This is a genomic window from Ectopseudomonas composti, assembly GCF_001567565.1.
Lineage (GTDB): Bacteria > Pseudomonadota > Gammaproteobacteria > Pseudomonadales > Pseudomonadaceae > Aquipseudomonas > Aquipseudomonas composti_A.
Window position 1 is genome coordinate 1 of sequence record NZ_LSSW01000028.1, and the last position, 56,968, is coordinate 56,968.

The 56,968-nt window shown below is 64.7% G+C and carries 48 protein-coding genes (1 of these 48 cut by a window edge); 19 read left to right on the forward strand and 29 right to left on the reverse strand.

The window, feature by feature from the left end:
* From atzF to aroQ, 12 genes are all read right to left on the reverse strand, one after another.
* Nucleotides 1–1,742, reverse strand: a 1,742-nt coding sequence (gene atzF, locus PCLY_RS14840; protein ID WP_197432194.1) for an allophanate hydrolase, incomplete at its 3' end; no start/stop codon positions are given.
* A gap of 260 nt (nt 1,743–2,002) precedes the next feature.
* Complete coding sequence (locus tag PCLY_RS14845) at nt 2,003–2,599, reverse strand: MarC family protein (RefSeq protein WP_024306831.1); 597 nt, start codon at nt 2,597–2,599, stop codon at nt 2,003–2,005.
* Nucleotides 2,600–2,641: 42 nt separating this feature from the next.
* Entirely contained in the window at nt 2,642–5,428 is a 2,787-nt protein-coding gene (locus PCLY_RS14850) for a hybrid sensor histidine kinase/response regulator (RefSeq protein ID WP_061240417.1), read from the reverse strand.
* Nucleotides 5,429–5,538: 110 nt separating this feature from the next.
* Nucleotides 5,539–6,828, reverse strand: a complete 1,290-nt coding sequence (gene purD / locus PCLY_RS14855) for a phosphoribosylamine--glycine ligase (protein ID WP_061240418.1) — start codon at nt 6,826–6,828, stop codon at nt 5,539–5,541.
* A 131-nt stretch (nt 6,829–6,959) separates the two neighbouring features.
* Nucleotides 6,960–8,567 (reverse strand): bifunctional phosphoribosylaminoimidazolecarboxamide formyltransferase/IMP cyclohydrolase, encoded by a 1,608-nt coding sequence (gene purH, locus PCLY_RS14860; RefSeq protein WP_061240419.1) that lies wholly within the window; start codon nt 8,565–8,567, stop codon nt 6,960–6,962.
* 74 nt (nt 8,568–8,641) lie between these two features.
* On the reverse strand, nt 8,642–8,962 hold the full coding sequence (gene fis / locus PCLY_RS14865) for a DNA-binding transcriptional regulator Fis (RefSeq protein ID WP_061240420.1): 321 nt from the start codon (nt 8,960–8,962) through the stop codon (nt 8,642–8,644).
* Entirely contained in the window at nt 8,959–9,957 is a 999-nt protein-coding gene (gene dusB / locus PCLY_RS14870; RefSeq protein WP_061240421.1) for a tRNA dihydrouridine synthase DusB, read from the reverse strand. Before dusB ends, fis begins: the two co-directional genes overlap by 4 nt.
* Before the next feature lie 229 nt (nt 9,958–10,186).
* Nucleotides 10,187–11,464, reverse strand: a complete 1,278-nt coding sequence (locus tag PCLY_RS14875) for a DUF3426 domain-containing protein (RefSeq protein ID WP_061240422.1) — start codon at nt 11,462–11,464, stop codon at nt 10,187–10,189.
* 53 nt (nt 11,465–11,517) lie between these two features.
* Nucleotides 11,518–12,396 (reverse strand): 50S ribosomal protein L11 methyltransferase, encoded by an 879-nt coding sequence (prmA, locus tag PCLY_RS14880; RefSeq protein ID WP_061240423.1) that lies wholly within the window; start codon nt 12,394–12,396, stop codon nt 11,518–11,520.
* A 128-nt stretch (nt 12,397–12,524) separates the two neighbouring features.
* Entirely contained in the window at nt 12,525–13,880 is a 1,356-nt protein-coding gene (accC, locus tag PCLY_RS14885; RefSeq protein ID WP_061240424.1) for an acetyl-CoA carboxylase biotin carboxylase subunit, read from the reverse strand.
* Nucleotides 13,881–13,897: 17 nt separating this feature from the next.
* Nucleotides 13,898–14,359, reverse strand: a complete 462-nt coding sequence (accB, locus tag PCLY_RS14890; RefSeq protein WP_061240425.1) for an acetyl-CoA carboxylase biotin carboxyl carrier protein — start codon at nt 14,357–14,359, stop codon at nt 13,898–13,900.
* Between the two features lie 50 nt (nt 14,360–14,409).
* Nucleotides 14,410–14,856 carry a type II 3-dehydroquinate dehydratase gene (aroQ, locus tag PCLY_RS14895; protein WP_017678760.1) on the reverse strand — a complete coding sequence of 149 codons (447 nt, stop codon included), beginning with the start codon at nt 14,854–14,856 and terminating at the stop codon, nt 14,410–14,412.
* Here aroQ and PCLY_RS24875 point away from each other — a divergent pair.
* A complete protein-coding gene (locus PCLY_RS24875; protein ID WP_156458606.1) occupies nt 14,855–15,004 on the forward strand; it encodes a hypothetical protein in 150 nt (49 codons plus the stop codon). The two genes, aroQ and PCLY_RS24875, sit on opposite strands and share 2 nt — an antisense overlap.
* An 8-nt stretch (nt 15,005–15,012) precedes the next feature.
* Here PCLY_RS24875 and PCLY_RS14900 read toward each other — a convergent pair whose 3' ends face one another.
* From PCLY_RS14900 to PCLY_RS14910, 3 genes are all read right to left on the reverse strand, one after another.
* On the reverse strand, nt 15,013–16,785 hold the full coding sequence (locus PCLY_RS14900) for a protein-disulfide reductase DsbD (protein ID WP_061240426.1): 1,773 nt from the start codon (nt 16,783–16,785) through the stop codon (nt 15,013–15,015).
* Nucleotides 16,786–16,953: 168 nt separating this feature from the next.
* Entirely contained in the window at nt 16,954–18,918 is a 1,965-nt protein-coding gene (locus tag PCLY_RS14905; protein WP_061240427.1) for a methyl-accepting chemotaxis protein, read from the reverse strand.
* 99 nt (nt 18,919–19,017) lie between these two features.
* Nucleotides 19,018–20,631: a response regulator gene (locus PCLY_RS14910; protein ID WP_061240428.1), complete on the reverse strand. Its 1,614-nt coding sequence runs from the start codon at nt 20,629–20,631 to the stop codon at nt 19,018–19,020.
* A 257-nt stretch (nt 20,632–20,888) separates the two neighbouring features.
* Between PCLY_RS14910 and PCLY_RS14915 the strand changes: the two genes are divergently transcribed.
* The 4 genes from PCLY_RS14915 (at nt 20,889) to speA (ending at nt 25,108) form a co-directional block, all read left to right on the forward strand.
* On the forward strand, nt 20,889–21,950 hold the full coding sequence (locus PCLY_RS14915) for a DUF2333 family protein (RefSeq protein ID WP_061240429.1): 1,062 nt from the start codon (nt 20,889–20,891) through the stop codon (nt 21,948–21,950).
* Nucleotides 21,950–22,489, forward strand: coding sequence for an NUDIX hydrolase (locus PCLY_RS14920; RefSeq protein ID WP_061240430.1), 540 nt, complete (start codon nt 21,950–21,952; stop codon nt 22,487–22,489). The genes PCLY_RS14915 and PCLY_RS14920 overlap by 1 nt, the downstream gene beginning before the upstream one ends.
* Nucleotides 22,490–22,701: 212 nt before the next feature.
* Nucleotides 22,702–23,073, forward strand: a complete 372-nt coding sequence (locus PCLY_RS14925) for a translation initiation factor Sui1 (protein WP_061240431.1) — start codon at nt 22,702–22,704, stop codon at nt 23,071–23,073.
* A gap of 121 nt (nt 23,074–23,194) precedes the next feature.
* Nucleotides 23,195–25,108: an arginine decarboxylase gene (gene speA, locus PCLY_RS14930; RefSeq protein ID WP_061240432.1), complete on the forward strand. Its 1,914-nt coding sequence runs from the start codon at nt 23,195–23,197 to the stop codon at nt 25,106–25,108.
* Here speA and pdxR read toward each other — a convergent pair.
* Nucleotides 25,093–26,517 (reverse strand): MocR-like pyridoxine biosynthesis transcription factor PdxR, encoded by a 1,425-nt coding sequence (pdxR, locus tag PCLY_RS14935; RefSeq protein ID WP_061240696.1) that lies wholly within the window; start codon nt 26,515–26,517, stop codon nt 25,093–25,095. The two genes, speA and pdxR, sit on opposite strands and share 16 nt — an antisense overlap.
* A 90-nt stretch (nt 26,518–26,607) precedes the next feature.
* On the opposite strand from pdxR, the gene PCLY_RS14940 reads away from it, so the two are divergent.
* The 3 genes from PCLY_RS14940 to PCLY_RS14950 are packed head-to-tail and all read left to right on the forward strand — an operon-like array spanning nt 26,608 to nt 28,101.
* Nucleotides 26,608–27,048, forward strand: a complete 441-nt coding sequence (locus tag PCLY_RS14940) for a GNAT family N-acetyltransferase (protein WP_061240433.1) — start codon at nt 26,608–26,610, stop codon at nt 27,046–27,048.
* Between the two features lies 1 nt (nt 27,049).
* On the forward strand, nt 27,050–27,673 hold the full coding sequence (locus tag PCLY_RS14945; protein ID WP_061240434.1) for an FMN-dependent NADH-azoreductase: 624 nt from the start codon (nt 27,050–27,052) through the stop codon (nt 27,671–27,673).
* Nucleotides 27,670–28,101, forward strand: a complete 432-nt coding sequence (locus tag PCLY_RS14950) for a carboxymuconolactone decarboxylase family protein (RefSeq protein ID WP_061240435.1) — start codon at nt 27,670–27,672, stop codon at nt 28,099–28,101. Before PCLY_RS14945 ends, PCLY_RS14950 begins: the two co-directional genes overlap by 4 nt.
* A 3-nt stretch (nt 28,102–28,104) precedes the next feature.
* On the opposite strand, the gene PCLY_RS14955 is transcribed toward PCLY_RS14950, so the two are convergent.
* Genes PCLY_RS14955 through PCLY_RS14965 form a run of 3 tightly spaced genes read right to left on the reverse strand, consistent with a single transcriptional unit; the run spans nt 28,105 to nt 30,967 of the window.
* Nucleotides 28,105–28,566, reverse strand: a complete 462-nt coding sequence (locus PCLY_RS14955) for a DUF2214 family protein (RefSeq protein ID WP_061240436.1) — start codon at nt 28,564–28,566, stop codon at nt 28,105–28,107.
* 12 nt (nt 28,567–28,578) lie between these two features.
* A complete protein-coding gene (locus PCLY_RS14960; RefSeq protein ID WP_061240437.1) occupies nt 28,579–29,616 on the reverse strand; it encodes a GGDEF domain-containing protein in 1,038 nt (345 codons plus the stop codon).
* The gene (locus PCLY_RS14965) at nt 29,588–30,967 is read right to left on the reverse strand and encodes an MATE family efflux transporter (RefSeq protein ID WP_061240438.1); all 1,380 of its coding nucleotides are present in this window, start codon (nt 30,965–30,967) and stop codon (nt 29,588–29,590) included. Before PCLY_RS14965 ends, PCLY_RS14960 begins: the two co-directional genes overlap by 29 nt.
* A 168-nt stretch (nt 30,968–31,135) precedes the next feature.
* Here PCLY_RS14965 and PCLY_RS14970 point away from each other — a divergent pair, with 168 nt between their 5' ends.
* From PCLY_RS14970 to PCLY_RS14985, 4 genes are all read left to right on the forward strand, one after another.
* Nucleotides 31,136–36,046, forward strand: coding sequence for an alpha-2-macroglobulin family protein (locus tag PCLY_RS14970; protein WP_061240439.1), 4,911 nt, complete (start codon nt 31,136–31,138; stop codon nt 36,044–36,046).
* 82 nt (nt 36,047–36,128) lie between these two features.
* Nucleotides 36,129–36,653, forward strand: a complete 525-nt coding sequence (locus PCLY_RS14975) for an REP-associated tyrosine transposase (protein ID WP_061240440.1) — start codon at nt 36,129–36,131, stop codon at nt 36,651–36,653.
* Between the two features lie 72 nt (nt 36,654–36,725).
* Nucleotides 36,726–39,050, forward strand: coding sequence for a peptidoglycan glycosyltransferase PbpC (pbpC, locus tag PCLY_RS14980; RefSeq protein WP_061240441.1), 2,325 nt, complete (start codon nt 36,726–36,728; stop codon nt 39,048–39,050).
* A 201-nt stretch (nt 39,051–39,251) separates the two neighbouring features.
* Nucleotides 39,252–41,183 (forward strand): methyl-accepting chemotaxis protein, encoded by a 1,932-nt coding sequence (locus PCLY_RS14985; RefSeq protein WP_061240442.1) that lies wholly within the window; start codon nt 39,252–39,254, stop codon nt 41,181–41,183.
* A gap of 98 nt (nt 41,184–41,281) precedes the next feature.
* Here the strand turns inward: PCLY_RS14985 and PCLY_RS14990 are convergent, their stop codons facing one another.
* Both PCLY_RS14990 and PCLY_RS14995 read right to left on the reverse strand, forming a co-directional pair.
* Entirely contained in the window at nt 41,282–42,409 is a 1,128-nt protein-coding gene (locus PCLY_RS14990) for a GGDEF domain-containing protein (RefSeq protein WP_061240697.1), read from the reverse strand.
* Between the two features lie 163 nt (nt 42,410–42,572).
* Nucleotides 42,573–43,022: a DMT family transporter gene (locus tag PCLY_RS14995; protein ID WP_061240443.1), complete on the reverse strand. Its 450-nt coding sequence runs from the start codon at nt 43,020–43,022 to the stop codon at nt 42,573–42,575.
* Nucleotides 43,023–43,283: 261 nt separating this feature from the next.
* Between PCLY_RS14995 and PCLY_RS15000 the strand changes: the two genes are divergently transcribed.
* Both PCLY_RS15000 and PCLY_RS15005 read left to right on the forward strand, forming a co-directional pair.
* Entirely contained in the window at nt 43,284–43,994 is a 711-nt protein-coding gene (locus tag PCLY_RS15000) for a hypothetical protein (RefSeq protein ID WP_061240444.1), read from the forward strand.
* A gap of 2 nt (nt 43,995–43,996) precedes the next feature.
* Entirely contained in the window at nt 43,997–44,890 is an 894-nt protein-coding gene (locus PCLY_RS15005) for a hypothetical protein (RefSeq protein ID WP_156458607.1), read from the forward strand.
* Nucleotides 44,891–44,922: 32 nt separating this feature from the next.
* Here PCLY_RS15005 and PCLY_RS15010 read toward each other — a convergent pair whose 3' ends face one another.
* The 6 genes from PCLY_RS15010 to PCLY_RS15035 form a co-directional block, all read right to left on the reverse strand.
* Nucleotides 44,923–45,417, reverse strand: a complete 495-nt coding sequence (locus tag PCLY_RS15010; protein WP_061240446.1) for a GNAT family N-acetyltransferase — start codon at nt 45,415–45,417, stop codon at nt 44,923–44,925.
* Between the two features lie 16 nt (nt 45,418–45,433).
* On the reverse strand, nt 45,434–45,988 hold the full coding sequence (locus tag PCLY_RS15015) for a DUF4136 domain-containing protein (RefSeq protein WP_061240447.1): 555 nt from the start codon (nt 45,986–45,988) through the stop codon (nt 45,434–45,436).
* 21 nt (nt 45,989–46,009) lie between these two features.
* Nucleotides 46,010–46,591 (reverse strand): DUF4136 domain-containing protein, encoded by a 582-nt coding sequence (locus PCLY_RS15020; protein ID WP_061240448.1) that lies wholly within the window; start codon nt 46,589–46,591, stop codon nt 46,010–46,012.
* Nucleotides 46,592–46,666: 75 nt separating this feature from the next.
* Nucleotides 46,667–47,416, reverse strand: a complete 750-nt coding sequence (locus PCLY_RS15025; RefSeq protein ID WP_061240449.1) for a methyltransferase domain-containing protein — start codon at nt 47,414–47,416, stop codon at nt 46,667–46,669.
* A complete protein-coding gene (locus PCLY_RS15030; protein ID WP_061240450.1) occupies nt 47,413–47,718 on the reverse strand; it encodes a nucleotide pyrophosphohydrolase in 306 nt (101 codons plus the stop codon). The genes PCLY_RS15025 and PCLY_RS15030 overlap by 4 nt, the downstream gene beginning before the upstream one ends.
* Before the next feature lie 154 nt (nt 47,719–47,872).
* Entirely contained in the window at nt 47,873–48,730 is an 858-nt protein-coding gene (locus PCLY_RS15035) for a MaoC family dehydratase (RefSeq protein WP_061240451.1), read from the reverse strand.
* Between the two features lie 189 nt (nt 48,731–48,919).
* Here PCLY_RS15035 and PCLY_RS15040 point away from each other — a divergent pair, with 189 nt between their 5' ends.
* Nucleotides 48,920–49,912 carry an AraC family transcriptional regulator gene (locus PCLY_RS15040; RefSeq protein ID WP_061240452.1) on the forward strand — a complete coding sequence of 331 codons (993 nt, stop codon included), beginning with the start codon at nt 48,920–48,922 and terminating at the stop codon, nt 49,910–49,912.
* A 126-nt stretch (nt 49,913–50,038) separates the two neighbouring features.
* Here PCLY_RS15040 and PCLY_RS15045 read toward each other — a convergent pair whose 3' ends face one another.
* Complete coding sequence (locus tag PCLY_RS15045; RefSeq protein ID WP_061240453.1) at nt 50,039–51,394, reverse strand: 3-oxoacyl-ACP reductase; 1,356 nt, start codon at nt 51,392–51,394, stop codon at nt 50,039–50,041.
* Nucleotides 51,395–51,625: 231 nt separating this feature from the next.
* Between PCLY_RS15045 and PCLY_RS15050 the strand changes: the two genes are divergently transcribed.
* The 4 genes from PCLY_RS15050 (at nt 51,626) to PCLY_RS15065 (ending at nt 56,087) form a co-directional block, all read left to right on the forward strand.
* Nucleotides 51,626–52,903 (forward strand): acetyl-CoA C-acetyltransferase, encoded by a 1,278-nt coding sequence (locus PCLY_RS15050; RefSeq protein ID WP_061240454.1) that lies wholly within the window; start codon nt 51,626–51,628, stop codon nt 52,901–52,903.
* 392 nt (nt 52,904–53,295) lie between these two features.
* Nucleotides 53,296–54,735: a cytochrome ubiquinol oxidase subunit I gene (locus PCLY_RS15055; RefSeq protein ID WP_061240455.1), complete on the forward strand. Its 1,440-nt coding sequence runs from the start codon at nt 53,296–53,298 to the stop codon at nt 54,733–54,735.
* Between the two features lie 2 nt (nt 54,736–54,737).
* The gene (cydB, locus tag PCLY_RS15060; RefSeq protein WP_061240456.1) at nt 54,738–55,745 is read left to right on the forward strand and encodes a cytochrome d ubiquinol oxidase subunit II; all 1,008 of its coding nucleotides are present in this window, start codon (nt 54,738–54,740) and stop codon (nt 55,743–55,745) included.
* Between the two features lie 195 nt (nt 55,746–55,940).
* A complete protein-coding gene (locus PCLY_RS15065; RefSeq protein ID WP_061240457.1) occupies nt 55,941–56,087 on the forward strand; it encodes a DUF2474 domain-containing protein in 147 nt (48 codons plus the stop codon).
* 73 nt (nt 56,088–56,160) lie between these two features.
* Here PCLY_RS15065 and PCLY_RS15070 read toward each other — a convergent pair whose 3' ends face one another.
* A protein-coding gene (locus PCLY_RS15070) for a LysR family transcriptional regulator (RefSeq protein WP_061240458.1) crosses the window boundary here: on the reverse strand, nt 56,161–56,968 show its 3' portion. Its footprint extends 158 nt past the window's final position; the window shows 808 of its 966 coding nt (coding positions 159–966); the start codon falls outside the window, past its right edge — the gene reads right to left on this strand; the stop codon is at nt 56,161–56,163.

Genomic DNA, 56,968 nt, shown 5'->3' on the forward strand with positions numbered 1-56,968 from the left:
GCGCCATCCAGCGCGTAGGGCTCGCAGATGAAACCCTTGACCCAGCGGCCGTCGGCCAACTCCAGGTTGCCGATGCCCAACGGTGGTGGGATCTCGGCGACGAACTCGCCAAAGCGCGCCTGCGGCACATCCCACAGCTCGACGATGATATCGGCACCGTCCTCGGCGACCCGCGCCAGGCCAGGTTTCGGCGGCACGGTGCCGGGCAGGGCATAGAGGCGGTAATGCGCGGCGCTGGTGGTCTGTTCCACCAGCACCGCATCGCGTGTGCTGAGCTGGAAGTTCAGCGGCATACCGGTCAGGTGCGCGCCGACCACGGCGACACGGATGCACCCCGGCGCCGGCTTGTCGCTGGGACTTTGCTTGGGCAATGGCTTGCCGGTGGCGCCCAGCGGCAGATTGACTGCTTGCTGCCAGCGCTGGCCGAAGGCGGCCAGGGCCTGGTCATGCCAGGCCGGGGCGATCAGGGTGATGCCGGCGGGCAGACCGTCCTGACGAAAGCCGGCGGGAATCGCCAGCGCGGACAGGTCAGCCAGGTTGGTGAAGTTGGTATAGGTGCCGAACTGGCTGTTGAACAGCACCGGTTCGGCTTCCATCTCGGCCAGGCTGCGGATGGTTGGCGAGGTGGGCACCACAAGGGCGTCGAAGCCGGCCAGGGCGTCGTTGATGCGGCGGCTCAGTTCGGCGCGAATGTATTCGGCCTTGTAGGCATCGCAGGCGCTGTACTGGTGACCGTTCTCGACGATGCCGCGCACCACCGGGTTGATGTGTTCGGGGTTCACGCCTTCCACAGCGACGGTGCGCTCGGCGACCCAGGGGCCGTAGTAGAGCTGCTCGGCCAGTTGCTGGAAGGGGGCGAAATCGATCTCCACCAGCTCGGCGCCCAGTTCACGTAGTGTGCCCAGAGCTGCCTCGTAGACAGCCTGGTTCTGGCTGTCGCCGAAGAACTCGGGGTTGGCTGGCACGGCCAGGCGCGGCTGGGCAGGCATGCCGACCTTGGCGCTGTTCGGGTTCTGCCGGCTGTAGGCATCGGTGGCGTCATAGCCGCCGGCGATATTGGCCACGGCCAGGGCATCAGCGACGGTCAGGGCGAACACCGAGATGCAGTCGACTGTGCGGCAGGCCGGCACCAGGCCGGTATTGGGCAGCCAGCCCTTGGTCGGCTTGAGCCCGACGATATTGTTGAAGCCGGCCGGTACGCGGCCGGAGCCTGCGGTGTCGGTGCCGAGAGAGAAGGGCACCAGGCCGCGCGCCACGACGCTGGCCGAACCGGAGCTGGAACCGCCGCTGACGTAGTCCGGGTTGAAGCTGTTGGGCACTGCGCCATGGGGCGAACGGGTGCCGACCAGGCCGGTGGCGAACTGGTCAAGGTTGGTCTTGCCGATCAGGATTGCGCCGGCGGCGCGCAGGCGGGCGACCACGCTGGCATCGGCCTCGGCCTGGTAGGCGAACTCGGGGCAGGCGGCCGTGGTGGGCCAGCCGGCGGCATCGATGTTGTCCTTGACGGCGAAGGGCACGCCGTACAGCGGCAGCTTGCTCAGGTCGCCAGCTGAGCCTTCCAGCGAGGTGGCCAGGGCATCGAGCTGGGCATCGAGCTGGGCTTCGCTGGCCAGGGCGATCCAGGCGCTGTCGTCAGTGCGCAGTTCAAGGCGCAGGGCGTGCAGCAGTTCGGCAGGGGATTGGCCATCGCGGTAGGCCTGTTGCCACTGCGCGAGGGTGAACGCGATAGGTGCGTTGGACATGCTTCGAGATTCCATCTTGTATCCAAGTTGGAATCGTTAGAGCAATGAGGGTGCCAGTTTTGCGCAGGCCCGTATTTTCGGGGGGTTCAGGGCAGCGGCAGGGTTTTTGGCGCGAGGCGCTGCACCGAGGTGGGGCTGGACTGCAAACGAATGGTGCAAGGTTCTGGGGCTGGCGGTGCGCGCAGCGCACCCTAGGGGATCGTAGGGCCAGTGGCGTAGCCCGGATGAAATCCGGGGCAGGTCATGCGCCTGTCATGGCGTTACGGCACCAGGTAGTTCTTCACTCCGGTGAAGATGATCTGGGCGGCCAGGGCGCAGACGAACAGGCCCATCAGGCGGCTGACGATCTGCAGGCCCTGGTCACCGAGCAGGCGCTCGAACTGGTTGGACAGGTACAGCACCACGCCGACGGTGAGGCTGGCGAGGAAGATCGCTGCCACCGCCACCAGCTTGTCGTCCCAGTGCGGCTGGCTGGCGCCCATCAGCAGCAGGGCACCGATGGTGCCGGGGCCGACGGTCAGCGGGATGGTCAGCGGCACGATGGTCACGTCCTGCTGCACGTTGTCGCTCTGTACCGCCGACTTGCCCTGGGCCATGCCGAGGGCAGAGATGAACAGCACCGAACCCGCGCCGATGCGGAAGGCATCGATGGTGATGCCGAACAGGGTGAAGATGTGCTTGCCGAACAGGTACAGCAGCACGCTGGCGATCAGCGTGGCCAGCGCCACTTTCCAGGCCAGGCGCTTGCGCTCCTTGAGGGTGTAGCCGCGACTCAGGCCGATGAAGCAGGAGAGGACGAAGAAGGGGCTGTAGAGCACCAGCATCTTCAGGTACAGGCTGAACAACTCGGACGCCATGGCGGCAGGCTCGCAGAAAGGCAGTAAAGGTAAGAAGAACTATCAGTGTGGCAGCGCGTCACGCTGGCGACGCAGTTCGCGCTCGGCGATCCAGTGCTCGATCAGTTCGCGCAATTGCGACAGTTCGACCGGCTTGGACATGTGCCCGTCCATGCCCACGGCGCGCGCGCGCTCCTTGTGTTCGTTGAGGATGTGCGCGGTCAGCGCCACCACCGGAGTGCGCGGGCGTTTCTCGCTCTTTTCCCAGGCGCGCAGCTGTTCGGTGGCAGAGAAGCCGTCGAGCACCGGCATTTCGCAGTCCATCAACACCAGGTCGTAGGGCTGCGCTTTCATCGCGCTGAGGGCTTCCTCGCCGTTGCTGGCAGTGTCCGGCTTGAGGTTGAGCTTGCCGAGCATGCCGCGAATCACCTTGGTCGAGATGCTGTTGTCTTCGGCCACCAGAATGCGGAAGTCCTCCGGCACGTTCAGCGGCGTGCTCACCGGCGTCGGTGCAGCCTGCGCCGGGGTGTCGTTGGGACGCTGGGCCAGCTCGTCGGCCAGGGTGGTCTTGAGCGTGTAACCGGCCACCGGCTTGGCCAGGATGCGCTTGATCCCGGCGTTGCGGGCGATCACCTTGCTCGGCGCATTGCTGATGCCGGTGAGCATGATGATCAGGATGTCGTGGTTGAGGCTCGGGTCTTCCTTGATCTTGGCGGCCAGCTGCATGCCAGTCATGCCCGGCATGTCCTGATCGAGCAGCACCGCGTCGAAGTACTCACGCATGTGCGCCTTGGTGCGCAGCAGGGCCAGTGCTTCCTTGCCGGAGGGCACCGCGCTGACCTGCATGCCCCAGGCGTTGCATTGCTGCATCAGCACCTTGCGGCAGGTGTCGTTGTCGTCCACCACCAGCAGGCGCGCGCCCTGCAGGGGGCTGTCCAGATCGGTTTCCGGTTGTTCCAGGCGGGCGGCGTCCAGCGGCAGGGTCAGCCACAGGGTGGTGCCCTGGTTGCCACTGCCCTGAATGCCGAATTCGCCGCCCATCAGGCGTACCAGCTGGCGCGCGATGATCAGGCCAAGACGCCCACCGAGGCGGGTGGCAGCCAGGAAGTCACGGCTTTGCAGTTCGGCATTGAGCAGCGCGTCGCGCTCTTCCGGCAGCAGCGGCCGGCCGCTGTCCTGCACGGCGACGCGCAGGCGATGCTGTCCGTCGCTGCTGTCCAGGGCGGCAACCAGCAGGATCTCGCCTTCGTCGGTCTGTTTGAAAGCGTTGTCCAGCAGGCTCAGCAGGGCCTGACGCAGGCGCGTCGGATCGCCGCTGATCACCCGTGGCACTTGCGGCTGGATGAAGCTGATCAGCTCCACACGCTGCTGCTCGGCCTTGGCGCGGAAGATGTCGAGGCAGTCTTCGATCAGGGCGCCGAGGTCGAACTGCACGTCGTCCAGTTCGATCTGCCCGGACTCCAGCTTGGAGATGTCGAGGATTTCGTTGATCAGCGTAAGTAGCTCATTGCCCGAGCTGTGGATGGTCTGTACGTAGTCGCGCTGCTTGGCCGACAGGGGCGTGCCCAGCAGCAGCTCGGTCATGCCCAGCACGCCGTTCATCGGCGTGCGGATCTCGTGGCTGATCTTGGCCAGGAATTCGGCCTTGGCGCGCAGTTCGGCGCTGCTGGCGGCGAGGGCGGTATGCTCCAGCAGGGTTTCGCTCTGGATCTGCCGCTGCCGCTCGGTCAGCGACACGCTGAGGATAAGTCCGGCCAGGGTGGCGACGCTGAACACGCCCAGCACCAGCCAACCCGGGTTGAGCTGATCGAAGCCCAGCAGCACCGGCACGAAGATGCCGAAGCCCATGTTGAACACCAGCATGCCGATGGTGATCAGGCGTGCCGGCTGATAACCGGCGCGCCAGTGCAGGCCGCTTACCACCAGCAGGTTGATCGCGCTCAGGACCACCAGCAGGTAGACCAGCGAGCTGAACCAGAACAGGCCGGTGACGACGATGCACAGTGCATAGACCAGGATCAGCAGGGCATTGCCCTGCAGCAGACGGTTCAGTGGGCTGTGCTGCACCGGCGTGCGGTGCATGAAGCTGAGGCCGAAGGCCAAGGCGCTGAAGGCGGCGAACAGCGCCGAGAGGTCGGCGATCAAGGACTGGTTGTAGCCCAGGCTGGGCAACCACTGAGCGAAGATACCGAGGTTGGCCGACGAGCACACCGCCAGGCCGATGTTCACCCCGGCCAGCCACAGGCCACTGGCGCTGCGGCTGTAGATGAAGCGGATGAGGTTGTACAGGGTCAGCAGGAGCAGGGCGCCGAACAGCATGCCGTAGAGGTAGGCGGGTTTTTCCAGGCTGACCAGCTCGGCCTGGTCCATGACCTTGAACCAGGTCATCAGCGGGTGGTTGGACGTCAGGCGGACATAGGCGACGCGGGCCTGGCCATCATTTGGCAGCGGCATCAGGTAGAACCGCGACGGTAGCGGCCGCGAGTCCAGTGGCATGGCCTCGCCGGTGTGCAGGCTCTGCTCCAGTTCGCCGTCTTTGAGCAGGTAGTAATCGAGGTACTGCACCCGTGGCGAGAAGATCCACAGCCAGGCGGGTTGCTGTTGCGGCGCGAGCTTGGCGCGAAGCCAGACGGCGTGGTCGCTGGGCGGGAAGGTGAAGGACTGCTTGCTGAGGGGCTTGAACTGCTGGCGTTGGGCGCGCACTTCTTGCAGGCCCAGGCGAGCGCTTTCGTCAACCAGGTAGGACCAACCCTGTACGCTGGTCTGGGCTGTGTTCGCAGTGGCTGTCAGGGCAAGGCCGAAGAACAGCAGGCTGGCGAGTAGTCCGATGGCAATCCTGAGCCGGCGCACGGGCAAATCCTTCTAAATGAGTGGCCGGATTATAGCCAAGCATTTGCTCGGGGGAATACGGCGTAGCGCGGCATTTTATTGGCCTGCTGCGCCGTACTGCCCAAGCGGCCTCAGTCTTCGCCGTGTTCGCGGGCGATGGCCCGATAGCCGATGTCGTTACGGTGGAACATGCCGTTCCAGCGAATCTTCTCGGCCAGGCGGTAGGCCTGCTGCTGGGCATCGGCCACGCTGGAGCCGATGGCGGTGGCGCACAGCACACGACCGCCAGCAGTGACGATCTGGCCGTCCTTCAGTGCGGTGCCAGCGTGAAACACCTTGCCGTCGAGCTGTGCGGCGTCATCCAGACCTTCGATCACATCGCCTTTGGCGTAGTCGCCCGGGTAGCCGCCGGCAGCTAGCACCACGCCCACGGTCGGACGCGGGTCCCAGGTCGCTTCGACCTTGTCCAGTGCCTTGGCCAGGGCGGCTTCTACCAACAGCACCAGGGAGCTTTCCAGGCGGCACATGATCGGCTGGGTTTCCGGGTCGCCGAAGCGGCAGTTGAACTCGATGACTTTCGGCGCGCCGGATTTGTCGATCATCAGGCCGGCGTAGAGGAAACCGGTGTAGACATTGCCTTCGCTGGCCATACCGCGCACGGTCGGGTAGATCACCTCGTCCATCACACGCTTGTGCACCTCGGCGGTGACCACCGGAGCCGGCGAGTAGGCGCCCATGCCGCCGGTGTTCGGGCCGGTATCGGCGTCGCCGACACGTTTGTGATCCTGGCTGGTGGCCATCGGCAGCACGTTCTCGCCGTCGACCATGACGATAAAGCTGGCTTCCTCACCATCGAGGAATTCCTCGATCACCACGCGCGAACCGGCGTCACCGAAGGCATTGCCGGCGAGCATGTCGCGCACAGCGTCTTCGGCTTCGGTCAGGGTCATGGCGACGATCACGCCTTTACCGGCGGCCAGGCCGTCGGCCTTGATCACGATCGGTGCGCCTTTCTCACGCAGGTAGGCCAGCGCCGGCTCGATCTCGGTGAAGTTCTGGTAGTCGGCGGTGGGGATCTTGTGCCGTGCCAGGAAGTCCTTGGTGAAGGCCTTGGAGCCTTCCAGCTGGGCAGCAGCGGCGGTGGGGCCGAAGATGTCCAGCTTGCGTGTGCGGAACAGGTCGACCACACCTTTGACCAGCGGTGCTTCCGGGCCGACGATGGTCAGCTGCACGTTCTTCTCGGCGAAATCAGCAAGCTGTTCGATGGCCAGCACGTCGATGGCGACGTTCTCGCACTTGGCTTCGACGGCGGTGCCGGCGTTGCCTGGGGCAACGAAGACTTTTTCGATGCGCGGGTCCTGCGCCACTTTCCAGGCCAGGGCGTGCTCACGGCCGCCGCTGCCGATGATCAGTACGTTCATGGGGTTCTCCTGAGCGTAGCCCGGATGCAATCCGGGGCTTTCAATTAGGGTGTCCCCCGGATTTCATCCGGGCTACGTTCTACACATTTCGAGTGACGTAGGGTGGATGGCCGAAGCCATCCACCAGCCAATCAATGACGGAAATGACGCATCGAGGTGAACACCATGGCAATGCCGGCTTCGTCAGCCGCGGCGATCACTTCGTTGTCGCGCATCGAACCACCGGGCTGGATCACTGCGGTGATGCCGGCCTTGGCGGCGTTGTCGATGCCGTCGCGGAAGGGGAAGAAGGCGTCGGAGGCCATGACTGCGCCTGGTACCGGCAGGCCAGCGTGCTCGGCCTTGATCGCGGCGATGCGCGCAGAGTTGACGCGGCTCATCTGGCCGGCGCCGACGCCGACGGTCTGGCGGTTCTTGGCGTAGACGATGGCGTTGGATTTGACGAACTTGGCCACTTTCCAGGCGAAGATCAGGTCATGGATTTCCTGCTCGCTCGGCGCGCGCTGGGTGACGATCTTCAGGTCTTCTGCCTTGATCATGCCGATGTCGCGGCTCTGTACCAGCAGGCCGCCATTGACGCGCTTGAAGTCCCAGCCGGCAGCACGTTCGGCCGGCCATTCGCCGCACTCGAGCAGGCGCACGTTGGCCTTGGCGGCGACCACGTCGCGGGCAGCCTGGGAGATTTTCGGCGCGATGATCACTTCGACGAACTGGCGCTCGACGATGGCCTTGGCGGTTTCGCCGTCCAGCTCGCGGTTGAAGGCGATGATGCCGCCGAAGGCCGACTCGGTGTCGGTGGCGTAGGCCAGGTCGTAGGCCTTGCGGATGCCGCCTTCGTCCTCCGGAACCACGGCAACGCCGCACGGGTTGGCGTGCTTGACGATGACGCAGGCCGGCTTGACGAAGCTCTTCACGCATTCCAGCGCGGCGTCGGTGTCGGCCACGTTGTTGAACGACAGTTCCTTGCCCTGCAGCTGGATGGCGGTGGAGACGCTGGCTTCGCCCTTCTTCGCTTCCACGTAGAACGCCGCGCTCTGGTGCGGGTTCTCGCCGTAGCGCATTTCCTGCGCCTTGACGAACTGGCTGTTGAAGGTGCGCGGGAAGGCGCCACGGCCTTCGGTGGACAGGGTGTCACGCGCCTGGTCGATGGTGCCCAGGTAGTTGGCGATCATGCCGTCGTAGGCCGCGGTGTGCTCGAAGGCTTTCAGGGCCAGATCGAAGCGCTGGGCGTAGCTCAGGCCGCCAGCTTTCAGCGAGGTGACGATGCCGGCGTAATCGCCGGTGTTGACCACGATGGCTACATCCTTGTGGTTCTTCGCCGCGCTGCGGACCATGGTCGGGCCGCCGATGTCGATGTTCTCGATGGCATCGGCCAGATCGCAGTCAGGCTTGGCCACTGTGGCTTCGAAGGGATACAGATTGACCGCTACCAGATCGATCGGCTTGATGCCGTGCTCGTCCATCACCGCGCCGTCCAGCGCACGACGGCCGAGGATGCCGCCGTGGATCTTCGGGTGCAGGGTCTTCACGCGGCCGTCCATCATCTCCGGGAAGCCGGTGTAGTCGGCCACTTCCACTGCGGCTACGCCGTTGTCCTTGAGCAGCTTGTAGGTGCCGCCGGTGGAGAGAATCTCGACACCGAGGGCGGCCAGTTCGCGAGCGAATTCGAGGACGCCAGTCTTGTCGGAAACGCTGATCAGCGCGCGGCGCACAGGCAGAAGGGTGGTCTGGTCGGTCATTTCACTATCCATCAGAGCGGGGATATCAGCAAAAAAGGCGGCTCATGCGGGCCGCCCTTTTCGGGAATTCAGGGTTATAGCAGATCGTACTGCTTGAGCTTTTTGCGCAGCGTGCCACGGTTCAGGCCGAGCAGCTCGGAAGCCTTGGTCTGGTTACCTTTCACGTAATTCATGACGGTTTCCAGCAGCGGCGCTTCGACTTCGGTGAGCACCAGGTTGTACACGTCGGTGACGTCCGCGCCCTCAAGGTGGGCGAAGTAGTTATGCAGCGCCTTCTCCACGGAACCGCGCAGGGTCTGGCCCTCTTCGCTCGGCGTGTTCAGGTGCTGTTTAAGGCTGGTGTTGTCACTCACGGGTGCAATTCCACTCACTAGGGTCTCTGTCATCAACGTCATGCGGCCACCTCGTTTCCATCGTTATGCCGTTCGCGGAAGAACTCGCGAACGTTGGCGCACTGTGCGTCCGTACTGTCCAGACGGTTGAACTGGGCGCGAAACTCCCTGGCGCCCGGCAGGGTTGCCAGATACCAGCCGACATGCTTGCGGGCGATGCGTACACCCATCAATTCGCCGTAGAAGGCGTGCAGTGCGGCCAGGTGTTCCAGCAGGATGCGTTCCACTTCGAGCAGGCTCGGTGCCGGCAGGGTTTCGCCGGTGCGCAGATAGTGCTCGATTTCACGGAATATCCACGGCCGGCCCTGAGCGGCGCGGCCGATCAGCAGGGCATCGGCGCCGGTGGCGTCGAGCACGGCCTTGGCTTTTTGTGGGGAGTCGATGTCGCCGTTGGCGAACACCGGAATGCTGATCGCCTGCTTGATGGCAGCGATGGTGTCGTACTCGGCTTCGCCGGTGTACAGGTCGGCGCGGGTGCGGCCGTGTACGGAAAGTGCAGTGATGCCGGCATCTTCGGCGATCTTTGCCACGGTGACGCCGTTCTTGTTCTGGCGGTCCCAGCCGGTGCGGATCTTCAGGGTCACGGGCACGTCCACCGCGCCGATCACCGCATCGAGGATCTCGCGTACCAGTGGCTCGTCGCGCAGCAGGGCGGAGCCGGCGGCCTTGTTGCAGACCTTCTTGGCCGGGCAACCCATGTTGATGTCGATGATCTGTGCGCCCAGCTCGACGTTCTTGCGTGCGGCGTCGGCCATCATCTGCGGGTCGCCACCGGCGATCTGCACCGAGCGCGGCTCGGGATCACCGCTATGCAGCAGGCGCAGGCTGGACTTGCGGCTATTCCACAGGCGCACATCGCTGGTGACCATCTCCGATACCACCAGGCCGGCGCCAAGATCGCGGCACAGCTGGCGGAACGGGCGATCGGTTACACCGGCCATGGGGGCCAGGATCAACCGATTGGGCAATGTGTAGGGGCCAATACGTGGGGCCGACATGGGGCGTCCCTGCTTGTTGGTTCGCAGTTGAGACAAAGGGCGATCAACACCTGGCCTCCACTGTGTCCTCGGGGGATACGATGGTGGGTCGGTGCTCGCGAAAGGGTGGGCATGATACCCGCTCTGGATGACCGGATAAAGGTCGTTTTGAACAAATTCTGAACAGCTATGGGCTTATCGCCAGTAGTTAGATAGACGGCCTGCGACCACGGGTCGCGGCGTCTGCAGGCTACTCGGGGGAGTGGAAGCTGAGGCTGTAGTTCACAGCGCGCGGGCCCGGGTCGAGGATGTCCAGGGAGATGTGAATGGGCGTCTGTGGCGGCATTTCGTGCTGTCCTGCCAGTTCGCCAGCGAGGTACTCGCTGGGTTTGAAGCGACGACTGGCGACCAGTTGTCCGCCGAGGTCGGCGAAGCGCATTTCCAGCAGCGGGAAGGGCTGGGCGAAAGGGGCGCGGTTATACAGGATGGCGTCGACGATCAGGGCGCCGGAGAACTCGGGGTGGCTGCGCACCACCAGGTTGCTGCTGCGAATCTGGCTGATGTCGACTTTCGACGGCAGGGTGCAGCCGATGTTCGGGCACAGCTGTTCGAGCCAGGGGCGATAGCGATCCTGGCGCGCCAGTTCATCGAAGTTGTAGGCGGCGTATTGCGCGAGCAGGCCGCCCGCTGCCAACAGATTGAGCAATCCCCAGCCGAACAGGCGGCCCCAGGAGCGACCTTGTGGTTGCTGCCAGTCGAGCTGCAGCGGCTCGTCGTCCAACTCGAACAGGCGCTCCTCGCGCAGGCCCGGCTCGTTGCGCGTCACTTTCGGCTCTTCGCGCTCGCTGCCTGCTGGCTGTTCATCCGGCTGCTCTGGCTCTTCCGCTGCGTCAGCGATATTGCCCAGGCGTGGCTCGTCAGCTTCGTCGAGGTCATCGGCAACGGTGTGCTGCTGGCGCGGCGTAATGGGAGCGACGAATTCAATGGCTGCTTTGGGCTCGGCCAGGCCGGGCGCCGGCTGCTTGTCGGTGGGTTGCAGCTCGAAGCTGGCGCGCTCGCGTTCTACCTGCTCGTCGCGCAACAGCGCTTCGGCCCAGGCTTCGTCGTGTGCGTCTTCGTGCTCATCCGCCGGACCGGTATCGAAATTCTCGGCGTAGCGTGGCGCTCGCTCCAGGGCGAGGAACTGCTGCGACAGCTGTTGTTCCTGCTCCTCCAGCCTGGCCAGCTCCTCGTCGAGATCGAGGCTGTCCAGGTCGAGGTCGTCATGAATCCACAGCGTATCGTCAGCCGCCTTGGTCGCCGGCGACTTGGCGGTGGATTCAGCTTGAGCCTTGGCCGGTGCGGTTGCCGTCTTGTCCGGCGTTGGCGCAGGTGTGGCGCCGCGCGCGCCGAACAGTTGTTCGGCGGCATTGAACACGTGCAGGCAGGCACCGCAGCGTACTGCGCCATGGGCAGCAGCCAGCTGCGCCTGGCTGACGCGGAAGCTGGTACGGCAATGTGGGCACTGGGTGACGTGGCTTTCGCTCATGCGCGGGTCCGGAAAATCCAAGCGGCTAGTCTAACGCAACGACTGCGCGCGGTTCAGCGTTTGACGCCGCTGATGCGCACCCAGCCGTCCTTGATGGCCGTCGGGTCGAGGTCGAAGGCACTGGCGTAGGCAGCGCGGACCTCCTCGGCCTGTTCGGCGAGGATGCCCGACAGCGCCAGGCGTCCACCGCCTTTGACCAGCGCGGTGATCTGCGCTGCCAGCGCCACCAGCGGGCCGGCGAGGATGTTGGCGACGACCACATCCGCAGGCTGCTGCGGCATGTCGGCAGGCAGATAGACCGGGAAGCGGGCCGGATCGATGCCGTTGCGCGAAGCATTGTCACGCGAGGCTTCGAGGGCCTGCGGGTCGATGTCGGTACCGACCGCCTGCGGGGCGCCGAGCAGCAGGGCGGCGATGGCGAGGATGCCGGAGCCGCAACCGAAGTCGATCACGCTGCAATCGTTCAGTTTCTGGCCGTCGAGCCATTCCAGGCACAGTGCGGTGGTCGGATGCGTGCCGGTGCCGAAGGCCAGGCCCGGGTCGAGCAGCAGATTGACCGCGTCCGGCTCCGGTGCCGCGTGCCAGCTCGGCACGATCCACAGGCGTTGGCCGAAACGCATCGGCTGGAAGTTGTCCATCCAGCTGCGCTCCCAGTCCTGATCCTCGATACGCTCGATGTGATGATCCGGCAGCGCGCCACCACACAGCAGTTGCAGGTGGGCGATCAGTGCGGTCTCGTCGGTATCGGCTTCGAACAGGGCGAGCAGATGGGTGTTCGACCACAGCGGCGTGGTGCCCAGGTCCGGCTCGAAGATCGGTTGATCTTCGGCGTCCATGAAGGTCACCGATACGGCGCCCACTTCCAGCAGGGCGTCCTCGTAGGTTTCTGCCTGCTCAGGAGTGATGGCGAGACGGACTTGTAACCAGGGCATGAGAAACCTCGTGAAGGGCGCGCGTTTGGCCGCGCAGCTTACTTGAAGGGCAAGGCGGCTTGCCAGTTCGGCCGCTGAAACGACAAGGGCCGCCCGAAGGCAGCCCCTGTCATGCAGCGAGTCAGGACTTAGTGCTTGTCCATGCCCAGCTTCTTCTCCAGGTAGTGAATGTTCACTGCACCTTTGAGGAAGCCCTTGTCGCGGGTCAGATCGCGGTGCAGCGGCACGTTGGTCTTGATGCCGTCGACGACGATCTCGTCCAGGGCATTGCGCATGCGCGCCATCGCTTCGTCACGGTCACGACCGTAGGTGATCAGCTTGCCGATCAGCGAGTCGTAGTGCGGCGGCACGCTGTAACCGCTGTACAGGTGCGAGTCGACGCGTACGCCGTTGCCGCCCGGAGCGTGGAAGTGCTTGACCTTGCCGGGGCTGGGCATGAAGTTGTCCGGGTCTTCGGCGTTGATCCGGCATTCGATGGAATGGCCGAGGATCTTCACGTCTTCCTGTTTGATGGACAGCTTGTTGCCAGCGGCGATGCTGAGCATTTCCTTGACGATGTCGACGCCGGTGACCATCTCGGTGACTGGGTGCTCCACCTGGACGCGGGTGTTCATCTCGATGAAGTAGAAACGGCCGTCTTCATAGAGGAACTCGAAGGTGCCAGCGCCACGGTAGCCGATCTCCACGCAGGCATCGACGCAACGCTTGAGCACTTCGGCGCGAGCCTTCTCGTCGATCTGCGGGGCCGGAGCCTCTTCGATCACCTTCTGGTGACGGCGCTGCAGCGAGCAGTCGCGGTCATACAGGTGAATCGCGTTGCCCTGGCCGTCGGACAGCACCTGAACTTCGACGTGGCGCGGGTTACCGAGGAATTTTTCCAGATAGACCATCGGGTTGCCGAACGCTGCACCGGCTTCGGTGCGGGTCAGCTTGGCCGACTTGATCAGGTCTTCTTCCTTGTGCACCACGCGCATGCCGCGACCACCGCCGCCGCCAGCGGCCTTGATGATCACCGGGTAGCCCACTTCACGGGCGATGCGCAGGGCTTCTTCCTCGTCTTCCGGCAGCGGGCCTTCGGAGCCAGGCACTACCGGTACGCCGGACTTGATCATGGCGTCCTTGGCCGACACCTTGTCGCCCATCAGGCGGATCACGCTGGCGGTCGGACCAATGAAGGCAAAACCGGAGTTTTCCACCTGCTCGGCGAAGTCCGCGTTCTCGGCAAGAAAGCCGTAACCTGGGTGGATGCCGGTGGCGCCGGTCAGCTCAGCTGCGCTGATGATGGCCGGGATGTTCAGGTACGACTGTGCGCCAGCTGCCGGACCAATGCAGACGGATTCGTCGGCCAGGCCCAGGTGCATCAGTTCGCGGTCGGCGGTGGAGTGCACGGCCACCGTCTTGATACCCAGCTCCTTGCAGGCACGCAGGATACGCAGGGCGATTTCGCCACGGTTGGCGATAAGGACTTTTTCCAACTTCTGCATTGCGGGCTCCCCGTGCATCAAACGATGGTGAACAGGGGCTGGTCGTACTCAACCGGCTGGCCGTTTTCCACCAGGATGGACTCGATCACGCCGCTGGCTTCGGCTTCGATGTGGTTCATCATCTTCATCGCTTCGACGATGCACAGGATGTCGCCTTTCTTCACGCTCTGACCGACTTCGACGAAGTTGCCGGAGGTCGGCGAAGCGGCGCGGTAGAAGGTACCGACCATCGGCGAGCGGGCAACGGTGCCGTTCAGTTTCGGTGCGGCAGCCGGAGCAGCTTCAGCGCTCGGAGCGGCAGCAGCGACAGGCGCGGCGGCCGGAGCCGGTGCCTGGGCGTAGATCGGCTGCGGAGCATAGGCCGGCTGCTTGCTGTGACGGCTGATGCGTACGGACTCTTCGCCCTCTTTGATCTCCAGCTCGTCGATACCGGACTCTTCCAGCAGCTCGATCAGTTTCTTGACTTTACGGATATCCATGAAGGTTCAACTCCCAGAGGTGAGGTAGGACTTGTCTACCGAACGTCGCGTCAGGCGCGCCCGGCCAATTGTTCGAGTGCCGCTTCCAGGGCCAGCCGATAACCGCTGGCGCCAAGGCCGCAGATCACCCCTACTGCAACGTCGGAGAAGTAGGAGTGATGGCGGAATGGTTCACGCTTGTGCACGTTGGACAGGTGCACTTCGATGAATGGGATGCTCACTGCCAGCAACGCGTCACGTAATGCGACGCTTGTATGGGTAAAAGCGGCAGGGTTGATCAGGATGAAGTCGACGCCTTCACCTTTTGCCGCATGGATGCGGTCGATCAGTTCGTACTCGGCGTTGCTTTGCAGGTACAGCAGATGATGGCCGGCTTCGCGGGCACGCTGCTCCAGATCCTGATTGATTTCGGCCAACGTGGTCGCGCCGTATTTGTCGGGCTCACGTGTGCCCAGCAGGTTCAGATTGGGGCCGTGCAGCACCAGTAGAGTGGCCATGTACGCGTTCCTTTTGTTCAAGCTGCGCAGGACTATGCCGCAGCTGCGCGATGTCAGCAATAGTCGACACGATGCCTACCGTTTGCGGCAAAAATATGACTATAGCGCTGTTTTTGGTCGCTGCCAGGCGCACGCGATGATTGCCTGAGGGTTTTCTCAGCGGGGAGCCTGATCGAGGCGTGCAGCGAAGGTGGCGGCATCGACCTCACCTACGACACGCAGATCGAGCAATTCGTCACCATTGCCGGCGAACAGTTGGATGGCAGGTGGGCCGAATAGTTTGTAGCGGTCCAGCAGCGCGCGCTGGGCAGCGTTGCTTTCGGTGATGTCGAAGCGGATCAGGCGCCAGCCGGCCAGCTTGCTGCCGACCTCGGCATTGCCGAACACCTCGCGCTCGATCACCTTGCAGCTGATGCACCAGTCGGCGTACCAGTCCAGCAGCAGCGGCTGACCAGCGGCCTTGGCCTCTGCCAGGGCCGCGTCCAGTTCGGCCGGGCTGCTCAGGGTCTGCCAGGCGCCGCTCTTGGTGCTGCCCTGGCTGGCAGCGGCCGACAGCTGACCGAGCGGCTTGAGCGGGTCGGTCGCTCCCTGCAGGGCGCCAACCCAGGCGGCCAGGGCATAGACCAGCAGGGCTAGGCCGGCGATCTGGCTGAGCTTCTGCCGATGCGTCTTGGGGCCGAATTCCAGTGCGCCGAGAAACACCGCTACGCCACCGGCCAGCAGGCCCCACAGGGCCAGGCTGAGGCTGCCCGGCAGCACGCGTTCGAGCAGCCAGACGGACACCGCCAGGAGCATCACGCCGAAGGCGTTGCGCACGGTGACCAGCCACGGGCCGGACTTCGGCAGCAGGGCGCCGCCGCCCGCACCGAACAGCACCAGCGGCGTGCCCATGCCCAGGCCCAGGGCGAACAGTTGCAGGCCGCCACCGACGGCGTCGCCAGTGCTGCTGATATAGAGCAGCAGGGCGGTCAGGGGCGCGGTGATGCAGGGCGACACGATCAGGCTCGACAGCACGCCCAGGGTCGCGGCCCCGGCGATGGTGCCGCCCCGGGTCTGGCTGGCGCGCTGGTCGAGACGGTCGCGTATGAAGGCCGGCAGGCGCAGTTCGAAGACACCGAACATTGCCATGGCGAACACGCCGAAGAAGACGGCGAAGGGCACCAGGACCCAGGGTGACTGCAGCATGGCCTGCAGGTTGAGACCGGCGCCGAACAGCCCCATCAGCGCACCCAGCACGGCATAGCAGGCCGCCATCGGCAGCACGTAGGCGAGCGACAGGACCAGCCCGCGGGCATTGCTCGGGCGACCGCGCAGCACCACGCCGGAGAGAATCGGCAGCATGGGTAGCACGCAGGGGGTGAAGGTCAGGCCCAGCCCGGCGAGGAAGAACAGCGCCAGGTCTTTCCAGGTCCAGCCGGTTGCCACGGGTGCCGCAGCGCCACTGATGGCAGCGGGCATCTCGCCAATCTCGATGAATTCGGTTTCCGGCGGATAGCACAGGCCCTTGTCGGCGCAACCCTGGTAGCCGACCTGCAGGCGCAGCGGACGGTTGTCCGGGTTATCCAGCGGCACACGCACGTCCAGCACGCCGTAATAAACCTCGACATCACCGAAGAACTCGTCGTGCTTGGCCTGGCCGGCGGGCAGCTCGGCCTGGCCGAGTGTCAGATCCGCTGGCTCCACGCTGAAATTCAGGCGATGGCGATAGAGGTAGTAGCCCTCGGCTGCGACGAAGCGCAGGGTCACGCTCTGCGTATCGCTGCTCACCAGGCTCAGCTTGAAGGCTTCGCGTACGGGCAGGAAATCGCTGCTGTTGTTCAGCGGCGCGCCAATCGGCGAAGCGGCCGGACGCTGATCGAACAGGCCGGCACTGGCGGGTAGGCTCAGGCAGAGCAGGAGCAGGGGAAGCAACAGACGACGCAGTGACATCGGGGAAATATCTCGGCGAAAGAGGGCGGCATGATACCGGAAAGTGCCCAATTGCATCGCGGTCGCCACGCCGGAGCGTCGAATGCAAGGGATGAGCGGAACCTTGGAAAATGCCGGCCTTGTCGAGTTCCCGATGAAAAGCGCTCTGCGCCGCCGTGTCGCAGGCGGCTATACGCGAAACGCCTGTACGGCGCTGTGTAACTGGCCGCCAAGGTGCAGCAGGCGTTCGCTTTCATTGCGTCCGCTGGCGATCAGGCCAAGGTTGTCGTCACCCAGTTGATGGATGCGCTCCCCGTGTTCGCGAATCTCGCTGACCGCGTCGCCCTGCTGCGCGGTGGCCTCGGCGATGCGTTCGGCCATGCTGGCGATGGTACGAATGGCGCTGACAATCTCGTCCAGTGCTCCGTCCGCTGCCTCGGCTTTGCCTGCTGTCGCTTCGGCATGTTCGACCTGGGCGCGCATGGCTTGCACCGACTGGTGCGCGGCTTGTTGCAGACGACCGATCACGTCCTGGATCTCTGCGGTGGCGCTGCCGGTGCGTTGCGACAGCGAGCGCACTTCGTCGGCGACCACGGCGAAACCTCGCCCGGCCTCACCGGCCCGCGCTGCCTCGATGGCGGCATTCAGGGCGAGTAGATTGGTTTGTTCGGCGATGCCACGGATCACCGTCAGCACACTGCCTATGGTGGCGGTTTCGTCGGCCAGGCGTTCGATGGCCTGGGCGTTATCCTGAACTTCGCTGACCAGAGCGTGCAGGCCTTCCAGGCTCTGACCGATGACCTGCTGGCCCTGGACCAGGGCGCGATCGGCGTCGCGGCTGGCGTCGGCAGTCTGGCTGGCATCCTGGGCGACCTGGCCGATGGTCGCTTCCAGCTCGCCCAGGGCGTCGCGGATCAGTGCAGTGTCGTCGGCCTGACGTTCGGCGCCGCCGTGCAGGCCGCCACTGAGATCGGCCAGGGTGCGGCTGGAGCCCGCCACCTGTTCGGCATGGCCGCGGATGCTGGCGACCAGCTCCACCAGATAGCGGCGCAGATGGTTGAGCGAGTCTTCGATATCGCGCAGTTCACGGGTGCGAGAATTGATGCTGATCGTCGCGGCGAAATCCCCGCTGGCCCACTGTGAAAGCGCTGGAACCAGGCGGCCGAGCACCTGCGCCAGGCGTCGCTGGATGCGGTCGATGAGCAGGGCGATCAAGAGAATCAGGCCGATCATCAGACCCTGAATCAGCCGCACCTCGCCCTGGATACGTGCGTACTCACCCTTGACCAGAGGCTCCAGCGCTGCCAGTTCCTGTTGCACCTGGGTCACGCGCTCGGTCGTGGTCTCGGCCAGTTGCTGGCGCTGCTCGACCAGCTCGCGAGTGCGCTGCAGTTCACTTGGGTAGCGGCGCACCAGGGTGCCCAGTTCGCGTTTCAGCTCGATACCGCGATCCTGCGCTTGTTGCTCCTGTTGGGCGTCATCCAGCCCGAGCAACGCGGCAAAGCCGATGTTGGCGGAGCTGTCGCTTTGCTGCACGCCCAGCAGGGGCAGCTTGTCCAGCGTCTCAACCTGCTGAGCAAGGGCCTTGAGTTCGCGCTCGACATCGCCGAACAGCTCGCTGCGGCCCTGGCTGATGAACCGTTCACGGGCGTGAGCGAGCTTCAGCAGACGCGAACCCGCGTCCTGCAGGGGCTTGCGATATTCGCTGGCGGCAGGGAGGTTGGCATCGGCGGCGTACTGGTTCAGTTGTTCCAGTGCGGCGAGCATCTCGCGTTCGGCCTGCAGCAGCAGACCTTGCGGGTCGCCAGCCAGTTTGCCGGCCGCCAGCAGCTGATTGGCACTGAAGTCACGCAGCTGTTCAAGGCTGGGGCGCAATTCGTCGGCCAGCTGCTGTGGCAGTTGTTCGAGGGCCTCGTCGAACGTGTCGATGGCCTGGGTCGCCGTGCTGTGCTGCAGGGCGTTGCCACTGGCCAGATAGGCCTGGATGTTGTCGGCAACCTCGCGCTGGAACTGCTGGGACAGCGCCAGGTAGCGCTCCATCAGCTGCACCGGCTGCTGCAGTGCACGCTGTGACCACCACAAGGTCGCTGCCAGGGCGACGCAGACGGTAACCAGCAGCAGGGTATTGAGGTTGGTGAGCAGCTTGAGGCGCATGGCGGGCTCGATCGACGACTTAACGATGCCCGCGAGGTTATTGCGTTTCGGTTACAGCCTGATGACGCTGTGCGCTGCGTCACGTTCTGGAGGGGTGCATCAATCGTCTTTGTACAGCTCTGAGCGGTTGCGCCCGCCGTGCTTGGCCTTGTAAAGCGCTTCATCGGCGCGTTTGGACAGCGCGTTGCTGTCGAGGCCCGGTTGCAGCATGGCGATACCGCAGCTGAAGGCGCAGGACAGGTCCTGTGGTTGGGCCGGGTAGTGAATTTCGGCGAAGCGCTGGCGAATTTCTTCCAGGACTCTGAGCGCCGATTGTTCGTCGGTATCCGGCAGCACCACGGCGAACTCTTCGCCGCCGTAACGGCCGATATGATCCGTCTTGCGCAGACGCTGTTTGAGGAACAGCGCCAGGCTCTTGATCACCCGGTCACCCATGGGGTGGCCGTAGGTGTCGTTGACCCTCTTGAAGTGGTCGATATCGAGCATGGCGAAGGCTAGCGGCTGGTTTTCACGGCGCGCGCGGTAGCAGGCGTCATCGAGCAGTTGCAGGGTGTGGGTGTGGTTGTACAGGCCGGTCAGGCTGTCACGCACCATGCGCGCCTTGAGGTTGCGCGCACGCGCGGCGCGGTTGCGCACGGTGGCGATCAGGTGGCGTGGCTTGATCGGTTTGGTGAGGAAGTCGTCGCCGCCCTCGCTCATGGCGTCGAGCTGCTTGTCGAGGTCGTCCTCGGCCGACAGGTAGATGATCGGCACGCTCACGTAACGGTCGTTGTGGCGGATCACCTTGGCCAGCTCGGTGCCGTTGCACTCGGGCATGTACATGTCGAGGATGATCAGATCCGGCTGGAACTCGGCCAAGGCATCCATCGCCAGGATCGGTTCGGTGAGGGTATGAGTGAGGATGCCAGCGCTGTTGAGCACGCGTTCGGTGTGGGTCGCCTGGGCCTTGGAGTCGTCGACGATCAGTACCTTGTATGGGTCGTACTGGGAGACGTGGGTCAGCACTTCGATGCGCTCGAGCAGGCTCGAGGCGTCCAGTGAACCGGTGAAGAACTCCTGGCCGCCGGCGCGTACGGCAGCCAGGCGTGTCGGTGTGTCGGTATCGCAGTGGCTGAAGAACAGCAGTGGAATCTTCTGCTCCAGTCCTTCTTGCAGCGAATTGGCCAGCTCCAGCCCGGCGCCGGCGAAGTCGACATCCATGACGATGGCGGCGGGGTGGCGTTCGGTGATGGCGGCGCGGAAGGCGCGCTCGTCGCTCAGTGCCTGCGCGCTCAGACCGAAGAACTCGAGCTGTTGGGCCAGGCGCTCGGCGCGCTGGGCATCCTGCAGGGCGAGGTAGACGGGTTTGCGCAGCGGCGGCAGGAAGGTTTGCTCGAAGGCATCGCTATGTCGCAGACCCGTGCGCGAAAGGCGCTGCATGGCCTGGTTGAGGCGAGCGATCAGGGTACTGTTGAGGCGGCCGCGGTTCTCCACCACCTCGCCGAGGCTGGCGCCGATGTTCTGCGCCAGCTGTGCATGCTCGACCTGCTCGAAGCGCTCAGCGTAACGCAGCAGGCGCAGGTTGGCCTCGGTCAGCTCGGCCATGCCGGCGTCGTTCCATTCGCTGCGCTGCAGGCGTTGCCATACTTCCAGCACCTGGCGCGATTGATGAATCACGCGCTGGGCGAAGTGATGCTTGAGGCGATCGCGACTGGGATCCGGTTGCTCGGTCATGGGCCGACTTCTGTAAGTGGTTAAGTCAGTGGTGGCTTGATGCTATCACTTGCTGAAAGCGCTGGCATTGCCGTCGATCAATTGGCGACCGTATTTCTGTCGAATAGGCGACAGAAATGTAGATTTCCCGTACCAGCGGTAAGTTTGCTCCTGCGCCATGCGTTTTGCAGTGGGCTTGCCTTATAGTGCGGATTAGGTCGCAACCCGTTGGCCAGGTTGTGGTCGAACACTCGAATTCGTTTGAAAAGGACACTGTCATGCTGGACTGGAAGAATCGCTCGACGAACTCGCAGGGCAGCACCGATAAGGCAGCAGGGGGCAGCCGCAGCCGCGGCAGCCTGATCGCTCGAGCACTGGGCGGCCTGATCGGTGTCTATCTGCTGATCGCCCTGGTGGTCGGCTGGTACTGGAGTCAGGAGCCGTCTGCGTTCCAGGTGCAGCAGAACGCCGAAAGCTCGGCGCAGCAGGCGCAGCGGCAGATGGTGACCGGTTACACCACGGTGGCGACCCTCAAGCAGGTCGCCAGCACGCTGCTCGACAAGCCGGGTGGCTACCTGTCCAACGACCTCGCGCCGCCCGGTCTGTGGCTGGACAACATGCCGAGCTGGGAATACGGCGTACTGGTGCAGGTGCGTGATTTCTCCCGTGCGCTGCGCAAGGACTTCTCCCGTTCGCAGTCGCAGTCCACCGAAGACCCGGATCTGGCAAAGGCTGAGCCGCGCTTTCACTTCGATAACAAGAGCTGGGCCCTGCCGGCCTCCGAGTCCGAATACCGCGACGGCATCAAGTCGCTGGACCGTTACCTGGCTCGTCTGTCCGATCCGGCTCAGAAGAATGCCCAGTTCTACGCACGTGCCGACAACCTCAACAACTGGCTTGGTGATGCGGGTACGCGTCTCGGTTCTCTGTCGCAGCGCCTGTCTGCCAGCGTCGGCCAGGTGCGCCTGAGCGAGAACCTGAAGGTGGGCAACGATGCCGAGGAATCCGGTCTGGTCGGCGAGGGCGGCGTATACGAGACGCCGTGGTTGCAGATCGACAACGTGTTCTACGAAGCGCGCGGTCAGGCCTGGGCGCTGGCGCACCTGCTGCGCGCTGTCGAGGTGGACTTCGCCGACGTACTGGCGAAGAAGAACGCCACCGTCAGCGTGCGCCAGATCATCCGTGAGCTAGAGGCGGCGCAGGCCACCTTGTGGAGCCCGATGATCCTCAACGGCAGTGGCTACGGCATTCTCGCCAACCACTCGCTGGTGATGGCCAACTACATCTCCCGTGCCAACGCTGGCCTGATCGACCTGCGTCAGTTGCTGAGCCAGGGTTGATGGAAGCGTTCTCGGCGACCGAGGCGGCGCATCGCGCCGCTTCGGATCAGGAGCAGGTTGCCTGGGTCGATGAGAACGATCAGCCCTTGGGCGGCGTTTCCCGCGCCGAGTTGCGCGAGCGCCGGCTGATCGGGCGTGGCACCTACATCCTCCTGTTCAACACTGCCGGCAAACTGTGCGTGCACCGGCGCACCATGAGCAAGGCGCTGTATCCCGGGTATTGGGACGTCGCGGCCGGCGGCATGGTGCTCGAGGGGGAGGACTACCGGCTCTCTGCCGAGCGCGAGCTGGCCGAGGAGCTGGGTATCGTCGATGCCGAACTGGTAGAGCATGCGCACTTTCTCTATGACGCCCCGGAAAGCCGCCTGTGGTGTATGGCTTATTCGGCGGTGTCCGACGCGCCGCTGGTGCTGCAGCCCGAAGAAGTGCTGGAGGCCCGCTTCATCAGCGTCGAGCAGGCGCTGGAGGAAACCCATCGTCTGCTGTATTGCCCGGATTCATTGGCGGCTCTGGAGAGGTACCTGGCGGCAAGATCGTAAGGCGTTCCGAGCGCTGCGTGTGTGATGGCGAACAGCGTCGCCAAAGTGCCGCACAATGACGCAAATTTGGTCTTAGCAAGCCCGGTCTTTCCCGTTAAACTGCGCGGCCTTTTGGCGGACGCCAGTCCGCCTGCGCTGCCCCTGCCTGAGTGGGGCTTCGCGGCTGAACCCGTTCAGCCAGTCGCTATCCTGACCCCTACGAGGACAAGCCGGTGGTCAAGAAAGCCTCTTCATTCTCCGCCCTGAGCGGTCTCGTCTATTCCACCGATGGCGGTCGCCATTGCCCGGATTGCAACCAGCCTGCCGATGCCTGCATCTGCAAGCAGGCGCGTATTCCCGAAGGCGATGGTATCGCCCGTGTGCGCCGTGAAACCAAGGGGCGCGGCGGCAAGACCGTCACCACAGTGAGTGGCGTACCACTGGCCGAGGAACCGCTCAAGGAGCTGGCCAGCGCACTGAAGAAACGCTGCGGCACGGGCGGTGCGCTCAAGGACGGTGTGATCGAGATCCAGGGTGATCACGTCGAGCTGTTGTTGGCCGAGCTGAGCAAGCGCGGCTTTACCGCGAAGAAGTCTGGCGGCTGAAACGCCCTTTTCTAAACTTCGATGATGCTCGTACGGTCAACCGCCGAGCAAACGTCATCTTGTTTTCATAATTTCTACACTGGCCGCCAGCAAGGTCAGGCTTTTCTCATGGGAGAACCCAATGTCCGCACGACGCACCCGCAAAGACGACGGCAGCCAATGGACCGTAGCCGATAGCCGCAGTGTCTATGGCATTCGCCACTGGGGCGCCGGTTATTTTTCGATCAACGATGCCGGACGTATCGAAGTGCGTCCCAACGGGCCGGAAAGCCAGCCCATCGATCTTTATCAGCAAGTCGACGAACTGCGTCAGAGCGGCTTGTCGCTGCCGCTGCTGGTGCGTTTCCCGGACATCCTTCAGGATCGCGTACGGCGCCTGACCGGCGCCTTCGATGCCAGCATCCAGCGCCTGGAATATCAGAGCCGCTACACCGCCCTGTACCCGATCAAGGTCAACCAGCAGGAGGCGGTGATCGAGAACATCATCGCCACGCAGAACGTGTCCATCGGTCTCGAAGCCGGCTCCAAGCCCGAACTGCTGGCCGTGCTGGCGCTGGCACCGAAGGGCGGCACCATCGTCTGCAACGGGTACAAGGATCGCGAGTTCATCCGCCTGGCGCTGGTGGGGCAGAAGCTCGGTCACAACGTGTTCATCGTCATCGAGAAGGAGTCGGAAGTCGCCCTGGTGATCGAGGAGGCCGCCGAGCTCAAGGTCGCGCCGCAGATCGGTCTGCGCGTGCGCCTGTCCTCGCTGGCATCCTCCAAGTGGGCCGACACTGGCGGTGAGAAGTCCAAGTTCGGTCTGTCCGCTGCGCAGATTCTCTCGGTGGTCGAGCGCTTTCGCGACGCCGGGCTGGATCAGGGCATCCGCCTGCTGCACTTCCACATGGGCTCGCAGATCGCCAACATCGCCGATTACCGCAAGGGGTTCCGTGAGGCCATTCGTTACTACGGCGAGCTGCGCGCCATGGGCCTGCCGGTCGATCACATCGACGTCGGTGGCGGCCTTGGCGTGGACTACGACGGCACCCATTCGCGCAACGCCAGCTCGATCAACTACGACATGCAGGACTACGCCGATGCCGTGGTCGACATGCTCAAGGAATTCTGCGACCGCCAGGAAATCCCCCATCCGCACATCTTCTCCGAGAGCGGCCGGGCCATGACCGCGCACCACGCCGTGCTGCTGGTGCAGGTCACCGATGTCGAGCGCCACAACGACAAGGTGCCGGAGATCGACCCGGACGTGGAGCAGCCGGAGGTGCTGCACTGGCTGATCGAACTGCTCGACGACAGCGACCCGGAAATGGTCGCCGAGACCTACTGGCGTGCCACCCACTACATCGAGGAAGTGGCTGCGCAGTATTCGGCCAGCAAGCTGAGCCTGGCGCAGAAGGCCCTGGCCGAGCAGTGCTACTTCGCCATCTGCCGGCGCCTGCACAATCAGCTCAAGGCGCGCCAGCGCTCGCACCGCGCCGTGCTCGACGAGCTCAACGACAAGCTCGCCGACAAGTACATCTGCAACTTCTCGGTATTCCAGAGCCTGCCGGATACCTGGGCCATCGGCCAGATCCTGCCGATCCTGCCGCTCTCGCGCCTGGACGAGGAGCCGCTGCGCCGTGCGGTGCTGCAGGACCTGACCTGCGACTCCGACGGCAAGATTCGCCAGTACGTCGACGAGCAGTCGATCGAGACCAGCCTGCCGGTGCACGAGATTCGCGAGGGCGAGGACTACGTGCTGGGCATCTTCCTGGTCGGTGCCTACCAGGAGATCCTCGGTGACATGCACAACCTGTTCGGCGACACCGACTCGGTGAACATCTACCAGGCCGCCGACGGCAGCGTGGTGCATGCCGGCATCGAGACCCACGACACCATCGAGGACATGCTGCGCTACGTGCACCTGTCGCCCGAGGAGCTGATGACCCACTACCGCGACAAGGTGGCCAGCGCCAAGATCAGCCCCCGCGAGCGCACGCAGTTCCTCGATGCACTGCGTCTGGGCCTGACCCGCTCGTCCTACCTGGCGTCCTGATCGAGCGCCGTCGCCAGCCGCCGGGCCAGGTGCAATGCCTGCTCTGCGCTGGCGATATTGGTGAAACCCAGCAGCAACCCGCTGCCGCAGGGATGCTTGCGCGCCCATTGCGACAAGGCCATTACCGCCAGCCCCGCAGTTTGCGCGCGGGCAGCAAGGGCGACGTCATCTTGCACCGCATCGAGGCGGGCCAGCAGGTGAATGCCGCCGGCCTGCAACTCCACCGACAAGGCTGAACCGAATACCAGCTCCAGTGCCGTTGCCAGAAAGCCGCGACGCTGCGCATACAGCGCGCGCATGCGTTTCAGGTGGCGAGCGAAATGACCCTGGTCGAGAAAGTCCGCGGCGATGGCCTGCGCCAATGCGGGGCAGCCATGATCGAAGGTGCGCGCGCAGGCGGCGAAGCGCTCCACCTGTGCCGGCGGCACCACCAGGTAGGCGAGGCGCAGGCCGGGGAACAGCACCTTGCTGAAGGTGCCGCAATACAGCACGCGGCCGTGGTGATCGAGGCTCTTCAGCGCTGGTAGTGGTCGGCCGACGTAGCGGTATTCGCTGTCGTAATCGTCTTCGATGATCCAGGCCTGGCTGGCCTGCGCCCAGTCCAGCAGGGCCAGGCGCCGGGGCAGGCTCAAGGACACACCGAGCGGGCTCTGGTGCGACGGCGTGACCAGCGCGCAGCGGGCATCAGCGGCGAGTCGCTGGCCCTCGTCCACCCGCAGGCCCTGTTCATCCACGGGCAGCGGGATGAGTCGCAGGTCGGCGCCTCCGAGTACTTCGCGTGCCTTGAAGTAGCCAGGGTCTTCGAACCAGCAGGCGTCGCCCGCCTGCAGCAGCGCGCGACGAATCAGCAGCAGTGCACTGCGATAGCCGGCGGTGATGAACACCTGCTGCGGTTCGCAGGCGATGCCGCGCGACACGCCCAGGTAGCGCACCAGACTGCGGCGCAGGGCTGGCAGGCCCTGTGAGTCCGGGTAGTCGAGATCAGTGGGCCCCAACTGGCGCAAGTGACGCGCGCCGAGCCGACTCCACAGTTTGCGTGGGAAGGCATCCAGCGCCGGCAGACCGAGCTGAAAGGGCAAGGCCTCGCTGGCTGGGCCACTGCCTGAGCGTGATGGTGTCTGGGGGCGGGGCGCAATGGCCGCGCTCGTCGGCGCGTGGGGTAGTTGCGGCGAAACTACGGTGCCGGCTGGGCCGCGTGGCAGCAGATAACCTTCGCCGACCAGCAATTGATAGGCCGCCTCCACCGTGCCGCGCGCCAGGTTCAGCTCGCTGGCCAGCGCGCGTACTGACGGCACGCGCTCACCGGGCTGCAGACGGCCCTCGCCGATGGCCTTGCGCAGGCGCTGGTAGAGCTGCAGGTAGATCGGCGTGGCTTGGTCGCGCTCGGGCGTGAGGCGAATGCTGTACATATACATGTCCTATTCGATTGGCAATGTCTTGGCTCTGTTGACTATGCCATGCTCTGCCTAAAGTGGCGGCATCTTCGCTGGAGAACCGCCATGACCCTCGCCACTGATTGCCGTTACGACTGGCTCGTCGACCCGCACGCGTTACGCGCCTGCTTCCCGCTGATGCGTGTTCTGCGCCCACACCTGAGCGGCGCCGATGACTTTTTGCAGCGCCTGCAACGCCAGGCCGCGCAGGGATATCGCCTGCTGGCAGCGCGTGCTGGTGAGGAGGTGCTGGGCCTGGCCGGTTGCCGCTTGCAGGAGAACCTGCTGCATGGGCGCTTCTTCTATGTCGATGACCTGGTGATTCGTGAGGACCTGCGTAGCCAGGGGATCGGCGAGCGCCTGCTGAACGAGGCAAGGGCACAGGCGCGCAGCCTGGGCTGCGTCAACCTGGTGCTGGATACCGGGTTAGGCAATGCGCGCGGGCAGCGCTTTTACTACCGTCAGGGCTTGCTGGGCATTGGCATGCACTTTCGCGAGGCACTTTGAGATGCAACGAATCCTCTTGCTGCATTGCAGCCCCCATGGTCGCCAGAGTCGCGCCAGCGTGCTGGCTCGGGAGTTGGCCGGGCGCTTGCGCCGGCGTCATTCCGAGGTGCAGCTGCTGGAGCGTGACCTGGCCCACGAGCCCTTGCCAGCGCTGACTGGCGACTATGCTGCAGCGCTGGTGGCGCGGGCGCCGAACGACGACCCGGCGCTGAAGGTTTCCGAGGCACTGATCCAGGAGTTGGAAAGCAGCGATTACCTGGTCATCGCCACGCCGATGCACAACTTCAGCGTGCCGGCCGCGCTCAAGCTGTGGATCGACTATGTGCTGCGCATCGGCCGCAGCTTTGCCGCCACCGACGTCGGCAAGGTAGGACTGCTGGCGGATCGACCGACCTTCGTGGTGGTCAGCTCGGGCGGCTACTACCGCGGTGAGCAGGCACGCCAGCCGGATTTCCTCACCGCGTATCTGCGTCATGTGCTGAGCACCATCGGCATTCACGACCTGGAGTTCATCCACCTGCAGGGGCTGGTGCGGGGTCAGCAACACGCCGAAGCAGTGCTGGCGCAGGCGCGCGAACAACTGGATTGCAACCCCTATCTCGTCTCTTCAGGAGTACAGCCATGAGCACATTGCGTCAGCCCTATTACGAACTATCTGCCGAGGCCATGCAGGGCCTGCTCGCCACCAAGGCAGCGCTGGAGTGCGGCCCGCTGGGCAAGGCGTTGGTCGAGCTGCTCTACCTGCGCGTCTCGCAGATCAACGGCTGTGCCTATTGCCTGGAGAAGCACAGCCAGTCACTGCGCGAGGAAGGCGTGCCGCAGATCAAACTGGACAGCCTGGCAGGTTGGCGGGTGAGCCGGCATTTCGACGCACGTGAAAAGGCGGCACTGGCCTGGGCCGAGTCGCTGAGCGAGATCGCCAGCAGCCACGCCGGCGATGACGATTATCGGCCGCTGGAGGCGCATTTCTCGCCCAGAGAAATCTCCGATCTGACCATCGCCGTAGCCTTGATGAGTGGGCTGAACCGGCTGGCCATCGGCATGCGTCTTTGATCGCTAGCCTGCCGCAATCACGCCATAGCCGCGCGCCATCAGGGTGGCCAGCAGCGGAATGAACAGCAACGCCAGCAGTTCCAGGCGAATGCTCCAGGTCACCAGGTGCACCTGCTGAACGCTCGGCTCGGGCACCTGGCCTGCCTTCACGGTCTTGCGCCACTTGATGAACACCAGCGTGGGCAGGATCGACAGCACACCGACGAGGATGAACAGGCCGACCTTGGCATGGAACAGGCTGTTGCTCATGTAGTAGGCGGTACCCTTGCCGAACCACAGCACGCGGGCGATACCCGTGGCCAGCACCAGAACGGCGCAGATGCCGTAGGCCAGATCGGTGAGCATCAGGCTGCGTGCTCGGGAAAGATCCAGCGGCGCCTTGAATAGCACGTGTTCGATGCTGAGCAAGGCGAACAGGGCGAAGATCGACAGGTAGTGCAGATAGGCAACGAATGCGGCCGCCATGCGGGCTTCCTCTCAGTGGGGGGAGGGGGCGAGTTCGGTGCGGTTGCGGCCACCGTGCTTGGCTCGGTAGAGCGCCTGATCGGCGCGCTTGAGTGCGACTGTGCTGTTCTCGCCGGAGCCGAGCAAAGTACAGCCGAGGCTGGCGGTCTGCTGCAGTTGGGCATCGTCGACCGTCATCGGTTGTTCGGCGATGGCCAGGCGAATGCGCTCGGCGACCTGCAGCAGCCCCTGTTCATCATGAACCAGCGCCAGGATGACGAACTCCTCGCCGCCGTTGCGCGTGACCACATCCTGCGGTCGCACCGCCGCGCTCATGCGCCGTGCGCTTTCCCACAGCACATGATCGCCAGCATCGTGGCCATGTTCGTCGTTGACCCGCTTGAAGTGGTCCAGGTCGCAGTAGATCAGGCCGACCTGCAAGCCGCTGCGTTCGGCTACCGCCTGCTCCAGCGGGAGAAAATGCAGGAGCCCGGCGCGATTCCATAGCTGCGTCAGCGGGTCGAGCATGCCTTTGCGCTGTTCGCGATCGAGTGCATCGCGCAACTGATCAGCCTGGTGCGCGCGCTGGCGCAGTTGCAGGTAACCTTGCACCAGATAGGCCAGGTCCCTGAGCTGCAGTAGCTCCTTGCGTTTGAGACGGCGCGTCGCCGGGTCGAGCAGGCAGAGCGTGCCGAGCGCCTGGTGCTGGGCATCGAACAGCGGATGACCGGCATAAAAACGCACGTGAGGCGCGCTCTGCACCAGTGGGTTGTCGCAGAAGCGGCTGTCGCGGTGGCTATCCTCGACCACCATTGGCTCGCTCTGCAGGATCGCGTGGCCGCAGAACGACACCGAGCGCGGTGTTTCGGCGACATCCAGGCCCTGCCGGCTCTTGAACCACTGACGGTCAGTGTCGATCAGGCTGATCAGCGCCGTCTTGACCCCGAACAGGTCGCGGGCCAGGCGGGTGACTGCATCCAGGTAGGGGTCGGCCGGCGTATCGAGTATTTCCAGGCTTTCCAGGGCCTGCAGGCGTTCAGCTTCATTCGCGGGTAGCGGTGCACTGAGCATGGGTGACCTCTCCGTCGGGGAACCACAGGTTGCGACGATTCATGTTCCAAGCATAGACCCCGAGAATCAGGCTTCGCAGCCCCATGAACGCCAGAAATGCCAACCATAACCCGTGATTGCCCAGACTTTGCAACCACCAGGCCAGCGGCAAGGCCAAGGCCAGGGCGATGAGCATGGCGTCGCGCATCTCGCGTGCGCGGGTGGCGCCGATGAACAGGCCGTCGAGCAGGTAACTCCATACCGCCAGCAGTGGCAGCGCGGCCAGATACGGCAGGAAGATCAGCGCCAGCTCGCGTACTTCGGCGATATTGGTGAGCATGCCAACGAACCAGTGCCCGCCAAATAGGAAAAACAGCGCGAAGACGAGGCTGGCCAGCAGTGACCAGCCTCCGGCCACCAGCAGTGAGCGGCGCAGCGCATCGCGATCACGCGCGCCCAGGGCATGGCCGCACAGGGCCTCGACGGCATGCGCCAGGCCGTCGAGGGCGTAGGCGGTCAAAGTCAGGCCATTGAGCAGCAGTGCGTTGGCCGCCACCGTGGCATCGCCCAGGCGTGTGCCTTTGACCGTGATCAGGAAGAACACCAGCTGCAGCGCCAGGGTACGGATGAAGATGTCGCGGTTGACCGCCAGTAACGGGCGCCAGCTGCTCCAGCGCTTCAGTGCGCTGACGTTGAGGCGGCCAGGATAGCCTGCAAGCGCGCCACGGGCCAGCCACAGGCCGAGCAGGGCACCGCTCCATTCGGCGATCACCGACGCCCAGGCCGCGCCGGCTACGCCCCACTCGAGACCCAGTACGAATAACAGGTCGAGCGCCACATTGATCAGGTTGGCGGTCATCAGGATGGCCAGCGGCCCGCGGGCGCTCTGTGTGCCGAGTAGCCAGCCGATCAGGGCGTAGGTCGCCAGGCTGGCCGGCAGGCCGAACAGGCGAATCTGAAAGTACTGGCGTGCCAGCTGGTCCAGCTCGGCAGAAGGCTGCATCAGGCTCAGCGCCAAACCGCTCAGCGGCAGTGCCAGCAGCGCCAGCACCAAGGCCAGGAGCACGCCCAGCCCGAGCCCTTGCACCAGCACCTGGCGCAGTGCGCCGCCATCCTCGCGGCCAGCGGCCTGGGCTGCGAAACCGGTACTGCCCATGCGCAGAAAGCCCATGGCCCAGGTCAGCAGGGTGTAGAGGCTGCCGCCCACTGCCACGGCCGCCAATTGATGCGCATGCGGCAGGTGGCCGACCACGGCGGTATCGACCAGCGCCACCATGGGCACCGACAGGTTGGAGAGAATCATCGGTGCGGCCAGTGCCCAGACCTTTCTCTGGGTCGGCGCGTGGCGCCAGGCTTCGAACAGGGCGTACATGGGGGCTTCCGTTCCAGCAAAGCGCCGATTATAGGCACAGGGCTGGCGTAGCCGCACATCGCCTCAGGAGTGTGAGTGGCTTGGCGAATTCGTCGGGATGGCTCGTCGCTGCCAGTGCGCCTCAGCTATAGTTGTCGGCTTCTGCGCCCCCTGATTCCGGAGCCCGCAATGCCGAACAAAGGACTGCTTCTGGCCCTCGCACTTACGCTGCCACTGACCCTGCTCAGCGCCTGCGATTCTTCTGAACCCCCAGCCACGGTGACCCCCGCTGCCCCTGCTGCGCAACAGCCGCAGGCACCCGCGCCTGCGGTCGACCGCGAGGCGCTGGCCAAGCGCTACGCCGGAAGCGAGCTGGAGGTGGTCGACGTCTCCGAGGTACAGCTCGACGGTGCTAGTGCGCTGTCGGTGACCTTCTCCATTCCGCTGGACCCCGAGCAGCCCTTCGCCGAGCGCCTGCATCTGGTCGACAGCGTCTCAGGCAAGGTCGATGGCGCCTGGGAGCTGACCGACAACCTCAGCGAACTGCGCCTGCGTCACCTGGAGCCCAAGCGCAAACTGGTGCTGACCATCGATGCCGGGCTCAAATCGATCAATGGCGGCAAGCTCGCCGCCGAACATGTCAGCCGCTTCGAAACCCGTGACCTGCAGGCCAGTGTCGGTTTTGCCAGCCGTGGCTCGCTGCTGCCGACAAGGCTGGCCGAAGGCCTGCCGGTGATCGCCCTGAACGTCGACAAGGTCAATGTCGAGTTCTTCCGCATCAAGCCCGAGGCGCTGCCGAACTTCCTGTCGCGCTGGGGCCGAGCCAGCAACCTGGATACCTGGGAAGCGCGCGAGCTGCTGCCGATGGCCGATCTGGTCTACGGCGGCCGCTTCGACCTGAATCCGGCGCGCAATACCCGCGAGACCCTGCTGCTGCCCATCGCCGGCCTGGAGCCGTTCAAGCAGCCGGGCGTGTACCTGGCGGTGATGCGTGAGGCCGGCAGTTACAGCTATTCACAGCCGGCTACGCTGTTCTCCCTGAGCGATATCGGCCTGTCCGCGCATCGCTATCGCGACCGTCTCGATGTCTTCACCCAGGCACTGGAAGGTGGCAAGGCGCAGTCCGGCGTGCAGTTGGAGTTGCTCGACGGTGACGGCGCGCTGCTCGCCGAAGGCAAGACCGATTCGGCTGGCCATGCGCAGATGCCGCTGCCAGCCAAGGCCCAGGTGCTGCTGGCCAAGCAGAACGAGCAGACCAGCCTGCTGCGCCTGAACACGCCAGCGCTGGACCTGGCCGAGTTCGACATCACCGGCCCGAAAGCGCATGCCCTGCAGTTCTTCGTGTTCGGCCCGCGCGATCTGTATCGCCCTGGCGAGACCGTCCTGCTCAATGGCTTGCTGCGTGATGCCGACGGCAGCCCGGTCAAGGCGCAGCCGGTCAGCGTCGAGGTACGCCGCCCGGATGAGCAGATCAGCCGCAAGTTCGTCTGGAATGCCGGTGATGATGGCCTCTATCAATACCAGCTGCCGCTGGCCGAAGAGGCGCCGACCGGCCGCTGGCAGCTGCTGCTCGACCTGGGTGACGGCAACCCGCAGCTCTATGAGTTTCTCGTCGAGGACTTTTTGCCCGAGCGCATGGCTCTGGAACTCAAGGGCCAGGATCAGCCCTACGCGCCGGGCGACAGCGCCGAATTCGCGGTGACCGGGCGTTACCTGTACGGTGCTCCGGCCGCTGGCAACCGTCTGACCGGGCAACTCTACGTGCGCCCGCTGCGCGAAGCCGTGGACAGCCTGCCGGGTTATCAGTTCGGCGACATCACCGAGGCCGAGCTGAGCCAGGATCAGGAACTCGACGAACAGAACCTGGACGATGAAGGGCGTGCCGTGTTGCGCCCGGAAAATCGCTGGAGCGACGCCAAGTCGCCGCTGCGCCTGATCTTGCAGGCCAGCCTGCAGGAGTCCGGCGGCCGCCCGATCACCCGCCGCATCGTTCAGCCGGTATGGCCGGCCGAACGTTTGCCGGGCCTGCGTGGGCTGTTCGACGGCGAAGAAGTCGATGCCGACAGCCTGGCCGAATTCGAAATCCTCGTGGCCGATGCCGCCGGCAACAAGCTGGCCGCCGACAACCTCAATGTGCGCCTGGTGCGTGAGCGTCGCGACTATTTCTGGAGCTTCTCCGACGGCGAGGGCTGGCGCCACAACTACAACGAGAAATTCCTCACCCTCAGCGACGAGCCGCTGAAGGTCGCTGCCGGCGGCACCGCCAAGGTCAGCTTCCCGGTGGAGTGGGGCCCGTATCGGGTCGAGGTGGTGGACAACCAGACCGGCCTGGTCAGCAGCCTGCGCTTCTGGGCCGGCTACCGCTGGCAGGACAACGCCGATGGTGGTGCGGTGCGCCCGGACCAGGTCAAGCTGGCGCTGGACAAACCTGCCTACGCCGCTGGCGACGTGGCCAAGATCACCGTCACCCCGCCGGCTGCCGGCAACGGCTACCTGCTGGTCGAGTCCAGCGAGGGGCCGCTGTGGTGGCAGGAAATCAGCGTGCCGGCCGAAGGCAAGACCTTCGAGCTGCCTATCGACGAAAAATGGGCGCGTCATGACCTGTACCTCAGCGCCCTGGTGATTCGCCCTGGCGAGCGCAAGGCGCAGGTCACGCCCAAGCGTGCCGTTGGCCTGCTGCACCTGCCACTGGAGCGCGCTCCACGCAAGTTGGCGGTGAGCCTGCAGGCGCCGGAGAAGATGCGTCCGAAGCAGCCGCTGAAGGTCAAGGTCAGCGCGCGCAACGCCGATGGCAGCATCCCCGAGACGGTGCATGTGCTGGTCGCAGCGGTCGATGTGGGTATCCTCAACATCACCAGCTACGCCACCCCCGATCCGTTCACCACGTTCTTCGGGCGCAAGGCCTATGGCGCCGACCAGCTGGATATTTACGGGCAACTGATCGAAGCGCAGGGGCGCGTTGCCAGCCTGGCCTTCGGCGGTGACGCCGGCCTCGCCGCCGGCGGCAAACGCCCGGATACCAGCGTGCTGATCGTCGCGCTGCAGAGCGATGCGCTGAAGCTCGATGACAAGGGCGAAGGCGAAGTCAGCCTGGATATCCCCGACTTCAATGGCGAGCTGCGCCTGATGGCGCAAGCCTGGACCGACGAGCGCTTCGGTATGGCCGAGGCCAAGACGGTCGTCGCCGCGCCGCTGATCGCCGAGCTGTCGATGCCGCGCTTCCTCGCCGGTGGTGACGAAACCACCCTGGCGCTGGACCTGACCAACCTGTCCGGCAGCGAGCAGAAACTCGATGTGCAACTCGACGTCGAGGGGCAACTGCGCCTGCTCGGCAAGGGTGAATCGCCGATCAGCCTGAAGGACGGCGAGCGCACCACCCTGCGCATCCCGGTACGGGCCGAAGGTGGCCTGGGGCAGGGGCGTATCCATGTCGAGGTACAAGGCCTGGCGCTGCCGAACGAGTCACTGGGTGACTTCAGCCGCGAGTGGACGCTGGGTATTCGCCCGGCCTACCCGGCGCAACTGCAGCACTTCCGTGCGGTACTGGGAGAGGGCGAGCCATGGAGCATGCCGGCTGGCACCCTCAATCAGTTCGAACCGGCCGGGCTGGAGGCCGTGCTGGCGCTGTCGAGCCGGCCGCCGCTCAACCTCGGTGAGCAGATTCGTGCACTCAAGGCATACCCCTACGGCTGCCTGGAGCAGACCACCAGTGGCCTGTACCCGTCACTTTACGCCGACGCTGCGAGCCTCAAGCGTCTCGGCCTGGAAGGCGAGCCGGACGAACAGCGGCGCAAGAGCATCGAGCTGGGTATCGAGCGGCTGCTCGGCATGCAGCGCCACAATGGTGGCTTCGGCCTGTGGAGCGCCGAGAGCGAAGAGGAGTATTGGCTCACTGCCTATGTCACCGACTTCCTCCTGCGTGCCCGCGAGCAAGGTTTCGGGGTGCCGCAGGAAGCCTTGAAGAAGGCCACCGACCGCCTGCTGCGCTACCTGCAGCAGAGCAGCCTGATCGAAGCCAGCTACAGCCAGGACTTCGCCCACACCCGCTTCGCCGTGCAGGCCTACGCAGGCTATGTGCTGGCGCGCAGCCAGCAGGCGCCGCTGGGTGCGCTGCGCAGTCTGTTCGACCGTCGCAACGACGCCCGCTCCGGCCTGCCCCTGGTCCAACTGGCTGCTGCGCTGAAACTGATGGGCGATGCGCCGCGTGCCGAGCAGGCGCTGAATCAGGGCTTGATCCAACAGCGTGATGCTGAGCGCTGGATGGCCGATTACGGCAGTCCGCTGCGTGACCAGGCGCTGATCCTCGCCCTGCTGGAGGAGCACGACCTGGCTGCCGGCCAGCGCGAAAAGCGGCTGTTCAACCTGGCGGATGAGCTGGCTGGCCAGCGCTGGCTGTCGACTCAGGAACGCAACTCGCTGTTCCTCGCTGGTCGCGGCATTCTCGGCAAACCCGAGCAGGCCTGGAGCGCCAAACTGGCCAGCGGCACCTTCCAGTTCGACCTGAGCAACCAGCAGCCCGGCATCAAGCTGGAGCGTGCGGAGCTGGCAGAGCCGCTGAGCGTGAGCAACGCTGGCAGCGCCACCCTGTATCAGCAGCTGACCCTGTCCGGTTACCCGAGCCAGGCGCCGCGCGCCGGTGGTGAGAACCTCAGCATCGAGCGCGAGTACCTCGGCATGGATGGCCGTCCGCTGGATCTGCAGCGCCTGGACAGCGGCGAACTGGTACTGGTGCACCTGGCCGTGCGCGCCAAGCAGCGCGTGCCGGATGCCCTGGTGGTCGACCTGCTGCCGGCCGGTCTGGAGCTGGAAAACCAGAACCTGGCGCAAAGCGCGGCGAGCCTCGATGACGCCGGCAGCAACGTCAAGGAATGGCGCCGCTCCATGCAGAACGCGCGGATCAAGCACCAGGAATACCGCGGTGATCGCTACGTGGCGGCGGTAGACGTGGAAGGCTACGGCACCACCCATCTGCTTTATCTGGCCCGTGCGGTGACGCCTGGCAGCTACCGCGTACCGCCACCGCAGGTGGAGTCCATGTACCGGCCTAGCTGGCAGGCGCTGGGTAGTGCGCCGTCTTCGCTGGTGGTTAGGGGGCGTTAAGAGCAGCCCCGGACTGCATCCGGGCTACAGATCGCGTAGCCCGGATGCAATCCGGGGATTTTCGAGCACAAGGAGGTGCCGAATGGTGAAATACCGCAGAGCCAAGGTAGCCGGCGGCTGTTACTTCTTGACGCTGACCCTGCAAGACAGACGTAGTGATCTGCTGTTCAAAGGCGCGGCGCTTTTACGTCGATGTTTGCAGGATACGCAGGTTCGATTGCCTTTTCGCGTACCTGCGTTGGTGGTGCTGCCAGACCACCTGCACATGCTTATGTTGCTACCACCTGATGACGCCGATTTCTCTGCGCGAATCCGTATGCTCAAGGCCTCGTTCGTGGGAGCGCTACGCCAGCAGGTTGGCAGCGAAGTGCGTACCAACGCCAAAGGTGAGGCTAACATCTGGCAGCGACGATTCTGGGAGCATCTGATTCGTGATGAGCAGGATTACCGCAATCATCTGGATTACATTCATATCAACCCGGTCAAGCACGGCCTGGTCGCGCGTGCGCAGGATTGGCCGTTTTCCAGCTTTCATCACTATGTGCGTCGAGGGTTGCTTCCGGTTGATTGGGCGGGCGCTGCCGAGATCGCAGATGCCGGTGAGTGAGGAATTCCCCGGATTGCATCCGGGCTACAGGTCCTGCGTAGCCCGGATGCAATCCAGGGGCTTGTTCTGACCATGCGATTTAACCGCTTACGTCGTTGGCTTATCGTCGCCTGCGTACCGCTTGCCCTGCTCTGGCTAGCCGACCGCCTCTTCCCACTGCCGCTGCCCGAGGACGACCTGGCTCGCGTGGTGCTGGCCGAGGACGGTACGCCGCTGTGGCGTTTCGCTGATCGTGACGGTGTCTGGCGCTACCCGGTGACCCCCGAAGAGGTTTCGCCCTATTACCTGGAAGCGCTGCTGACCTACGAGGATCGCTGGTTCCGCCAGCACCCCGGGGTCAACCCGCTGTCGCTGGCCCGTGCCGCCTGGCAAAACCTTAGCGGTGGGCGCGTGGTGTCCGGCGGCAGTACGCTGTCGATGCAGGTGGCGCGTCTGCTCGATCCGCATGGGCGTGACCTGCCCGGCAAGCTCAAGCAGCTGTGGCGCACCGCGCAGCTGGAGTGGCATCTGTCCAAGGACGAAATTCTCACCCTGTACCTCAACCGTGCGCCCTTCGGGGGCACTCTGCAGGGCGTGGCAGCCGCCAGCTGGAGTTATCTGGGCAAGCCGCCGAGCCAGCTGACCCGTGCCGATGCCGCGCTGCTCGCGGTGCTGCCGCAGGCGCCCAGCCGCTTGCGTCCGGACCGTCATCCCGAGCGCGCCCAGGCCGCGCGCGACAAGGTGCTGCGTCGCCTGGGGGAATTTCAGGTGTGGCCGCAGGCCCAGGTGGACGAGGCGCTGGAGGAGCCGGTGTTTCTCGCTCCGCGCCGTGAGCCAAGCCTGGCGCCGTTGTTGGCGCGCCGTCTGAACCGCCCCGGCAGTCCGCCACTGATCCGCACCACTCTCGATGCCGGTTTGCAGCAGCGCCTGGAAGACTTGCTGCTGGGCTGGCGGGCACGCCTGCCGGAGCGCACCTCGGCGGCAATCCTGGTGGTCGAGCACCCGAGCATGGCCGTGCGAGCCTACCTCGGCTCGGTGGATATCGCCGACACCGCGCGCTTCGGGCATGTCGACATGGTGCGCGCCCTGCGTTCGCCCGGCTCGACGCTCAAGCCCTTCCTCTACGGCATGGCCCTGGATGCCGGGCTGATCCATTCCGAATCGCTGCTGCAGGACGTGCCACGGCACTACGGCGATTACCGTCCCGGCAATTTCGCCGCCGGCTTCATCGGCCCGGTGTCGGCCAGCGAGGCGCTGGCCACTTCGCTGAACCTGCCTGCCGTGCAACTGCTCGAGGCCTACGGGCCGAAGCGCTTTGCCGGTGAACTGCGCAGTGCCGGTGTGCCGATTCGCCTGCCGGCGCTGGCCGAGCCGAACCTGGCGCTGATTCTGGGCGGCGGCGGCTCGCGTCTGGAATCGCTGGTAGCGGGCTACAGCGTATTCGCGCGCGGCGGCATGGCGGCCAAGCCGCGCCTGCGGCCGAGTGATGAGCTGCGCGAGCGGCGCCTGCTGTCGCCCGGTTCGGCGTGGATCATCAGGCGCATCCTCAGCGGTCAGGCGCGCCCTGATCGTGACCCACGCGCCTACCTGGCGCAGCGTCCGACCCTGGCCTGGAAGACCGGCACCAGCTACGGCTTTCGTGATGCCTGGGCCATCGGCGTCGGCCCGCGTCACCTGATCGGTATCTGGATCGGTCGCCCGGACGGCACTCCGGTGCCCGGCCAGTTCGGCCTGGCGTCGGCCGCGCCGCTGTTGCTGCAGGTGCATGATCTGCTGGTCAATCGCGACAGTCAGCGCGGTATCGCTGTGCCGGCCGATCCGCAGCCGCCCGAGGTGGGCGTGGCCGCCATCTGTTGGCCTTTGGGGCAGCCGATGAGCAAGGATGATCCCAACTGCCGGCGCCTGCGCTTCGCCTGGACGCTCGAAGGCACCACGCCGCCCACGCTGCTGGCGGCTGATCAGCCGTTGGGTAGCGGCTTGCGCGAGCGTTATTGGGTCAATGGCGAAGGGCGCCGCGTCGGCCCGGACTGTGTCGGTGCCGAAGTGCGCGAGCTGGCGTTGTGGCCGGCGCCGCTGGAGCCCTGGCTGCCCCGTCGAGAGCAGCGTGCTGCGCGTTTGCCGAGCATCGATCCACGCTGCCCGCCACCGCGCAGCAGTCAGGTGGCACCGCTGTCCATCGTCGGTGTACGCGACGGTGATCGCCTGCGCCGCCCGCAAGGCAATCATGAACCGCTACGGCTGAGTCTTTCGGCCCTGGGCGGCAGCGGTCGGCGCTGGTGGTTTCTCGATGGCCAGCCTTTGGGCGAGAGTGCGCTGGATGCTCCCTTCACCCAGGCGTTCGACAGCGGCAGGCATCAACTGAGCGTGCTCGATGAAGGTGGGCAGACCGCTCGTCTGGAATTCAGCGTAGGGCCCTGAGGCCACTCGCTCATCCATCTGCAAGCCGCGGCCGCTCTGGCCTGAGCGCATGAGCATGGCTGCGAATATTCCTCGCTGCAGGGAATAAAGCTTGGCCCTGAATCGCCGATATGAAATCTGGCGGTAACAGATTTGCAATTTGTGTACATTTTTGTATCCAATTGCCTGGCCAATTTTAAACCTCCAGCGGGAGAAGCCCCCATGCGCCTCTGGCAACGCAGTATTCAGTGGCAATTGATCCTCAGCATGGGTGCAGCCCTGCTGGCCAGCATTCTGATCGTCGTCGGTATCTACTCGGCGGTGGTCAATCGCCTGACCGAGCGTTACCTGATCGAGGAAGCGCTGCCGGCGCGCGTGCTGGCGATTCGTAACGATCTGGAACGGGTGCTGACTGCGCCCATCACCGCTAACGCCTCGATTGCCGAGAACAGCCTGGTGCAGGACTGGTTGGCTGCCGGCGAGGATGCTTCCCGGCGTGACGAGTTCGCGCGCTATCTGGAAGGCGTGCGCGCTCAGCAGAACGCCATGACCACCTCCATCGTCGCCCTGGCCAGCGGCAACTACACCACCGGCGAAGGGCTGATGCGCACCCTCGACCGCAGCCAGGCAGAAAACCAGTGGTTCTATCGGCTGGTCGACAGCGACCGCGACCGGGTGCTGGAAATCGACATCGACAAGACCACCCGGCTACCCACGCTGTTCATCAACCAACGGATCAAGCAGGGCGGCAAGACCCTCGGTGTGGCCGGGCTCGGCTACAGCCTGGCGGATATGTCGAAGATGATCAGCGAGTTCCGTTTCGGCGAGCGCGGCCAGGTATTTCTTATCGACAGCCAGGGCAACGTCAAGGTCCATCCGCGCTCGGAACTGAGCGGCAGCGGCAAGCTCGCCGAACTCTTTGGCGCCGACGCCAGCCGCCAGGTGCTTTCGGGCGACAGCCGGGCGGTGCGCTTCGAGCGCAACGGCGAAACCTTTCTCGCGGTGGCGCAGAAGTTCGCCAGCATCGACTGGTTGTTGGTCAGCGAAGTACCCGAGGCCGAAGTCTACGCCGAGGCGCGCCAGGCGCTGCTGATGACCAGCCTGATCGGCGTCGCGGTGGCGCTGTTGTTCCTCGGCCTGGTGGTGCTGCTGGCGCGTGGGTTGGTGCGGCCGATTCGTCAGGTGACCCAGGCACTGGTGGAAATCGGTGGCGGCGGTGGTGACCTGACGCGGCGCCTGGATGAGTCGCGAGCCGACGAGTTGGGCGACCTGGCGCGGGGTTTCAACCGTTTTCTCGGCAGTCAGCGCGAGCTGATCGGCGATGTATTGGCCACCAGCGAGCGTCTGCGCACGGCGGTCAGCCAGGTGGCGCAGGTGGTGGAGAACACCGCAGGCCGTGCTGTTCAGCAGCAGGAAATGACCGATATGGTGGCCACTGCCGTGCACGAGATGGGCCTGACCGTTCAGGAGATCGCACGCAACGCCAGCAATGCAGCGCAGTCATCGCACAGCGCGCGTGATGAGGCGCAGACGGCGCGTCAGGTGGTGGGCCAGTCCATCGCCCATATCGAGCAGATGTCTGCCGACATTGGCAGTGCGGCGGGCGCGGTAAGCGAGCTGGCCGAGCAGGTCGCGTCCATCGATCAGGTGCTGGCGGTGATTCGTGGTATCTCCGAGCAGACCAATCTGCTGGCACTGAATGCCGCCATCGAGGCTGCACGCGCTGGGGAAATGGGCCGCGGATTTGCCGTGGTCGCCGATGAGGTGCGCACCCTGGCCAGTCGTACCCAGGCGTCGACCGACGAGATCCAGCAGATGATTCAACGCCTCAAGCAGGGCGCGGAAACGGCCGTCAGCTCCATGCATGCCGGCCAGTCGGCTACCGGTACCGGCGTCGAGTCCAGCCAGCGTACCGGGCAGTCGCTCGGCGCCATCACCGAGCAGGTCGAGCGCATCAGTGACATGAACACCCAGGTGGCTGCAGCGACCGAAGAGCAGAGTTCGGTCACCGAGGAGATCAACCGCAACGTGCAGGGCATCGCCGATCTGGCCCACGCCACCGCCGGCGAGGTGCGCGCCTGCCGTGAGGATTGCCAGACGCTCAGCCGCCTGGCCGATGACCTGACCGGGCAGATGGGCAAGTTCCGTCTCTAGTCGTGATGGCTCTTGTTCGCGGGGCCGCCTGGGTTACGCGCAGCGTTTATCGCCGCCGACTGGCCATAGCCCGAACATGATCTTGAAGCCGCCGCGCTTCAGTGATCGGCCGCAACCAGGCGGTTGCGGCCCTCGCGTTTGGCGCGGTAGAGCGCACCATCCACGCGCTTGAAGAAGGCGTCGGCGTCGTCATCGTGACGACTGCTGAAGCAGCCGACGCCCAGGCTGGTGGTCAGCTCCAGGCGCTGACCGGCCAGCAGCAGTCCTTCGGTTTCCAGCACCTGGCGGAAATGCTCAGCCAGATCCCAGGCCTGGGCCAGTGTGGTGCCTGGTAGCAGTACGCCGAACTCCTCGCCTCCCAGGCGGAGCAGGGCATCGCCATCGCGGCGAAACACCTTGCGCATCTGCTCGGCGAAGGCGCTCAGGCACAGGTCACCAGCGGTATGGCCGTGTTCATCGTTGACCTGCTTGAAGAAGTCGATATCCATCAGTACCAGCGCCAGCGGCTCACCCTGGCGCACAGCATTGGCCACCAGGCTGGGGAACAGGTTGTTGAACTGATAGCGATTGCCCAGTTGGGTCAGGCTATCGGTGCGGCTGAGCAGGTCCAGCTGGCTTTGCTGCTCCAGCAGCTTCAGCTCCAGATTCAGCGTGGCGCGGTATTCGCGATGATTGCGACCCAGTACCAGAACCAGATAGCCGAGGTAGAAGGTCAGGGTGATCAGCATTGCGTGCATCTGTTGCCAGTGCAGCGCCATCACTGCCAGGCCTGGCAGATAGAGCAGGGCCAGCGCCAGCAGGGCACGGCCCCGGCGCATGGCGAAGTTGAAGGTCATCGCCGTGGCGAAGGCCACCGTGGCCAGGGTGGCGATCATCTGCGAGCCGGTGTAGGCGTCGCTGTATAACGCCAGCGCGTGGGCCTGGCCCCAGCACAATGAGGTCAGCAGGATCAGGCCCCAGTGGCGGTCGAGCCAACGCTGCAACTGCTCGGGACTGTCGATGCCATCGGGGCGGTGCAGCAAACGCGCCGCCATCAGGCCGGCGAACAGGATGCTGCCCAGCAGCCCGACGAGCATCAGGCTGCCAGGCTCTGTACTGAAGACCCAGGTCAGCAGCCAGGCCAGCAGGTAGAAGATGCCTCCCAGGCGGGTGCGGATGCGGGTGTCATCCACTTCTCGCCACAAGGCGAAGGTGTTGGGTTGGCGCGGTACTTCGGCGTCGGTCATCATTTTTCGGCCTGCCACCGCAGGCAGCCACCTCCGGGCCCTCGCAGGTGACGTCAGAGCCTTCTCCAGGAGGCTTTTTTGTGATCACAGAAACAGCATGTTGCGAGCATAGCGTCTTTCGTGAGCGCAAGAGTGTCCATCTGCCAGTATTTACGGCCGCCCGTCAGCCGCGGCGAATCAGCCAGATACCGGCCACGATCAGCAGCAGGCCTGTCACCTTGCCGAAGGTGATGGGGGATTCGCGAAAGCCCGCCCAGCCGAAATGATCGAGGGTGATGGCCATGGCCAGCTGTCCGGCGATCACCAGCACCATGAACAGCAGCGCGCCCACGCGTGGCCCGGCGAAGGCTGCCGTGGCGATGAAGAAGGCGCCGAGCAGGCCTCCGCTCCAGTGCCACCAGGTCAGCTCCCGGAGCGCGCCAAGCCCCGGCATCTCGCGTTGGCTCAGGGTCATCAGCAGCAACGCCAGGCTGCCGACGATAAAGGAGATCAGCGCAGCGGCGAAGACACTGGAAAGGTGACGGGCAAGCTGGCCATTGATACCAGCCTGCAGAGGCAGCACCGCGCCGGCGAGAAAGGGCAGGGCCAGTAGCCAGCCGCTGACTTGATTCATGGGACGCTCCTAGAGTTACACAAAGGCGCAATTATGCGGCGCGCGCCTTCGGGATGCAGCTCATGCGCATTTGCACGAGGCTGGGTGCCCGGTCGCTGTGCATTTCCATTGCGCATAATTGGCGACTGCCGCACGTATCTGGAAGCCGACCCGCTCGGACATGCTGTACCCACTTTGCATGGTGGCTAAGTGGTATTACTCTTGCGCGCCTGTCTCTGGCTCGTCGCGCCAGGCTCATCTACATAAACAAGGAAGAACACCATGAAAGGAATTCGTGCCGGTCTGGCGCTTGTATTCATTGCTCTGGCAGCGTTGACTGGTTGTGCAACGCCTCAGCCGCCGGTTGCCATGGACCAAGCTTTCTGGGCTGAGAAGCAGGATCGCATCGGCATCGCCATTACCGAGATTCCCGCCCCTTCGGTTCAGATGACCGGGCAGCAGGGCCTGCTGGACATCGCAGTCAACAAAGGCATGGCTTCGGGGCTGACCAAGAAGGTCGAGAGCTGGGACTCCACCAGCCTGTGGGGCTTGCAGCAGAAGGTCGCCGAGCGCCTGCAGGCTCAGGGCTACAGCGTCAAGCTGTTGGACAAGCCCTATGACTTCAAGGACTTCAAGAAGGCCCAACGCAAGCTGGGGTACGCCGACCTCGACATGACGCCGCTCAAGGCCCAGGAGGGGATCGATAAAGTGGTGTTGCTCATGGTTGGCGTTAACGGTACGACGCGCAGCTATTACGGCATGATTCCTACCAGTGACCCGGTTTCCCTGGTAACGATGGTCACCACCATTGTCGACCTGGATGACAATCGCCTGGTCTACTTCCAGCCCTCGGCTGTGAGCCGTGCCGCGGAAGGCGAATGGGATGAATCGCCTGAATACCCCAATCTGACCAACGCGTTCTACAAGGCGCTGGACGAAGTTGAGCAAAAGATCCTGCTGCCTTTCGATGCGCAGCAGCTATCCAGTAACTGATCGTGCGCCCTGGGCTGGTCGGTGCCGCTCTGCTGGGGCTTGCGCTGTCAGGGTGTGCGACTGATCCGAACCTGGCTCCTGTGCGCAGCGATACGCTGGAGGCGCAGCTGGCGCAGGGCTTTCAGCTGATCATCGAGGCCCCTGACGATGGTTGGTTGAATGCGGATGTCGCGGTCGATGGCGCACGCTTGTCCGAAGCTGGACAGCAAACCTCCAGGCACCTCAGCAGTACCATGCAGGGAGTGGCCAACTCCGGTACCGGAGGGGGTGGCGCTGCCGTCATGGGAACGGTGATCGGTTCGATGTTGCTGGCTAACCTGTCGCAATCGGGTGTCGAGCGAGACGCTCGGCTTTCTGCCAGGCGCCAGATCGAGCCGGTCAATCAGGCTCTTGGCGATCATGACTGGGCAGACTATTACCGAGCGGCCTACAGCCGGGTTTTAGCCGAACAAGGCTATGCGCCGGCCACGACTGCCGACCTCAACCTGCGAATCACTCCGCGCTTGCGCTTCAGTGAGGGTATGCAGGTGCTGCGTTTGGTCTGCGAGGCACGTGTGACGCACGGTCCGAAAGTCCTGTATGCCGGGCGCATCGAATCGTTTGCCGAACCCGAGCAATGCGAGGATTGTTCGAGCCGCTGGCTGGAGCAGGGCGCGACCCGCTTGCATGCCGCTGCCAACGCTGGCGTGGGTGACTGCGCCGCGCTGCTGGCCAGCGACTGGCGCACGAACAGATTCTCCGGGGTTGCCAGCCAGGAGCAGACCCTGCGCTATCAGCTTGGCGCGACGCGGCATGTCGAGCGCGGCCGCCTGCTTGCACTGGGAGGTACTCGCTCGGTGTTTTTCAGCCTGCGAGGCTGGCTCAAGTCGATGCCGGTGGCTGTCGAGTCGTACTAACGACTGTCAGTCGGGTCGCCTCGGCGAGCGTCCTATGCTGCTGCGTGCAGCGGCTTTTCCATTTGCACCAGTGCAACGCGGCTGCCATCCGGGGCGCGGCGTTCGGCGATGCCAACGGTGTGGTAGCCCATGCGCGTGTAGAGCAGTAGGCCGCCGGCGTTGGCGTTGAAGCAGGACACCTTCATCAGCGGCGCCTTGTAGCGCTCGCGAGCGGTCCGCTCCATCACTTCCACCAGGTATCGCGCCACGCCCTGGCTACGTGCCCAGGGCGCCACCATGAGGTTGCCCAGGGCGCAGAACTCGCCGTGCTGCCATTGGTAGAAATTGGCGAAGCCGGCGACTTGCCCATCCAGCTCCACTACGGTGCTCTCGCGTCGCTCGGCGATGGCGGCAGCAAGCTGGCCGACGTCGAGCGGCCAGATGGCCTTGGGGTAGCAGAAGAACAGCTCATCGAGGTTCTGCGGGAAGCCGACCACGTCGCCGAGGTCGGCAGCGGTGGCCGGGCGGTGTTGCAGGTTTGCGTTCAAGCCGAGTGGTCCTTGTTCAGCGCGGTGGATATTGCGAGAGCACCTGGGTGACGGTTTCGCGGATCGCTCGTTCACGCTCGGCCGGTGTGGGCGGCTGAGCGCGCATGATCTGTTCACCACTGCCGCGCCACACCAGCTTGCCGTCCTTGGCGTCGTACAGATCGATCTGCAAGGTGGCGACCTTGTAGTCCACGCGGCGCGTTTCGGTGAAGGCCGGGCCGCCCCAGTAACCGCCCCAATAGCCACCCCAGCCACCGCCGTATTGAGTGGTGATCTGATCCTGGCGCTCGTCGACGATCAGCACGCTCTGCACTTTCAGGTCGCCCTGGCCGTCGGCTGCCTGGCGCAGGCCGCGCTGTTCGAGTTGTTCGGCGACGGCCTGGCTGATGCGCGTTTCGGTGATGTCGCTCTTCAGGCGTATGTCGTCTGGTTGGTAGAGCAGCTTGGCGTCCATCCAGCTCCAGCTGCGGTAGGCACCGAAGTCGCGGCTGGGGTCGAAGTCGCGCTCCAGGCTGACGCTGGCGCAGCCACTCAGGAGCAGCGCCACGATCAGGTAGGACAGGTTACGCATGGTGCTCTCCAAGGCTTGCGATCAATAGGGTGGGTAGCCGTCCAGTGCGCTGCGGATGGCCGCACGCATGGCGTCGGCCTGTGCCGCCTGGTCCTTGCCGGCCACGGCTTCGCCGCTACCTGACCAGACCACCTGGCGGTCGCGTGGGTCGATCAGTTCGATGCGCACCACGGCCACTTTCTGTTCGTAGGTGCGCACGATGGGTACGCTGCCGTAGGCGCCGTAGCTGCGATCCCAGTGGCTGCCGGTGCCGTAGTAGCCGCCGACGTTGTCCTGGTATTGGCGCAAACGGGTTTCCTGGCTGATGCGGGCGCTGACCAGCACGTCGCCAGGGCCATTGAGTGCAGGGCGCAGGCCGTATTGGTCGAGGCCGGCGCTGACGCTGTCGGCCAGCTGATCAGCGCCTGGTGCGCGGCCATCGAGCCAGCTCCAGCTGCGGTAACGGCCGTAATCGCGCGGCGCTGCCGGGTAGGCGCTGCGATCGAAGGTCGTCGCCGCCCCCGGCGGTGCAGCTGGCATCGGCAGGGATTCGGCCTGGTACGGATTCTGGCTCTGGCAGGCGGCTAGCAGCGGCAGGATGAGTATGGCTATGGCGGTGCGCATGGTCGTCTCCTTGGTCGCGCGCGGCATCCCCGATCGCTTCAGGCTACGCTGGCCCGCCGGCTTCGTCCAATGCGCTCAGGTCGGCCGGCAGATCCAGTGCAGGTAGCGGCCCAGGCCGGCGAAGTTTGGGTGGCGACGGTACGCCAGCTCCATTTCCAGCAGGTCGATCAGCTCGGCCTTGGCCTGGAATTCCGGCGGCATGTAGTCGTGGAATACGCGCACGCCGCTACGGCTTTCGACCTGCCAGTTGGCGGCGAGTTGCGTGTCCAGCTCGTGTGGGTCGAGCGGCTGTTGCGGGGTCAGACTCTGGCCTTCGCCGGCGAAACGCTCCTTGCGCAGCTTGCGGAAATGCCCCTTGAGCAGGTTGCGGTAGATCAGCGCATCCTTGTTGTAGAAGGCCAGCGACAGCCAGCCGTCCCTGGCCGTCAACTGATGCAGCACTGGCAGGATCGCTGCCGGCTCGGCCAGCCACTCCAGCACGGCGTGGCATAGCACCAGATCGAAGGGCTCCGGCAGTTGGCCGAGCAGGTCCTGCCAGGGCGCCTGGATGAAGGTGGCGTGCTGGCCGGCCTCGGCGAAGCGCTGGCGTGCTCCGGCGAGCATGGGTTCGGCGGGCTCGGCGAGGGTGACCTGATGACCGCGCTGGGCCAGCCACAGGCTCATGTGGCCAAGGCCGGCACCGACATCCAGCACGCGCAGCGGACGATCCGGCAGCGTTTCAGCCAGGTCGGCCTGCAGCACGGCGAGGCGGATGGCACCCTTGGCGCCGCCGTAGATCTTCTCGGCGAAGCGGGTGGCGAGTTCGTCGAAGTGGCGGTCGCTCATTTGAGGAAGCGCCGTTCGTTGTCGGCGAGTTTGTCGAGCACGACCTGGTTCATGTCGAGGCCCAGCTCGCTGCACAGTTGCAGCAGATAGAGCACCACGTCGGCCACTTCCTGGCCGGCATGGGTGAGCTGGTCGGCAGGTAGCTGGCGCGACTGCTCTTCGCTCAGCCACTGGAAGATTTCCACCAGCTCGGCCATTTCCACGCTGGCGGCCATGGCCAGGTTCTTCGGGCTCTGGTAACGGCGCCAATCGTTGTGATCGCGAATGGCGTGCATGCGGGCGGTGAGTTCAGCGAGGTTCATGATGCGGCTCCGTTCGAGCCGCATAGCTTCGACGCGAACGGCGCGCGCTGCAAGCTGCCCGGCGCCTTTATCGCCTTGTAGGAGCGGCTTGAGCGGCGAAATTCATCGCGACTGAAGCGGAATGCCGCCCAGTCGCTCCTACAACAGGTGGCGGTCAGCTATCCAGCGGCTGCCAGCTACCGGCCATATGCGGCGTGTCGCCTTTGCCGATCAGGCGGAACTGGCCGCTGGCGCCAGGCTCGCTGGCTTGCAGGGCAAGGTGGGTGGGCAGCAGCACGGGCTTCTGGAAGCGCACCTGTACTTCGTAGCCGGCTTGCGGCAGGTGAGCGTGCAGAGCCCCCAGGCTGCGCGCCTTGTTCCACAGACCGTGGGCGATTGCCCGTGGGAAGCCAAACAGGCGTGCGGTCATGGCATGGAGGTGGATCGGGTTGTAGTCGCCGGCCACGCGCGCGTAGCGCCGGCCCGTGTCGGCAGGGGCAGCCCAGTTGGTCAGTGGTGCCAGCTCAAGGGGCTGCTCTTCGGCCCGCAGCGGCGCCTGGCCTTCGAGATGCAGGGCGCGGCAGAGAATGCGACTGTCACCTTCCCAGAGCAGGCCGAGTTGATCCTCCAGGCGAGTGATCAGGCTGAACGTGGCGCCCTTGTCGTGGGGTTGCAGGTCGGTGACCTGCACGCTGATCTGAAACGGTCCCAGCCCACCCAGTGGGCGCAACACGCGGATACGATTCTCCAGGTGCACCAGGCCCAGCAGCGGGAACGGAAAGCGGCGGTCGGTGAGCAGTTTCATCTGCAGGCCGAAGGCGAGCACATGTGGATAGACCGGCGGCAGGTAGGGACTGTCTGCAATGGCGCAGACCTGGCGATAGCGCGCCAGGTGCTTCGGGTCCACGTCGACACGGCAGCGCAGGCCGATATTGGGCAGCTGGCGGCCAGTCACCTTGCGGCGCAGGGCTGCGCGCAGGAACAGGCCGGGCAGAGCCGGTGGTGTATCGAGATCGAGCCAGTCGATGGCCATTGGCGAACTCCTTGGCGAATGAATGACAGCAGCTTAACCCTCAGACCCACGCTGGCATTGGCTGTTCTGCCCAACGTGCGCGCAGCCTAGCCAATCCGTCTGCGACGCGGTTTGCGCGCGATGGCTCGCTGACCCTAAGATGGCGCCGTTCACGAATAACGCTCACTAATAAGAAGAACAGCAGGAATCATGCGTGATCTGACCGACGATGTGGCGCTGATGCGCCCGGTAATCGATGCCCTGCGTGCCAGCGGAACCGACCCTGACCGTGTACTGGTGCGCGTTGGCCTGCCTCCTGGCGGGCTACCGGCTGGTCGCTTTCCCCATGCGGCCCAGGCGGCATTCTGGAAGGCCGCCAGCGAAGAATGCGGCGAACAACATGTCGGGCTGTACCTGGCTCAGCACCTACCAGCCTTCCATGGCCTGCTGCTGGAATACCTGTTTCTTTCCAGCGAAACCTTTGGCGTCGGCCTGCGCCATGCACTGCGCTACGTGCGCTTGCTCTCCGACACCCTCAACGCGCGCCTGGACGTGGACGGCGATACCGCCGTGCTGACGCTGGGCGTGGAGGCCGACACGCCGCGTCATTTCCCGGAGATGCTGGCAGGGGCGGTGATCCGTCTGTTTGCGGCCCTGACCGAAAACGATTTCCGCCCGCGGGAAGTGCGCTTCATGCATGCCGAGGGCGCACCGGCAGAGCGTTACCTGGCGGTTTACGGTTGCCCGGTGCGCTTCGGCGCCGAGGATTGCGCGCTGCTGTTCGACGCCGCAGTGCTGGACAAGCCCTCGCGCCACGCCGCCCCCGAATTGCTGCGCATGCACGAGTCGCTGGCGCGGCGGCAGCTGGCGGAAGTGGAGAGGCTGGACCTGGTGCGCCAGGTGCGAGAGCTGATTGCCGAGCTGCTGGTCGATGGTGGCGCCACGCTGGAGCAGGTGGCGGGGCGTTTGAACATGCCGCCGCGACGTCTGCGCGAGCGCCTGGCCATGGCCGGCGTGCGCTTCAACGACCTGATCACCGATTACCGCTGCCGCCTGGCCAAGGAACTGCTGCTCAAGACCGACGAGCGCATCGAGGTGATCGTCGAGCGCACCGGCTTCTCCGAACCGAGCACTTTCTACCGTGCGTTCAAACGCTGGGTTGGCGAAACGCCGGTGGAGTTTCGCAAGCGCGGCAAGGGTTGATGCCATCCTGTGGGAGGCGCTTCAGCGGCGACGGTCGCGGCTGAAGCCCCTCCCACACATAGTCACTCGCCTGTACCGTAGGGCGGGCCGGGCGGCGATCCGCCTAAGCCCACCAGCGCCATTGTCTCAGGCCCCCAGCAGACTCTGCCCGCACACGCGCAGCACCTGTGCGGTCACCGCGCCAGAGCCCGGCTGGGCGAACCAGGCCACGGCCTCGGCGACGTCCTGCGGCAGGCCGCCTTGGCTCATCGAGTTCATCCGGCGTCCGGCTTCACGGATGCCCAGCGGAATGGCGGCGGTCATCTGGGTTTCGATGAAGCCGGGGGCCACCGCGTTGATGCTGATGCCTTTTTTCGCCAGGGCCGGTGCCCAGGCCTGAGCCAGGCCGATCACGCCGGCCTTGCTCACCGCGTAGTTGGTCTGGCCCATATTGCCGGCGATGCCGCTGATCGAGGCGATCAGCACCACGCGGCCGTTGTCGTGCAGCTTGTCGGCGTCCAGCAGCGCTTGGGTCAGCACCTGCGGTGCCTTGAGGTTGACATCGATCACCGAGTTCCAGAACACATCGCTCATCTTCGCCAGGGTCTTGTCGCGGGTGATGCCGGCGTTGTGCACGACGATATCGAGGCCATCGGGCAGGGCTTCGACCAGGCGTTGCGGCGCGTCCTCGGCGCAGATGTCCAGGGTCACTGGATGCCCGCCCAGGCGTGCGGCCAGGGCCTGCAGTGCATCGGCAGCCTGGGGCACGTCGAGCAGCACCACCTCGGCGCCGTCCCGGGCGAGTACTTCGGCGATTGCAGCGCCGATGCCGCGCGAGGCGCCGGTAACCAGCGCCTTCTTGCCGGCCAGCGGGCGCGTCCAGTCCCTGACCTGTTCGCCGCAGGCGGCGAGGCGCAGCACCTGGCCGGAAACGTAGGCGCTTTTCGGTGAGAGGAAGAAGCGCAGCGCGCCTTCCAACTGCTGCTCGCCGCCCTTGCCGACATAGAGCAGCTGCACGCTACCGCCGCGACGGATTTCCTTGCCCAGCGAGCGGGTGAAACCCTCCAGCGAGCGCTGCACGCTGGCGGCTATCGGATCCTTGATAGACTCGGGTGCGCGGCCCAGCACCACTACGCGCGGGCTGTTGGCCAATCCCTTGAAGGTGGGCTGGAAGAAATCGCGCAGCTCGATCAGCTGCTCGAAGCGGGTCAGCTGACTGGCGTCGAACACCAGCGCCTTGAGCTTGGGGCCGTGCTCGGCGGTCCAGCGCGACAGGTCCAGCTGGCCGTCGCGCGCGGCGAACAACTGGTCGGTGAGCTTGCCGGCGAAGGGCTGCACGGCCTTGAGCAGATCGCCGTCACCGCCCAGCAGCAGTGCGCCGTCCACCGGCCTGACGCGGCCGGCCATCCAGCGTTCCAGGCGCACCGGCGCCGGCAGGCCGAGGGCACCGACCAGGCGCCGGCCGGTGGGCGAGTTGGCGAAAGCGAGATAACGATCGGACATGAAGCTCTCCTGCGGGCGAATCGAAAGTTGTGTCACTGTACGCGGCACTTGGCAAAGCGCAATTGACTCTGTTGCCTCACGTGCCGGCAAGGCGGCCAATGTTCGTACCCAGCCGAGGTTTAGCCTGTTCGGCCATAACGCTACAGTGTAAGTCTCATGTTTCTGGGAGCCGGCTGACGGGCAATAGTTCGCCGCAGGTTTCTTCTATTTCCCGACCAGCAAGGAGTCCCCATGACCCAGTTGCGCAGGGTCGCCATCGTCGGCGGCAACCGTATTCCGTTCGCCCGATCCAACACCGTCTACGCCAGGGCGAGCAACCAGGAGATGCTGACCAGCGCCCTCGAAGGGCTGGTGGAACGCTTCAGTCTGCATGGTGAGCGCCTCGGCGAGGTGGTGGCCGGTGCCGTGCTCAAGCACTCGCGGGACTTCAACCTGACCCGTGAATGCGTGCTGGGCTCGCGCCTGGCGCCGGAAACCCCGGCCTACGACCTGCAGCAGGCCTGCGGCACCGGCCTGGAAGCGGCGATTCTGGTGGCCAACAAGATCGCTCTTGGCCAGATCGACTGCGGCATCGCGGGCGGTGTCGACACCACCTCCGATGCGCCGATCGGCGTCAACGAGGGGCTGCGCCAGATTCTGCTGGAGGCCAATCGTGGCAAGAGCACGGGTGACAAGATCAAGAGCCTGCTGAAAATTCGCCCGCGTCACCTGGCGCCGCACATTCCGCGTAATGGCGAGCCACGCACCGGGCTGTCGATGGGCGAACACTGCGAGCTGATGGCGCAGCGCTGGGCCATTCCTCGGGACGAGCAGGATCAGCTGGCGCTGGCCAGTCACCAGAAGCTGGCGGCGGCCTACGCCGAGGGCTGGCAGGACGATCTGATGACGCCGTTCCTGGGCCTGACCCGCGACCAGAATCTGCGCCCGGACATCAGCGCGGAGAAACTCGCCAGTCTCAAACCCTGTTTCGAACGCGGCCCGCGCGGCACCCTGACGCCGGCCAACTCCACGCCACTGACCGATGGCGCCTCGGTGGTGTTGCTGGCCAGTGAGGAATGGGCCAAGGCCCGCGGCCTGCCGGTGCTGGCCTACCTGCGCGATGGCGAGGTGGCTGCGGTGGATTTCGTCCAGGGCAAGGAGGGCCTGCTGATGGCGCCGGTGTATGCGGTGCCGCGCCTGCTGGCGCGCAACGGCCTGACGTTGCAGGACTTCGACTACTACGAGATCCACGAGGCCTTCGCCGCCCAGGTGCTGTGCACGCTCAAGGCCTGGGAGGACGCCGACTATTGCAAGGAGCGCCTGGGCCTGGATGCGCCGCTGGGCTCCGTCGATCGCAGCAAGATGAACGTCAAGGGCAGTTCGCTGGCCGCCGGCCACCCGTTCGCCGCTACCGGCGGACGTATCGTCGCCAACCTGGCCAAGCTGCTATCGGTGGCCGGCGAAGGGCGCGGGCTGATTTCCATCTGCGCGGCCGGTGGTCAGGGTGTGACTGCAATCCTCGAACGGTAATCCAATAGCGGTGGTTGCAAGTCATCGCGGCCACTCGATGTAAGCAACTCCGTGATTCGGGCGGCCCGTGTGATGCGAGGCCGCCCTTTTTTTGCCCGCTACCTGCCGTGGGAGGGGCTTGAGCCGCGACAAGCGCTTGCCGTGCTGTTGTCGCTGAACGCTGCGGTGGCCTGTCGCGCGGCAAATCACCACAGCGCCAGTTATGTATTTAGCGGCTAGTCTTTTAGTGCGCATTGATCCAGATCAATGCGGCAATTCGCGTTTTGCTCTGCAGCTTTTCGGCTGTACTGCGCTTCCATAAGAACAATTTCAGCTCGTTTGACTCCAACACCTGGAGTCTATGGATCGGCTTTGCGTGCTGGGGCCGAAATAACCCTGAATGAGGATGTGACATGTTCGGCCTAGAGGCGCTTGATCTCGCCCGAATCCAGTTTGCCTTCACCATTTCGTTCCACATCATTTTTCCCGCCATCACCATCGGTCTGGCCAGCTATCTGGCCGTGCTCGAAGGGTTGTGGCTGAAGACCGGCAATACGGTGTACCGCGATCTCTACCATTTCTGGTCGAAGATCTTCGCGGTCAACTTCGGTATGGGTGTGGTCTCCGGCCTGGTCATGGCCTATCAGTTCGGCACCAACTGGAGTGCGTTCTCCGACTTCGCCGGCGCGGTCACCGGGCCGCTGCTGACTTACGAGGTGCTGACTGCGTTCTTCCTCGAAGCGGGTTTTCTCGGCGTCATGCTGTTCGGCTGGAACCGCGTCGGGCCGGGGCTGCACTTCTTCTCCACGGTGATGGTGGCCATCGGCACGCTGATCTCGACCTTCTGGATTCTCGCGTCCAACAGCTGGATGCACACGCCGCAGGGCTACGAGATCATCGATGGCCGGGTGATTCCGGTCGACTGGTTCGCCGTGGTGTTCAACCCCTCGTTCCCCTATCGCCTGGCGCACATGGCCACGGCGGCCTTCCTCGCCACGGCGTTCTTCGTCGGTGCTTCGGCGGCCTGGCACCTGCTGCGCGGGCGCGATAACCCGGCGATCCGCAAGATGCTGTCGATGGCAGTGTGGATGGCGCTGCTGGTGGCGCCGGTGCAGGCCTTCATCGGTGACCTGCACGGCCTCAATACCCTGAAATATCAGCCGGCGAAGATCGCCGCCATCGAAGGGCACTGGGAGAATGTCGGTGATGAGCCAACCCCGCTGATCCTGTTCGGCTGGCCGGACATGCAGCGTGAGGAAACCCGCTTCAAGGTGGAAATTCCCGCGCTTGGCAGTCTGATCCTGACCCACAGCCTGGACAAACAGGTGCCGGCGTTGAAGGAATTCCCGCCGGAGGACCGGGCCAACTCCACCATCGTGTTCTGGACCTTCCGCATCATGGTCGCCATGGGCCTGATGATGATTCTGGTCGGCCTCTGGGGCACCTGGCTGCGCCGTGGTGGCCGACTGTTCCAGTCGCGGCCGTTCCTGCACCTGGCGGTGTGGATGGGGCCGTCGGGCATCCTGGCGATCCTGGCCGGCTGGTACACCACCGAGATCGGTCGCCAGCCGTGGATCATCCATGGCCTGATGCGCACTGCCGATGCGTCCTCTGGGCACAGCGCGACGCAGATGGGCGTTACCCTGGCGCTGTTCGTGGTGGTGTACTTCGTGCTGTTCGGCGCCGGGATCGGCTACATGCTGCGCCTGGTGCGCAAGGGGCCGAAGATCGACGAGGGCAAGGGTACCTCCGAGGGAGGGCCGGGCCAGCCGCGTACGCCAGCGCGTCCGCTGTCTGCTGCCGAGGAAGGCCTGGAAGATGGTGAAACCGACAGCTTGCCGGAGAGGAACTGAACATGGGTATCGACCTTCCGCTGATCTGGGCGGTGATCATCGCCTTCGGTGTGATGATGTACGTGGTGATGGATGGCTTCGATCTGGGCATCGGCATCCTCTTTCCCTTCGTTCGTGACGATGGCGAGCGCGACGTGATGATGAACACCGTCGCGCCGGTCTGGGACGGTAACGAGACCTGGCTGGTACTCGGCGGTGCGGCGCTGTTCGGTGCCTTCCCGCTGGCCTATTCGGTGGTGCTGAACGCGCTCTATCTGCCGCTGATTCTGATGCTGCTGGGGCTGATCTTCCGCGGCGTGGCCTTCGAATTCCGCTTCAAGGCCAAGGCCGCCAAGCGCCACCTGTGGGACAAGGCCTTCATCGGTGGCTCGCTGACTGCGACCTTCTTCCAGGGCGTGGCGCTGGGGGCCTATATCGACGGTTTCGAGGTGGTCGACCGGACCTTCGCTGGCGGCGCATTCGACTGGCTGACGCCGTTCTCGGTGTTCTGCGGCGTGGCACTGATCGCCGCCTATGCGCTGCTTGGCTGCACCTGGCTGATCATGAAGACCGAAGGTCGCCTGCAACAGCAGATGCATGATCTGGCGCGCCCGCTGGTGTTCGTCCTGCTGGCAGTGACGGGCATCGTCAGCCTGTGGACACCGTTCGCCCACCCGGATATCGCCGAGCGCTGGTTCAGCCTGCCCAACCTGTTCTGGTTCATGCCGGTGCCGGTGCTGGTACTGCTGTGCACCTGGGCGCTGTTGCGGGCCGTGGCCAGCAACGCCAACTACTCGCCGTTCCTGCTCACCCTGGTGCTGATCTTCCTTGGCTACAGCGGTCTGGGCATCAGCCTGTGGCCGAACGTCATTCCGCCGTCGATCAGCATCTGGGAAGCCGCCGCACCGCCGCAGAGCCAGGGCTTCATGCTGGTGGGCGCGTTGTTCATCATTCCCTTCATCCTCATGTACACCGCATGGAGCTACTACGTATTTCGCGGCAAAGTGACGGTGGATGATGGCTATCACTGAGAACCTGTCCACAGCCTGCTGCGCGTCGGCCCTGCGGCGTTAAAGCAGGCTCGGCCTGCTCATGTACCACTTGTACAGTCGAACGCGACTCCGACCGTTCCTCGCCTGCTTTGACCAGCCGGAGGCTGTTACTTACGTTGTGCCTTGCATGGCTCTAACTCGCGAGGCTTTGAATCAGGTTCTAAGGAGGCGGCTATGACCGAAACCGAAGAGAAGAAGCCGCTATGGCAGCGCCTGGGTTGGCTGGTACTGATCTGGGCCTGCAGCGTCACCGCGCTGGGGATTGTGGCGTGGTTGCTGCGACTGTTCATGAGCGCGGCGGGGTTGGGGGCGCCGAGCTGAATGCCGTCTCCTTGGACTGCTGAATAGGTGTTCTGCCTGGAACTGGCGATATGATTCGCAGCAGCCTCTTCCTTCAGTCCAGCGGCAGGTTTTCTCCGCGCAATTCGGCAGCGCGGCGGCGCAACAGTTCGATGAAGGTGCTCTGCGCCTGGGTCGGTTTTTCACCTTGGCGCCAGAGCAGGCCAAAAGGCGCCATGCGCTCTTCGATGTCCAGTGGCAGCGCCTTGACCAGGCCCATCTTCAGGTAGTCACCGAGCGCGGTTTCCGAGAGCACCATCAGCGCGTTGGTCAATTGCACCAGTTGCTGCATGGCGTATACCGACCCGCATTCGATGATGTCTGCCGGCTGCGGCAGCGCCAGGCGCTCCAGGGCGCCGTCGAAGGCGATGCGTGCCGGGCTCGATTCCGGCTGCAGGATCCACGGCCAGGCGCCGACCAGCTCCTGCAGGGTCAGGCGCCGCCGCCTAAGCAAGGGATGGCCCTTGCGCACCACCAGCATCAGGCGTTCGTTGCCAAGGGGCTCGAAGGCGTAGTGCTGGCTGTCCATCGCCGCGTTGCGGCGCGCCACGGCCAGATCGATCTTGCCCTGCTCCAGTGAACGGATGATCTGGTCACTGGTATCGCCGGTGATGCGAATGCGCAGCTGAGGCTGCAGCGCCTTGATTTCGGCGATGGTATTCATCACCAGGCGTGGCGCCGCACCCATGATGGTGCCAATGGTCAGGTAGCCATAGCCGCCCTGCTGGCGAGCGGCGAGATCCTCGGCGCAGCGGTTCAGGCCATTGAGCGCGGTCTCGGCGAACAGCAGCAACTGCCGGCCCAGTGCAGTCGGGCGCATGCCGCGTGGCAGGCGCTCGAACAGCTCGCAGCCGAACATCTCC

What these genes read in the sequence shown, in the direction of transcription:
- PCLY_RS14960 (WP_061240437.1), bottom strand. Translation starts at nt 29,616, where the DNA reads ATGCTCAGTGCACCGCTACCCGCGAATGAAGCTGAACGCCTGCAGGCC.
- PCLY_RS15025 (WP_061240449.1), bottom strand. Translation starts at nt 47,416, where the DNA reads ATGAGCGACCGCCACTTCGACGAACTCGCCACCCGCTTCGCCGAGAAG.
- PCLY_RS14955 (WP_061240436.1), bottom strand. Translation starts at nt 28,566, where the DNA reads ATGGCGGCCGCATTCGTTGCCTATCTGCACTACCTGTCGATCTTCGCC.
- PCLY_RS14990 (WP_061240697.1), bottom strand. Translation starts at nt 42,409, where the DNA reads ATGACCGACGCCGAAGTACCGCGCCAACCCAACACCTTCGCCTTGTGG.
- pdxR (WP_061240696.1), bottom strand. Translation starts at nt 26,517, where the DNA reads ATGTACAGCATTCGCCTCACGCCCGAGCGCGACCAAGCCACGCCGATC.
- speA (WP_061240432.1), top strand. Translation starts at nt 23,195, where the DNA reads ATGTCCGCACGACGCACCCGCAAAGACGACGGCAGCCAATGGACCGTA.
- PCLY_RS15045 (WP_061240453.1), bottom strand. Translation starts at nt 51,394, where the DNA reads ATGTCCGATCGTTATCTCGCTTTCGCCAACTCGCCCACCGGCCGGCGC.
- PCLY_RS14915 (WP_061240429.1), top strand. Translation starts at nt 20,889, where the DNA reads ATGCTGGACTGGAAGAATCGCTCGACGAACTCGCAGGGCAGCACCGAT.
- PCLY_RS15040 (WP_061240452.1), top strand. Translation starts at nt 48,920, where the DNA reads ATGCGTGATCTGACCGACGATGTGGCGCTGATGCGCCCGGTAATCGAT.
- PCLY_RS14965 (WP_061240438.1), bottom strand. Translation starts at nt 30,967, where the DNA reads ATGTACGCCCTGTTCGAAGCCTGGCGCCACGCGCCGACCCAGAGAAAG.
- pbpC (WP_061240441.1), top strand. Translation starts at nt 36,726, where the DNA reads ATGCGATTTAACCGCTTACGTCGTTGGCTTATCGTCGCCTGCGTACCG.
- purD (WP_061240418.1), bottom strand. Translation starts at nt 6,828, where the DNA reads ATGAACGTACTGATCATCGGCAGCGGCGGCCGTGAGCACGCCCTGGCC.
- PCLY_RS15055 (WP_061240455.1), top strand. Translation starts at nt 53,296, where the DNA reads ATGTTCGGCCTAGAGGCGCTTGATCTCGCCCGAATCCAGTTTGCCTTC.
- PCLY_RS15065 (WP_061240457.1), top strand. Translation starts at nt 55,941, where the DNA reads ATGACCGAAACCGAAGAGAAGAAGCCGCTATGGCAGCGCCTGGGTTGG.
- purH (WP_061240419.1), bottom strand. Translation starts at nt 8,567, where the DNA reads ATGACCGACCAGACCACCCTTCTGCCTGTGCGCCGCGCGCTGATCAGC.
- PCLY_RS14875 (WP_061240422.1), bottom strand. Translation starts at nt 11,464, where the DNA reads ATGAGCGAAAGCCACGTCACCCAGTGCCCACATTGCCGTACCAGCTTC.
- PCLY_RS24875 (WP_156458606.1), top strand. Translation starts at nt 14,855, where the DNA reads ATGTACGCGTTCCTTTTGTTCAAGCTGCGCAGGACTATGCCGCAGCTG.
- PCLY_RS15020 (WP_061240448.1), bottom strand. Translation starts at nt 46,591, where the DNA reads ATGCGCACCGCCATAGCCATACTCATCCTGCCGCTGCTAGCCGCCTGC.
- PCLY_RS14910 (WP_061240428.1), bottom strand. Translation starts at nt 20,631, where the DNA reads ATGACCGAGCAACCGGATCCCAGTCGCGATCGCCTCAAGCATCACTTC.
- aroQ (WP_017678760.1), bottom strand. Translation starts at nt 14,856, where the DNA reads ATGGCCACTCTACTGGTGCTGCACGGCCCCAATCTGAACCTGCTGGGC.
- prmA (WP_061240423.1), bottom strand. Translation starts at nt 12,396, where the DNA reads ATGCCCTGGTTACAAGTCCGTCTCGCCATCACTCCTGAGCAGGCAGAA.
- PCLY_RS14920 (WP_061240430.1), top strand. Translation starts at nt 21,950, where the DNA reads ATGGAAGCGTTCTCGGCGACCGAGGCGGCGCATCGCGCCGCTTCGGAT.
- fis (WP_061240420.1), bottom strand. Translation starts at nt 8,962, where the DNA reads ATGACGTTGATGACAGAGACCCTAGTGAGTGGAATTGCACCCGTGAGT.
- PCLY_RS14945 (WP_061240434.1), top strand. Translation starts at nt 27,050, where the DNA reads ATGCAACGAATCCTCTTGCTGCATTGCAGCCCCCATGGTCGCCAGAGT.
- PCLY_RS15015 (WP_061240447.1), bottom strand. Translation starts at nt 45,988, where the DNA reads ATGCGTAACCTGTCCTACCTGATCGTGGCGCTGCTCCTGAGTGGCTGC.
- dusB (WP_061240421.1), bottom strand. Translation starts at nt 9,957, where the DNA reads ATGTCGGCCCCACGTATTGGCCCCTACACATTGCCCAATCGGTTGATC.
- PCLY_RS14975 (WP_061240440.1), top strand. Translation starts at nt 36,129, where the DNA reads ATGGTGAAATACCGCAGAGCCAAGGTAGCCGGCGGCTGTTACTTCTTG.
- PCLY_RS15035 (WP_061240451.1), bottom strand. Translation starts at nt 48,730, where the DNA reads ATGGCCATCGACTGGCTCGATCTCGATACACCACCGGCTCTGCCCGGC.
- PCLY_RS14970 (WP_061240439.1), top strand. Translation starts at nt 31,136, where the DNA reads ATGCCGAACAAAGGACTGCTTCTGGCCCTCGCACTTACGCTGCCACTG.
- PCLY_RS15050 (WP_061240454.1), top strand. Translation starts at nt 51,626, where the DNA reads ATGACCCAGTTGCGCAGGGTCGCCATCGTCGGCGGCAACCGTATTCCG.
- PCLY_RS15000 (WP_061240444.1), top strand. Translation starts at nt 43,284, where the DNA reads ATGAAAGGAATTCGTGCCGGTCTGGCGCTTGTATTCATTGCTCTGGCA.
- PCLY_RS14940 (WP_061240433.1), top strand. Translation starts at nt 26,608, where the DNA reads ATGACCCTCGCCACTGATTGCCGTTACGACTGGCTCGTCGACCCGCAC.
- PCLY_RS14995 (WP_061240443.1), bottom strand. Translation starts at nt 43,022, where the DNA reads ATGAATCAAGTCAGCGGCTGGCTACTGGCCCTGCCCTTTCTCGCCGGC.
- PCLY_RS15030 (WP_061240450.1), bottom strand. Translation starts at nt 47,718, where the DNA reads ATGAACCTCGCTGAACTCACCGCCCGCATGCACGCCATTCGCGATCAC.
- cydB (WP_061240456.1), top strand. Translation starts at nt 54,738, where the DNA reads ATGGGTATCGACCTTCCGCTGATCTGGGCGGTGATCATCGCCTTCGGT.
- PCLY_RS14900 (WP_061240426.1), bottom strand. Translation starts at nt 16,785, where the DNA reads ATGTCACTGCGTCGTCTGTTGCTTCCCCTGCTCCTGCTCTGCCTGAGC.
- PCLY_RS14905 (WP_061240427.1), bottom strand. Translation starts at nt 18,918, where the DNA reads ATGCGCCTCAAGCTGCTCACCAACCTCAATACCCTGCTGCTGGTTACC.
- accC (WP_061240424.1), bottom strand. Translation starts at nt 13,880, where the DNA reads ATGCAGAAGTTGGAAAAAGTCCTTATCGCCAACCGTGGCGAAATCGCC.
- PCLY_RS14985 (WP_061240442.1), top strand. Translation starts at nt 39,252, where the DNA reads ATGCGCCTCTGGCAACGCAGTATTCAGTGGCAATTGATCCTCAGCATG.
- accB (WP_061240425.1), bottom strand. Translation starts at nt 14,359, where the DNA reads ATGGATATCCGTAAAGTCAAGAAACTGATCGAGCTGCTGGAAGAGTCC.
- PCLY_RS14845 (WP_024306831.1), bottom strand. Translation starts at nt 2,599, where the DNA reads ATGGCGTCCGAGTTGTTCAGCCTGTACCTGAAGATGCTGGTGCTCTAC.
- PCLY_RS14950 (WP_061240435.1), top strand. Translation starts at nt 27,670, where the DNA reads ATGAGCACATTGCGTCAGCCCTATTACGAACTATCTGCCGAGGCCATG.